Genomic DNA, 57,671 nt, shown 5'->3' with positions numbered 1-57,671 from the left:
TGATGCCGAGTTTCCGACCTATTTCGGTAAGCCCGGCATCGACATGAAGCAGGAATTCAACTTCGCCGACAATGGCTTCAACCTGTTTTCGATGTCGTTGAACGAACATACCGGCACGCATATCGACGCTCCGCTGCATTTCTCCGCCGATGGCGCCTCGGTTGACGAGATCCCGGTCACATCGCTTGTTGCCCCGCTTTGCGTCGTCGACATCGCCGCGCGCGCCGCCGAGGACGCGGATACGCAGCTTACTCCCGATGATCTCAAGGGCTGGATCGACGCGAACGGAGAAATCCCTGACAATGCCTGTGTCGCGCTTTATTCCGGGTGGGGGGCCAAGACCGGCGGTGACGGGTTCCGCAACTCCGACGGTGACAAGATGCATTTCCCCGGTTTCCATGTCGAGGCGGCGCAAATGCTTCTGGAAACCGGTGCGGGGTCGATCGCCAGCGATACGCTGTCGCTGGATCACGGCCCGTCGGCGGATTTCGCCACCCATTACGCCTGGCTTCCCACCGGCCGGTTCGGGATCGAGAACATCGCCAATCTCGACAAGATGCCCGCGAGCGGTGCCACCATCATGATCGGGGCGCCCAAACATCGCGGCGGATCCGGCGGCCCGGCGCGCATCTTCGGCATGGTGTGACCCGTGCCATGACCTTGGGTTTCGGCCCCGCCTTCTGTATATGACATGAACATGGTTCAGGAGGACGGGGCCGATGACCGGCAAGGTAAAACAGCGGCGCACGGAACTTCGGCAGCGCCTCATTGATATCGCCGAAGCCCGGATCGCCGAGGACGGCATGGCCGCGATCAAGGCGCGTGACCTGGCAAAGCGGGCGGATTGTGCCGTGGGCGCCATCTACAACGTCTTCGGTGACCTCAACGACATCATCATCGCGGTCAACGGGCGCACGTTCCAACGGATCGGGGCCGCCGTCGCAAAATCCCTTGAGGGACGCGAGGGTGATACTCCCACCGACAGGCTGATTGCGATGTCTTTGGCCTATCTCGACTTTGCCGCCGCCAATCCCAAAACCTGGCGCACGCTTTTTGATATCCGCATGTCGACCGAGATGGCCGTGCCGGATTGGTACATGTCAGAGCTGGGTCGCCTGTTCGGCTACATCGCGGGTCCGGTCAGCGAATGTTTCCCCGACATGTCCGACGACGAGGTGAACTTGATGACACGCGCGCTGTTTTCCTCGGTGCATGGTATTGTCCTTTTAGGTCTCGAAAACCGCATCTCGGGCGTGCCGGGGGATGAACTGGAGCGGATGATCGCGCTGGTATTGGTGCAGGCAACCGGAAACAAATAGTTTCTGAACATTGTTCAAAAATATTCTTGAACACAGTTCACGATTGCCTATCTTCCTGTCGTGAACGTTGTTCAAGAAGGAATGAAGATATGATTAGGACCTTTAGAACCCTCTTTGTCGGGGCCAGCGCCCGGGCGGAAGAAAGGGTCACCGATGCCTTTGCGCTTGAATTGATTGACCAGAAAATCCGCGAAACCGAAATGCACCTGAAGGCGGCCAAGGCAACGCTGGCGACACTGGTGCAGCGGCAACGGTCGGAAAAACGGCTGCTTGATGCCATCAGGGCGCGGTCGGAGTCCATGGCCCTGCGTGCTCGTGAGGCGCTGGATGCCGGTCGTGACGACATGGCCCGGCAGGCCGCCGAAGCCATCGCCACGATGGAGAACGAAGCCGCCTTGCGGCAGGAAACCCTCGACCGTCTTGAGACCCAGACGACCCGCCTGCGCGCCTCTGTCGAAGCTGCGCATCGCCGGATCATCGACCTCAAGCAGGGCGCCATTACCGCCCGTGCCATCCGCCGCGAGCAGCAGATGCAAACCCGTCTGAAGACAACGATCGGCAGCACTTCAAGCGCCGACGAGGCGCAGGAGTTGATTACCCGGGTGATCGGCGCGGACGATCCGTTCGAGCAGTCGCAAATCCTGTCGGAAATCAACGCCGACCTGAACCATGACAACCTTGAAGACCGGATGGCCGCCCGCGGCTTTGGCCCCTCTACCAAGGTGACAGCGCAGGACGTGCTGGCACGGCTCAAACAGGACTAAACCCCAACAAATTCTCTTATCTGAAAGGACATTGAAATGTATACGCACGAAAAACCCGACAACACCGTCATCATGCTCTTTAACCTCGCGGGCGTGGCCGCTGCCTATATCCTGCTGGGTTATTCGCTCTGGCTCTCGACGGACGTGCCGCTCTCGACCAAAGGGTTCTGGGGCATCGGCATCCTGCTCCTGACGCTCAGCCTGGTGAATTTCGTCAAATACCGCTTCGACAACCAGGCCCGCATCGACCGGATCAACCAGATCGAGGAAGCGCGCAACGAGAAGCTTCTAGAGGATTATGTCGGCGACACCAAAGACGCCGCATAACCCGATGGCGCAGCCACCCAAGCTCGGTGGCTGCGCCTTGTTCTCCCCTGCAAGAATTTAACACCCCTTACATTTCATTTTTACCATTAAAATCAACTACCTCACCATGTCAGAAAACCAATCCGAACCTCATGCCGCAGTCATCCCGCACGCAGAACTGCGTAGATGCTGGGTGAAATCGTCGCTCCTCATCTGGGTTGTCTCGTCGCTCGTCTACGCGTTTTTGATAGGACCCGAGGTGGCGCGGTCAGTTTCTGTCAGCCGGGCAACTTTCTTGCCGCTCGGATTTTGGGCACCGGCCGGCATGTTTGTCCCAAGCCTCGCGCTTGGGCTTCTGTTGGCCTGCTACATGCTTAACCCGCTTTCGCATTGGCGGCTGCTCCGCCCCACACGCGCGCGGGTGCTTGGTGCAATCGGTTTTTGGTTCTGGCTTCCGGTTGCGGCGATTGCCCTGATGCCGGTGGTGGCCGGATATATAAGCATCGTGTATTTTTCATATCATGCGAAACACAGCGACCATCTTATATTGGATTGGCAATTTGTTTCAACAATGTGCGGGGCGCTGATTGCCAGCTATGTCATCTCTTGCCTGCTAAGTTCCGCCTTACCTGAATGGCGGCGCAGAACATTGGCATACCTGTTGGCCTGGAGCGGTTTTTATTGGCTTACTTTCGCCACCGGTACGGCTGTGCGTTCATTTCTGTAACGGCGCTTTGCATTAAAATTGCAAGCTTGCCCGGCACGACAAGGGCGGCTCACATGAACCGCCCTTCTCAATCGCAATGGCTTGATTTCCGCTTATCCGACCACGTTGAATTCCGGCCCGTAGGGGTAGCCGGTGATGTTTTCGTTGCCGTCTTCGGTGATGACCAGCACGTCATGCTCACGGTAGCCGCCCGCGCCCGGTTGCCCATCGGCGATGGTGAGCATCGGTTCCATCGAGATCACCATGCCTGGTTCCAGAACCGTGTCGATGTCTTCGCGCAGTTCGAGGCCCGCCTCGCGGCCATAATAGTGGCTTAGAACACCGAAGGAGTGGCCATAGCCGAAGGTGCGGTATTGCAGCAGGTCACGCTCGGCAAAGAAGTCGTTGATCTTGTGCGTGACCTCGGCGCAACTCACTCCGGGCTTAAGGAGTGACATGCCGTACTCATGGGCCGCGACGTTTGCCTCCCAGATCTTCAGGCTGGCAGCATCTACCTCGCCCACGAACATAGTGCGCTCCAGCGCCACGTAATAGGCACTGACCATCGGGAAGGTGTTGAGGCTCAGGATGTCACCGCGTTGCAGGTGGCGCCCGGTGACCGGGTTATGCGCGCCATCGGTGTTGATGCCCGACTGGAACCAGACCCAGGTGTCGCGGTATTCCGCATCCGGGAAGACGCGGGCAATCTCGACCTCCATCGCGTCGCGACCGGCCATGGCCACGTCGATCTCGCGGGTGCCTTCGCGCACCGCGTCCTTGATCGCGTAGCCGCCCACATCGGCAATCGCCGTGCATTGACGGATCAGCGCGATTTCGGCCGCGGATTTGTGCATCCGTTGCGTCATCGTGTGGCCCGCAATATCCACGGTTTTGGACGGCTTCAGGAACGCCTCCAGCTTGCCCTTCTGCATCAGCGTCAGGTGATCACCCTCGTAGCCCACGACGCGGCCTTCGCCCGAGACCGACAGGATCGCGCGCCAGTAATTGTCGCGCTGCCAGTCGGTATAGGTGATGTTGTCGCAGAAGGAGCGCCGCCAGGGCTGGCCCGCGTCGATGCCTGCGCTGATCGTCACACATTCGGTCGCGGTTACGACGAGGCCATAGGGGCGGCCGAAGGCGCAATAGAGGAAACCTGAGTAATAGGCGATGTTGTGCATCGAGGTGAAGACGGCGGCATCGACGCCCGCCTGGGCCATGATGCGGCGCAGACCGGCAATACGCGCCTCGTATTCGGCGACGTCAAAGGCCAGAGGGGCCTTCTCACCGTTGTGAAAGCGGTACATTTCGGGGCGGGATGTCCCGCCGAATTGGGTGGATTCTGGATGTGCAGTCATAGTGACCCTCCTGAAAAGAAAGGTCCCGGCGTTCAGGACTGTTTGGGATATGTTGGGGCCTATGGGGCGACGCCATCGCTCCGACCTGCGCCCCTTCTTGCCGATCCTGCGCAATCTGGCAAGATGTTTTGCGACAAGTTGAGGGACGTTTTCAGATCATGAGTGCACAACCGGGACCATTGAACCTTATCACCGATATCGCGGGTCTGCGGGTCGGCAATGCGCAGGATGACGGGATCAGGACAGGGGTTACGGTCGTTGTCGGCGACGCGCCATTCACCGCCGGAGTGCATGTCATGGGCGGTGCCCCGGGGACACGCGAAACCGATCTTCTGGCGCCGGACAAGACGGTGGAACAGGTCGATGCGCTGGTGCTGTCAGGTGGATCGGCCTTCGGGCTTGATGCGGCCTCCGGTGTTGCAGACGGGTTGCGCGCGCAGGGTCGTGGCTTTGCCGTGGGCAATCAGCGCGTGCCGATCGTTCCGGGCGCGATCCTTTTTGATCTGCTGAATGGCGGTGACAAGGATTGGAGCGACAATCCCTATAAGCGGCTTGGGCAACAGGCACTTGATGGCGCCGCCCCAACCTTCGATCTCGGCAGCGTCGGCGCAGGGACGGGCGCAACTACCGCCAATCTGAAAGGAGGGCTTGGGTCGGCGTCGCTGCGCCTGCCGTCCGGCCAGATGGTCGGCGCACTGGTGGCCGTGAACGCGCTCGGATCGGCCATTGTTGGGGACGGACCGCATTTCTGGGCTGCACCGTTTGAGATGGGCGCAGAGTTCGGCGGCCTTGGACCGGCCACGACCTACCCGGATCTGCAAACGCCTTCAACGAAACGATTGCAGCATGCCAACACGACAATCGGCGTCGTCGCCACCGATACCACCCTGACACAGGCGCAATGCACACGGCTTGCGACCTCGGCCCATGACGGCTTTGCGCGGGCGCTCCTGCCATCGCATACCCCGATGGATGGCGATTTGATCTTTGCCGCGGCGACCGGGGACAAGCCACTTGCCGAGCCTGTCGCCGATACCTTGATGCTCGGCCACGCGGCGGCTACCTGCATGGCGCGCGCCATTGCCCGTGCCGTATTCCGCGCCCGCCCGGCAGACGGCGACACGCTCCCCTGTTGGTCAGACCTGCACGGTTAGGAGAGCAAGCGCCGAACCATCGAACTGTCGGGATATTTGAGCGCATCAATCACGTCGAAATGGTGCCGACCCTCCTCGACCACATGCGCAGCGTTCCATGCCTCGGCCAGCCACCGCGCCTGATCGAGAAACACCGGGCGCTCATCGCAGCCCACCCAGACCGTGACCGGCACATCAAGTGGCTTCATCAGGGCCGGGCTTTCGGCCTTGGCCGATGCCTCATCCAGCCGGAAGTCGGCATTCATCGAGGTGTTGACAAGCGGGCGCAGGTCCGAGACCGGGGAGATCGGCATGACATGCTCAATGCGTTCAAACACATGCGGAGGCAGTGCCCCCTCAACGCACATCCGCGCCACAAGGTGGCCCCCCGCCGAATGGCCGGCAAGGCGGATCGGTCCTGCAACCCGCTCCGACAGAGCTTCGATGGCATCGGCAATCTGACAGGTGATATCGGCGATCCGAACCTGCGGGCAGAGGTCATAGGATGGCATGGCGACGGTCCAGCCCCGTGCCAACAGCCCTTCGGCAAAATGAGACCAGAAAGTCCGATGAAATTTCAGCCAATAGCCTCCATGCACGAAGACACAAAGCCCTAGTGATGCGCCTTCGGGAGTGAATAGGTCAAAGCGCGCCCGGTCCGATGTGCCGTAGGCCACACCGAGCTCTGCGCTACCCACGCCGCTCAGCTTGCTGCGAAAAGCCTCCGCCTCCGCGGCCCACCTGTCTGGATAGGCCTCGGCTCCCGGGATGTAAGGTGCGTTGGCATAGGCATCGTCCCAATCCATACGTGTAACTCCCCTGCGGTACTGGACAAGCCTAGCGCAAGATGCTTTGGCTGTGCGAGACCAATTTCGGAGGAAACCGCCATGACCGACACCAATTTGAAATCGCTGCTGAAGGATCCGTCACTGCTGGCTGAAAAGGCCTATTCCGGTGGCGAATGGGTGGATGGCGACGGTGGCACTTTCGACGTGACCAACCCGGCGCGCGGCGACGTGATCGCCAAGGTGGCCGACATGTCGCGTGCGCAGGTGGGCGAGACCATCGCCGCCGCCGAAGCCGCGCAGAAGGATTGGGCGAGTTGGACCGGCAAGGAACGCGCCGCGGTGCTGCGCAAGTGGTTCGACCTGATGATGGAAAACGCCGATGATCTGGCCACCATCCTGACCGCCGAGCAAGGCAAGCCGCTGGCCGAGGCCAAAGGAGAGATCGGCTATGGCGCGTCCTTTATCGAGTTTTTCGCCGAAGAGGCTAAGCGCATCTATGGTGAGACCATCCCCGGCCATCAGCGCGACAAACGCATCACCGTCATCAAGCAGCCCATCGGTGTGGCCGCGTCGATCACACCGTGGAATTTCCCGAACGCGATGATCACGCGCAAGGCCGCCCCGGCGCTGGCGGCGGGCTGTGCTTTTGTTGGACGTCCGGCGGCAGAAACGCCTTTGTCGGCAACGGTGATGGGTGTTCTGGCCGAACGCGCGGGCATCCCCAAGGGTGTGTTCAACATTGTGACATCCTCGCGCTCATCGGATGTGGGCAAGGAATTCTGCGAAAACCCGGCCGTGCGCAAGCTGACCTTCACAGGCTCGACCGAAGTGGGCCGCATCCTCTTGCGCCAGGCCGCCGACAGCGTGATGAAATGCTCGATGGAGCTGGGCGGCAACGCGCCATTCATCGTGTTCGACGACGCCGATCTCGATGCCGCCGTCGAGGGCGCGATCATGTGCAAGTTCCGCAACAATGGTCAGACCTGCGTCTGCGCCAACCGGATCTATGTGCAGGCCGGGGTCTATGATGCCTTCGCTGCCAAGCTGAAGGAAAAGGTCAGCCAGATGAAGATCGGCGACGGCATGGAGGACGGCACCGCCCTTGGGCCGCTCATCAACGCTGATGCCATCGACAAGGTGCAGGAACATGTGGCCGATGCGACATCAAAAGGCGCCGAGGTGATCTTGGGCGGGGGTGAGCCGATGGAAGGCAGCGGTTACTTCCTGCCGCCGACGATCGTGGTCGGCTGTACGCAGGACATGCAGGTTGCCACGGACGAGACCTTCGGCCCCTTCGCGCCGCTCTTCAAGTTCGAGAACGAAGATGACGTGATCGCCATGGCCAATGACACGATCTTTGGTCTGGCCAGCTATTTCTACGCCAAGGATCTGAGTCGCGTCTACAAGGTGGCCGAGGCGCTGGAATATGGCATCGTCGGTGTTAACACCGGCATCATCTCGACCGAGGTCGCGCCCTTCGGTGGGGTCAAGCAATCCGGCCTCGGTCGCGAAGGCAGCCATCACGGGATCGAAGATTACCTTGAGATGAAGTACATCTGCATGTCAGTTTGATACCCCCTCAAAAACAGTAGAAGGCGCCAGGAGAAGTCCCGGCGCCTTTTTTGCATGTCCAATCCGTTAAGTGCCTACTTAGAGCCCAAAGCAGAAACGATAATATCTCGCCGTGCGGGTTCACAGAGCAAAACATGCCGCAGGTGCGAAACCAAGGTGCCGCTGTACAACGGAAATATCGGCCATTCATGCATTCTGCAGCGAGAATTGCGGGGGAAATTACCAAGTCGCGGGACAAGGGAGCAATTTTCTTTCAGTATCTCAAGGACCGCTGTCGTGAGTGAGTATCGCGCTGCTGTAGTATTCTCGGTACCAATCTGTTCCTCGAATTTTCCCGCTCTGCGTGTGCGCTACAGAATTGTTGCTACATTGGAAAGGCGATCCGCGTAGCACCACGGCTCTAGAAGTCATCGCTCAGGATGGGCGCAGCATGATAGAGAACACTCTGAAAGAAATGAAGAAATACAGCGGGTGCTAAAGAAATCGCGAAACTGTTTTCAGAATCTGCATTTTTGGGTTAGAATGCTCGTATTGATTGAAGAGATTTGGTGTCGCTATGTTCAAGAATTTTTTTTCAGCGTTGCTGTTGGCGGTTTTGATTTCCTTTAGCGGAGTAGTTCAAGCACAGGCTATTTTGAAAGACGGCATTACATTTGCACAAGGCTTCCGAGAGGCAGAACCATTCCTAGTGCAAGACGTTGTCGTGTCTGCGCCAACGGAGCCACAAGCCAAGAGAATTTTCTTGTTGACCGAACCTCCAGCTGATGCTTTCGCACGCCGCGAAATCTGGATTCCAAAGATATTTGGAGACTTGCTGCTCGGCCATACAACCTACGAGCACGGTATCGGATTTGATGGCTTCGTGCGCGATATCGTCATCGAGAGTGCGGCGCTTGATGCCCAAGATATGACTCGGATCATCGAGAAGATACATGAGGAGTTCTTTGGCACGGGTTACAAAGCGGCTTACCGAGTATTCGATCCTAAGAGTTGGAACAAGAACCGCAGTGGGCCGAGGCGCGTCGGTCCAGAAAACCTAGAGGTGAGCGCGGCATCAATGAATGAATGGCTCTTTGGTGAGAATGCCGTGGCGTTCTCATCTGACCCGCTCGATACAGATGCGCCTTTGACGGACGCTGAAAGGGCGATCTCTTTGAACAAAGAGCAGGTTGGGGTTTATTATAGCGATCCGGCGGGCCTTGTTGTCTTGGTTGTGCCGCGCCAGAAAGAATTGAACGACGCGATCGCGAGCATGCGGCGCTTTGTGGTGGATACAGATACCCTTTTGGGGGCCGCAGTCGGCGGGGCGAACAGCCAGTGGCTGATGTTTGTCGGCAGAGAGCGAACAACTGGCATGCCAAACATGCCGCCACTAAGACTGGATACGATTTTCACATTGGCGGCTGGCCAGAGTAAGAATCTTGCCCAAAGCTATCAACGCACAGCGCCGTTTGCAGGCCAGATTACAGATCCCGATCTATTGACGACGTTGCACTCGTCCCAAAACGTTGAAGCATTTGAGGCCAAATTCCTTGAGTCCTCTGATCGGGCGCAAGATCCGCTTGGACTCGCCGGGATGTGGGATTATTTGCATGCAGTCTCGATGACGGTCGATTGGGCACCGATACTGCTGAGCCGCGAGTTGACCCATACGGAGTACGGTCAGTTGCTAAACATCACGGACCAGATGCTCAAGGGGTGGTCCAGCGCCAATCGTATAAATTATGTCGCCTTTCCATACCCCAAACCCTTTGGGAACCCGGATGCTGACAGCCTTCATAGTCGTCTTCAGCGCGAGATGAACCAGAATTTCAGCCAACTCACCTTCAACTGGAATACAGCCGGTTTTGGGTCTTGGGCAGAGTTTGGTGAGGTCAAGATCTTCACGATGTTCAGAACTGGCGCGCTGCCGACATCCTACTTTCCAGATGATGGAAGTTTCGAGATAGACGGGGCCGCGGAAAACATCATCAAGGCAGCGGAAAACGATTACTGGGATTTCTTTTCAGGACTGCGTGATCCCTACTTGGCTCGCGCCGCCCAATACGCAGCTTTGCACATTATTTTCCAAGCCTATCCTGTTCAGGCAGTGCGGACCGAACCGCTGGTTGGGCAAACCGCTTATGAGAGTCGGTGGAACGCGTACATTGAGACGGTGGAGGCCGCTCTTGTAAACATGCAGCGGTACAATGGCGCCGAGACCGGCTCTGTCGACAATGCACTTGGGCTCGATCTGGGCAGCGATCACCACTGCTTTCGACAAGTGCTTGAACCAGAAGACCAGACAACGGTAGCGCTTGTGCAGCGGTTGAAGAAAGCCGCCGTGCGACTTGGCGGCACTAAGAAGTTGGCGACGCTGATCTCCTATCCAGAGCAAGTCTACACTGAATTCTATGATGATGTGGATAGATACAATGCGCGGGCCGAAATTTTGGACGCGGAAATCGATCAGTTCAACGACATGGTTGATCGTTGCAATCGCACACAAACATGTTCGACGACCAGGATCGAACGCGCGCGAGACACCTTGATGTCCAAACAAAATGCTCTTGAAGCAGAGGAACAAAGGCTCGAGGATCGTTATACGCAGCTTCAAAGTGCAAGTGATCTGTCCAACGAGTTGAGGAGCAGGATCCCTGACTTTGGAGAGTGCGATGCGGCATGGGCAGCCGTAGTCGAAGGCGTGCCGCCCGTGGCCGACGCTGTGTACAAGACGCCCGGCATCGTGATTTCCAACGACGCTTATGACTTTGGTTCTGTCGGCGGACACAATCTGGATGGGCGGGCTGTGCGCGTCGTTCCAGACACCAAAGTCACCAAAGGGACTGTTTCGATTGATGCCGAAAATGGGGTCATCCGGCTCAATCCGGCGGAAATGGGAAACGCCCACACGGTCGCTCGGACGTTTGAACGCGACTTCAGACGCTTTGTGTCAGAGGGCCCGCAATTTCAACGCAAAGTTATTCGGCGCGTGGAAGCCGCGCTTGCGCATGATACACGTGCAATCAAGGCGTTCGACACTCTTGCATTGCAGCGCAGTGGCCGCCCATTTTCTGCGGAACGCGGGCTTCGAACGGTCCCAGAAGACGTATCGACGGCACCGGCCAATTCATCGCATGTTTTTGTGCGCTCGCAAGCGGTCGCACTTGACGCACGCAAGGCCGAAGAACTGGCAACGTTGCTGAACGGCGATACTGCGGCTGCGGCCGTTCGAACACTGGAGAACGGTACGATCGAGCTGTCCTGGCCCGGAGGCAAACCACCAGTCGCCATTCTCACCAGGAACCAAGCGGATTTGCCCCGCGCCATCGAAGAGATCGTTGCACATGTTGCGAACAGCAATGCAACTCCAAACGGCACATTGCGCATTGTCAACATCGACGGTGCTTTGTCTCTGCGGGACATGACCGCAATCAAATACTCAGGTGTTGGACGTCCGACGGCCGGTAGTGGCGGTGGCATGGGTTTGCCCCCCGGTGGCGGCACGCGTGTCGCGGCGGCAAGCGATGGTGGCAATCGCGGCGGCGGTTTCTTTTTCCGCCGTTTCGCAACCGGAAAGAAAATCGCTGTTGGCTTCTTTAAACGCCAAGGGGATGCGGCCAAAAAGCTTCTGCGCACTGATTTTGATTGGGCAAACGCAGAAGTAAGTACAATTGCCTTGCGCAATCTTCCTGGCGACGGGGGATATCTAGCGACGTCAATTCGCATCTCGTACAAATCGGCGGAGTCTGGACAACCTTTGCTGGCACGGCTTAGGGCTTTTCTGCCTGGTCGAAAACCGACGGATGCCGATGCCGCCGCCCTAAGAAAGGCGATCGAAATGGCGCGATCCAACCCCGAAGAACTGCCCCTTTGGCAACAACTTGAAGCAATCCGGTTGGAATTCGGAGCCAACATTGATCCATCGGATGCACCCCGCCTTTTATGGCGAATGCAAGATACGGTTGATGATTTCTACGTTGTCGAAAACGATCAGGCGATGCCCCCGGCGCAAACACGAAATGGATAGCCTTTTTCACAAACCAGTTGGGCCGGAAGACCTGGCATTGGTGGTTGGTTTGCCACTGGATGACGCGACCTTCACCGCTGATGTCACGTTCAGAAGGGAGGTGCCGACAGACGGGCGCGGTGATTTCGCGGCAACCCAAGTTGGGAGCAATTGCAGCGCAGTGACACACCTTGCCAGACAACATGCGCGGTTGATGGAGGATCTGGTTGGGACGGCTCGACGTGCCGGCTTGCCTGAAGACAGGCTGTTCGATCAGGCCGACTTGGACGGTTTCAACAATGCGTTTGAATGTGGTGCGCAGGTGATCATCTTCCTTGCCCATTGGCGGCAAGCACCGCTGTCGCGGTGGGATTTCGACGATGAAGCGATTGCTGCTGTTCTCGAACATATCAGATCCGGCTCTGACGGCGTTATGGATCGGCTGCGGGCGTTTTGGCCTGCAGGTGTTGACTTTAGCGCGCCGATCAGAGCCTCGGAACTTGCGGATATCATAAACGATTTCATCGAGCATTTCGCGGCTGGGAACGAAGAAGATGTCAGCGTCGTTCGCGATGCCCTGGATGCTTCTCTGCGTTTCATCGCACCGGGGAACGCCATCGAGTTTCGTGATGGTGTTCACAAAGCAGATACGCTTGCCGCCGAAGTCCCAGATAACTGGTCCGGCATTATTGATTTGGGTGTATGCCATTCTCTTGCGCTCGCCCAAACTCTTAAAGGCGATCGCGACGACCGATACATCATTGCGAACCGTGACCAGAAGTTCTTGGACCGCATCGTTCCAGAGCTGCGCGAGTTGTGCCTGCGACTTCAGCGCTCACACCAACCTTACATCCCACTTAGATCGCGCTTGTCGCGCGAATACGGTCGGATGATTCTGGAGGCGTAGATGGCAAACCCAAAACACATTGCCCCACGGCTCAGACGTACACTCGCTGAGGTTATTAGCCCGGTACGTGCGCTCGGTGGTGATGCGCCTTCAAAGCAAGTCAGCACTTTAAGAGATCGACTATTTGACGAAGCGTCCCGGGCGACTCGCGTTTACAATGTCGTCTTGGCTATGACCCTCGCGGTCTTTGTGCTGATGTTATACCTGCTTGCGGTTAATGCGAGCCAACCTCAGTCATTTATTGCCATTTCGGGAGCGGCGGGCGTTTCGATCACCGGGTTAATCTGGCTTGCGATGCGAAGTGCGCGCGAAAGTACCCAAGCCATGCTGTTGATTTTGATTGTCGAGCAGTTGCCGAGTGAAGACGCGCTTGCAGCGCTTCAGGCCGTTTTGTCCGGTCAAGCTGGTATACCAAAAACGGGCTAGTCAACTTTTGGGAGTGTTCAGATGACTTTATTGAATTGGGTTCTTGGCGGTTTGGTTGTCGGCGTCGGTGCGATGTCCATCTACAATGGCACACGCCTCGCCGAGATGCAGGAGCAAGTAGTCGCGTCAGAAACAATTATCGCGGCTATTTCGCAGGATTTGGAAGAGCTAGAAAGTGAACAGCAACTGCAGACCAAAAAGGTTTCTGCTATTGGAGAACCCGATGACATCGCCCGGGTGATCGTCGAAGAAGAGTTCTCAGGGTTGGTCGCGGCAGTTGCGCAAAACTTGATGTTGGATCCCGAGAAAGTGGCTAAGCTAACCGGACCCGAGGGGCCTTCTCCCGATACCGATGCTTTGGTCGTGGAGTTCCTGGATGGAGGAATCGCAGAAAAAGTTGCCAATCTGATCTGGGAAGACCGGTACAAGGAACTGGCCGTTATGCCCGAGGTTTTGGCGAGCGTGGCCCAGGAGGTTTACCGGATTTATGGGGATGAATTGCGTGGCAAGGACGGGGCTTCAGCCGAGCCGGACGTTGTCGCGCGGGCACTCGCGCTCGATCCGGAGTTTCAGTTACTGTTGAGTCTAGAGTTGGCTGAGTAGTAGTTTCCTTCGGGTGGATTGCGCGAATTGGCATGATGCTGCAAGGACTCCTTTACGTTGAGACGAGCCCGAAGTACCCGGCCACAGCCAAGCGGGTGAAACTGTCTTCCCGGGCATACTGCATGTGGCTTTGTTCTAAAGATCACGTGCTCCGGGGGTGCTGCTATATAAAATGTTATTGGAAACTCTGGACACAAACAAATTGTAAGCGAATGTCCTTTGGGCGGTCACCAAAGCATAACTCTAGTCTGTAGGAAGTTCTGCACCTTGTGCGTTTGTGCTGCGCGCTGCGAATTATCGATTTGGGACTCGTACAAAGCAGTGCCGGTGAATGGCCGGAAATGAGTAATCCGCCGCACTGCCGCGGAACTCACGCCGCGATTACGAATTGATGCTGCGACAGCAAAGGTTGCACGAGCAAAAGGCGGCTCTGTCCGCAAACCAGCCTTTCCCTTTCTAAGCCACCGACGGGTTTAGTTCACCGCACAGTGGGTCAGAGAGAAACTGCCGCCGCGCCATCGCATCGCCACTTTCACTCAACGCCATGATCATCTTGGCATATCCTGCTTCCATCGTCATGTCGCGCCCATCGACCGCGTTGTAGCGGGCGAGGATGGCACCGGCGGCGTAGGTCCCCAGGGCAATGCCGCCTTCAGGGCACTGGCTCACTGCCAACACGGGCACACCGCGCGCGTCGGCAATCCGGAGTGCTTCTTCGGTATTCGGCGTGTTGGGGATGGTCCCCGAGCCGAAACAGCGTAAGACCATCCCGTCGCAGGTCTGAGCGGCATGCAGAAGCAGGTTGCCTGCCCCGCCGGGTACCACCGGCAGCACCGCAACATCGGGCGACCCGAAGGTATGACGGACCAACCCGAATTCGCCTCTTCGCCGGGGCGGCGCTTCGCTTGGCACCTCGGCAAAGGCATCGAAGGAGTGCGAATGCGTCTTTCGAATTCGGCCACCATGCAGCAGCCGTCCGGCAAATTGCACCCACACGCCCGATGGCGCAGCAACCACCGCCGCAAGCGCCTCCGACAGGTTGCGCGCACCGTCATTGCCCGGCTCGGTCAGGGGCAGCATGGATCCCGTCAGGATCACTGGTTTTGCCAAGCCCTCCAGTGCCAGGGTCAGTGCCGCCGCCGTAAAGGCAAGCGTGTCCGTGCCATGGGTCACGACGAACCCGTCCGCGGCGCCGTATCCAGTGACGATGGTCTCGGCGATCCGGTTCCAGTCCTGCGGTGTGGCGTTTGCACTGTCGATCAGCGGCTCCAACGCGACGATCTCAATGCTCAGGGCCGCATGTTCATTCAAAAGAAGCCGGGATATTTCAGCCTCAACCACCCCCTTGGCCGGGGTGAACCCGTCGCCCGAGCGGATCATGCCGATGGTACCGCCGGTATGGATCAGCAGGATGTGTTTTTCAGCCATTGATTTTTCTCCGGAGACGTGTCGGATGTTGGCGATAGCATGGTGGCGATGCCGATAACAGTGTCATGGCTCCCGCAGGGTTGCTTGCCGCCGGGTGGAAACTACTGGCAATTGTCATCATGGCTTCCAATACGGGCGAAACTCATGTATGGCCCGCTGCATCTGAGACGTGATGCCTTTTGACCCCGGGCGCATGGACTAGGATTGGGGTCGGCGGCAATGGGGCCGCCAATGAAACGGGAGACCCGGGATACGCCTGGGAGTGCTCTCAACTAGGATGTAAAAATGTTTGATATCTCAACGAAATCAATTCAGTGGGGGGAAGAAACCCTGACACTGGAAACGGGCAAGGTTGCCCGTCAGGCGGATGGATCGGTCATCGCGACACTGGGCGAGACCAGCGTCATGGCCAACGTGACCTTCGCCAAGGCACCGAAACCGGGCATGGATTTCTTCCCGCTGACGGTCCACTACCAGGAAAAATACTACGCGGCCGGTAAGGTTCCCGGCGGGTTCTTCAAGCGCGAGGCGCGCCCGACCGAAAAAGAAACCCTGACCGCGCGTCTGATCGACCGTCCGATCCGTCCGCTCTTTGTGCCGGGCTTCAAAAACGAAGTGCTGGTCATGTGTACGGTCCTCAGTCACGATCTGGTCAATGACCCCGACATGGTGGCGATGATTGCGGCCTCCGCGGCGCTGACCATTTCCGGCGCACCGTTCCGCGGCCCGATCGCGGGCTGCCGCGTGGGCTTTGAGGACGGCGAATACGTCCTGAACCCGACCGTTGATGACATGCACGAGCTGCGCAACAACCCCGATCAGCGTCTTGATCTGGTTGTCGCTGGCACCAAGGACGCGGTCATGATGGTCGAATCCGAGGCATATGAGCTGACCGAAGACGAAATGCTCGGCGCCGTGACCTTCGCCCATGAGCAGATCCAGCCGGTCATCGACCTCATCATCTCGCTGGCCGAAGAAGCCGCGAAAGAGCCGTTCGACTTCCAGCCGCCGGATTACTCGGACCTCTACGAGGCCGTGAAAGCCGCCGGTGAAAAGCAGATGCGCGATGCTTTCGCCATCACCGACAAGCAGGAACGCACCGCCGCCGTATCTGCCGCACGCGAGGCGATCAAGGAAGCCCTGAGCGAAGAGCAATTGGAAGATGCGAACCTCAGCTCGGCGCTGAAGAAGCTCGAAGCGGGCATCCTGCGCGGTGACGTGGTAAAAACCGGCAAGCGGATTGATGGCCGTGCGCTTGACACCGTGCGCCCGATCGTTTGCGAAACCGGCCTTCTGCCGCGGACCCATGGCTCGGCGCTGTTTACACGTGGCGAGACACAGGGTCTCGTGGTCACGACGCTCGGCACCGGCGACGATGAGCAATTCATCGACGCGCTGCATGGCAATTTCAAATCGAACTTCCTGCTGCACTACAACTTCCCGCCCTATTCGGTCGGTGAAGCCGGTCGCGTGGGCCCTCCGGGTCGCCGCGAGATTGGCCACGGCAAACTGGCGTGGCGGGCGTTGCAGGCGGTTCTGCCCGCGGCAACTGACTTCCCCTACACCGTGCGGGTTGTGTCCGAGATCACCGAATCCAACGGCTCGTCCTCGATGGCGTCGGTCTGCGGCGGGTCCCTGTCGATGATGGATGCGGGTGTGCCGCTCAAGGCGCCGGTGGCCGGTGTGGCCATGGGTCTGATCCTCGAAGAGGACGGTGACTATGCGGTCCTGACCGATATCCTGGGTGACGAAGATCACCTTGGGGACATGGACTTCAAGGTGGCCGGTACCGAAAAGGGCATCACCTCGCTGCAGATGGACATCAAGGTCGCGGGCATCACGCCCGAGATCATGAAAACCGCCCTGGCACAGGCCAAGGAAGGCCGTCTGCATATTCTGGGTGAGATGTCGAAAGCCCTTACTGAGGCGGGCGATTTCTCGGTCCATGCACCGCGGATCGAAACCATGCAGATCCCCACCGACAAGATCCGTGAAGTCATCGGATCGGGCGGCAAGGTCATCCGTGAGATCGTCGAAGTGTCGGGCGCCAAGGTCGATATCAACGACGAGGGCACCATCAAGATCGCTTCGCCCAATGGCGACTCGATCCAGAAGGCCTATGACATGATCCACGCGATCGTGGCCGAACCCGAGGAAGGGGCCATCTATACCGGCACCGTCGTGAAGATCGTCGATTTCGGCGCCTTCGTGAACTTCTTCGGCAAGCGCGACGGCCTCGTTCACGTCAGCCAGATCGAAAACCGCCGCCTGAACCATCCGTCGGATGTGCTGAAGGAAGGTCAGGAAGTGAAAGTCAAACTTCTGGGCTTCGATGACCGCGGCAAGGTGCGCCTGTCGATGAAAGTCGTCGACCAGGAGACCGGCGAAGAGGTCAAGGCCGAGAAGAAAGAAAAAGACGACGCCTGATAGCGGTTACGTTGAAACGAAAGGCCCCGGTGGAAACGCCGGGGCCTTTTTCGTGTGACGTAACGTCTTTTCGCAAAACCTTGGCCAAACGCGGCGGCACCACGTTAACTCTCTTCGATTCTATCTCGCGGGAGGAGGGCGATGATGAAGGTTTTGTACGCGGCCGCAATGGCGGTCGGACTGAGCGGCGCAGCGCATGCGGCCAGTTTCACGGATATCTATACGGGGTTCTACAGCTTCGGTGACAGCCTGAGCGACGACGGGAAGTTCACCCAGCTGGATCCGCCGAGTTTTGGTGGACGCTTCTCGAACGGTCTGGTCTGGGCCGAACGGATCGAAGACCAGTTCATCGCGGCGGGTCATGACACTGGCAATCTGGCGCTTGGTGGCGCGACGGCGACCGGTTTCAATCCTGCGGTGCCGCTGTCGACCTTTGCGGGGCAGGTCGCCACCTTCTCCGGTGCAATTGCGGGTGGTTTTGGTTTGCCGACGCGGGTGTTGCCCAGCGTGGAAACAAAGCCGGACGCACCGGCCCCCGGCACGAACCCACTGTTGTCGGTCTGGTTCGGGGCAAATGATATCTTTCAGGGCTTCAGCCCGATTGATGCCGCCAACGCGGTGGCCGATGGCATTCGTAACCTCAACAAGATCAACCCGGGCGTGTTCGACGACTTCCTGGTCGTGAACCTGCCGGATATCGGCGCCAGCCCAGCATTCTCCGGCGATGCAGCCAAGGATGCGACGAAGGCGTCGAAGCTGTTCAACTGGCAACTGGCGATGAATGTGCTCGATCTCGAAAACGAGGGCATCAACATCATCGGATTTCAGCCCAACCGGATCCTGAGCAGGATCATCGAGGATGTGGAAACGGGCCAGTTCAGCTATGGCATCTTCGATGTCACGACGCCCTGCACGCTGAGCGTCGGCGCGCCGCTGAACCCCGATGTGACCAACCCTGGCAGTTGCCTGGATTTCGGCACCGATCCCAATACGCTGCTCTTTGTTGACGGGGTTCATCCGAACGCAAAAGCGCATGAACTATTTGCCGAAGCCGTTGGGACTAAGCTCTCGTCCGTGCCGGTCCCGGCGGGGCTTCCGCTCTTGTTGAGCGCACTGGCCGGTCTGGGCTTCGCCGCACGTCGCCGCAGCGCCTGAGCCGTACCATAAACCTTCTCAAAAAGCCCCGGATTGTGCGGGGCTTTTTTTGCACGCGCGGCCGAAGGTAAGGATTTCCTTACGGGGCGCGTTGGTTGTTTTTTCCCCATGAAACCATCGCCGCCACCCCGCATATTGCAGGTGTAACAAGTTGAGGCGCAAGCCTTTGGGGGTCAACAGTAAGGGTGCACAAATCCACTGCTCACGGAAGAGGATGTGCATGAGGGGGCCTCGGTGACGTCACCGGGGCCTCTTTGGTTTTTTAGACCGGCAAGGCGGTTGTCTTGAAAACGGTTCGCAATGCAAAACTCGACTGCATCTTGGCGACGCCGGGCAGCCGGGTCAGGTATTGCCGGTGTATCCGCGCAAAATCTTCGGTATCTTCCGCCACGACCTTGAGGATGTAATCAGCCGCCCCCGCGGTCAGATGGCATTCAAGCACATCGGGGATCCGCTGCACTGCCTTCTCGAAGGCTTCCAGAACATCGTCGGCCTGCGTGGACAAGGTGATCTCGACAAAGATCGTCGCAGGCACCCCCATCTTGCGCGCATCCAGAAGGGCCACGTAGTTGCGGATAAACCCTTCGGCCTCCAGCCGTTGCACGCGGCGGTGGCAGGCGCTGGCCGACAGGTTGACCTTCTCCGCCAGGTCCGCGTTGGAGATTCTACCACGCCGTTGCAATTCACCAAGCAGGCGACGATCAATCGGGTCCAGGGACATTTGCGCAAGACCTTTCGCATAAAGATGTCAATCATCGAATAATATTCGGAACTTTCCCGGTTTGGCGAGGGGGAATTCAAGCTAATTGCGCCAAAGCTGCGCCAATATGATCAAAACTCTGGGATGAAGAGGAGACTTGCCATGAAGATCGGATGCCCAACCGAGATCAAACCACAGGAATTCCGCGTCGGGATGACGCCCAATGCCGCGCAGGAAGCCGTCGGCCACGGTCACGAGGTCATTATTCAGGCCGGCGCCGGCAAGGGCGCGGGGTTTGAGGACGCGGACTATGTGGCGGCCGGGGCGGCCATCATCGACACCGCTGAAGAGATTTTCGCGACCGCCGATATGATCGTGAAGGTCAAGGAGCCGCAGGCGGGTGAGCGCAAGATGCTGCGCGAGGGGCAGCTTCTTTTCACCTATCTTCACCTGGCACCTGATCCCGCGCAGACCAAGGACCTGCTGGAAAGCGGCTGTACCGCGATCGCCTATGAAACGGTGACCGACGATCGTGGTGGCCTGCCGCTCCTCGCGCCGATGTCCGAGGTTGCGGGACGCCTGGCGCCGCAGGTTGGTGCCTGGACCCTGCAAAAGGCCAATGGCGGTCGCGGCGTGTTGATGGGCGGCGTCCCAGGCGTTGGCCCGGCCCGCGTTCTGGTGATCGGTGGTGGTGTCGTGGGGACACATGCCGCCAAGATCGCGGCGGGTATGGGCGCAGATGTGACCGTGCTGGACCGGTCGCTGCCACGTCTGCGCTATCTCGATGACGTCTTCGGCGGCACGTTCCGCACTGGCTATTCCTCGGCGGGTCTTCTGGCCGAGCACCTGACGGAGGCCGACATGGTCATCGGCGCGGTTTTGATCCCGGGAGCCGAGGCACCGAAACTGGTCCGCCGTGAGCAATTTGCCAGCATGAAGCCGGGTGCGGCGCTTGTTGACGTGGCGATTGACCAGGGTGGCTGCTTCGAGACCTCCAAGGCCACGACCCATGCCGACCCGATCTATGACGTTGACGGCATTATGCATTACTGCGTCGCCAACATGCCGGGCGCGGTTGCGCGCACATCCACCATCGCACTTGGCAACGCCACGATGCCCTTCATGCTGTCGCTGGCCGACAAGGGATGGAAACAGGCCTGCGCCGATGACAAGCACCTGTTGAACGGCCTGAACGTCCATGCCGGTCAACTGACCTACTACGCGGTCGGCAAGGCGCTTGGTATCGACGTGATCTCACCCGAAAAGGTGATCAAGAGCTAAGCTCTACCGCGAGATATCGGCACCGCCCTCGGCGGTCCGCCGGGCGATGAAATCGTCCATCTCTTCCAGCCGCGCGGGGTCAAACCCGGGCGGCTGACACGCTTCCAGCGTTTCGTTGAAAATCTGGTTGGCGCGAGTTGTGGCGTCCAACGCGCCGCGTTCTGACCAGTTCTCGAAATTGTTCCAGTCTGACAGGAGCGGTGAATAAAACGCCGTCTCGAACCGGTCGAGCGTGTGTTGCGTGCCAAAGAAATGTCCGCCGTGACCGACATCGTTGATGGCATCGAGGCCAAGGGTCGCCTCGCTCACCTCGACCGGTTTGAAGAGTTCGGCGAACATCTGCAGCACTTCAACGTCGATGATGAACTTCTCCGCCGAGATCGTTAGCCCGCCTTCCAGCCATCCTGCCCCGTGCAGAAGCAGGTTGGTGCCGCCCATCAGCGCGCCCCAGAGCGACATTTGCGTCTCATAGGCCGCCTGCGCGTCCGGCGCGTTTGACGCCGTTGGACCCGAGGACCGAAGCGGCAGGTTGTAACGCCGTGCCAGTTGCCCCGAGGCAAAAGCGGCGCGGACGTATTCGGGTGTTCCAAAGGCCGGGGCGCCGGTTTTCATGTCCACGTTGCTGGTGAAGCTGCCATAGCAGACCGGTGCACCCGGGCGGACGATCTGGCTCAGGCAGATCCCCGCCAGCGCCTCGGCATTCTGCATGACCAACGCCCCGGCCAGCGTCACCGGCGCCATCGCGCCGGCCAGCGTGAAGGGTGTGAGGACCATCATCTGCCCGGCACGGGCGCTGTCGATGATCCCTCGGCACATCAACTCGTCAAGTTGCAGCGGCGAGTTGGAATTGGCCACCGAATAGCAGGTGGGCGTGTTGAGGAATTCCTCATGGGTCAGGCCATTGGCGATGCGCAGGATCTCGTAACTGTCGGCGATCGCCTGTTTGCCGCGGAAATAGACGAAGGGGATTTTCTCGGTCAGGGTCATCACGGCGCGGGTCATCCCCAGATGGCGCAGGTTCATCGGCACATCCTGGGGCTCCACCACCGGACCAAAGAGGTGGATCACGTCAAAGGCCTGCGCGACCTTGCAGTAGTTTTCGAAATCCGCCTGTGTGCCGGGGCGACGACCGCCTTGCAAATCGGAACAGTTGGGGGACCCGGCGGACGTCGTCACGCCCACATTGCGTCCGCCAATGACGACATCGCGCCCCTTGGTGCGGCTGTGCAATGTCACGGTGGATGGCGCTTTGGCGATCAGCTCCATCACAAGACCGGGATCGAAATGGATTACGTCATCTTTGCCATGGGTCATTCCGGCCCTGGTGTAATGTTCCCGCGCGGGGGCGCTCAGTACCTTGATACCGGTCTCGGACAGCACCCGGAGGGAGGCCTCATGAATTGCCTCGATCTCATCCGCGCTGAATTGCGCGATCGGCGCGTATGGATTGACCCAGTTCCGCCAGGCGGCGTCGAAGTGTTTTTCCGCGGTGCTTTGCCGTTTTGCCGCACGCCCGCTGCGCCCGCCGGATCGCCGGTTACTCATCTCTTCGCATCCTCTTCCAGAAACTTCGCGGATTGGCGCGCGGCCGCCTCGGCGTCGATTTCGCGACCCGTGAAGGCGCGGAAATACGCCGCAAGATAGCTGATCCTGTCGGCCATCGGTTCCTGCACGTTGAGCGCGTAGTAGCTGAGCTGCGTGAAATAGATGACCCGCGCCCGGATGAAAGCCTCGGTCGGGTCATACTCGAACCGCTGGAAAAACGCCGCGATCGCAGCCACACGCGCGTCATCCTCGGTCTGGACCGTATCGCGGAGCGCATCGGCATAACGGCTCCAATCCCGGATGGCCTGGTCCAGTTGCGGATCAAACCGGGTGTGATCCGTCCAGACGGCAAAGAGCGCAAGGATGCCATCGTCGAGCGTCTTCGCATCGGCAATGGCTTCGACCATGACCCCGGTGTTACGGGCCTGCCATTCCGCAAGCAGCGCGTCCAGAAGCGCCTCGCGGCTATCGAAATGCCAGTAGAAGCTGCCGCGCGTGACGCCCAGTTTACGCGCCAGCACGGTGATCTGGACCGCGTCGATCCCGTCCGCGACCAGCATTTCAAGCGCCGCTGTGACCCAATCGTCGCCTGTCAGGCGGGGTTGGCGGTCCGTCGGACGGGTGGTGGTTTGCAAGGCCATGGGCGATTTCCATACAGGGTTGCATGGATCAATACAGGGCTGTATGTTTTGCGTCAATATCTTTGGGAGGGCTCCGCAGATGACCAGCAAAGCACCCGCACGCGTCGCATCCTTGTCTAAGGCGGCGTTCGTGCCGCGATTTGAATATGGCGAGATGGCACAGGTATCGGTCGTGACGGGCAAGGATGGTGATGGCACGCGCCTGGGCAGCGGGTTTGTCCGTATGAAGGACGCCGAAATCCCGTGGACGATCCGTTATGACGAGGTGATCCTGGTCCTTGAAGGGGCGCTGACCATTCGGACCGCAGAAGGTGATCTGGTGGCGGGCCCGATGGAATGTATCTGGCTGCCGGATGGGACGGAGCTCACCTATATCGCGGAACATGCGCTTCTTTTCTACGCGATTGAACCGGCAAACTGGGCGGAGGGACATGACGATGAAGATTAACCGCCTTCCAAAGGATGACAAGACCAACGGCTGGAGTGCGGTCCTGCCGGAACGGATGCCGAAACCTGCGGTCGCGCGGGATGTCACCGCCGACTGGATCGTGCTCGGCGCGGGATATGCCGGCCTGGCGGCGGCGCGGCGGTTGGCGCAGAATTGTCCGGATCAGCATATCGTCTTGCTGGATGCCGGTCAGGCCGGTGAGAATGCGTCAGGCCGGAATTCGGGCTTTGGCATCGACCTGCCGCATAATGTTGGCTCGTCGCTGGATGAGCTTGAGGGATCGCACCGGTTCATGCGCCTGGCCCGGATGGCCATCGACCATCTCGAAGACGCGGTCAATGACCATGGCATCGCCTGCGACTGGTCCCGTGACGGCAAGTACCATACTGCCGTCTCGCCCCGCGGTACGCGCGACGTGCTGGAGCCCTTCGTCAAGGAGTTGGAGGCGCTCAACGAACCCTTCACATGGATTGAAGGCGACGCATTGCGCGCCAAGCTCGGGTCCGATCATTTCACCGCCGCGGTCTATACGCCCGGTTGTGTGTTGATGAACCCTGCGGCGCTGACGCGGGGGTTGGCGGATCATCTCCCGGAGAATGTCACGCTTTTCGAGAACACACCGGTGACGGCGGCGCAGTTTGAAAACGGAGTGCAGTTTACCACGCCCGGTGGGTCGGTGCGCGCGCCGAAACTCATTATGGCGGCAAACGGCTTTTCCGAGCAGTTCGGGTTTTTCCCGCGGCGTTTCCTGCACCTCGTGGCCCATGCCAGCCTGTCGCGGCGCCTGACCGAGGACGAACAGCGCGCCTATGGCGTCGCTGTGCCCTGGGGTCTGACGCCGGTCAATGCCTTCGCGGGCATCACCATGCGCTATACCAACGACAACCGTATCCTCATCCGGCAGGGCCTGAGCTATTGTCCTGGTCAGCGTGTATCGGTGGCCGAGCAGGCCGCGGTGAAACGCCGGCACAAGCGGCTCTTTGACCAACGCTTCCCGATGTTGCCGGCGGTGGAAATGGAGCATACATGGAGCGGGATTGTCTGCCTGTCGCGCAACGGCGCGCCAGGCTTTGGGCAACTTGCCCCCAACATCTGGTCCGCCGTGTGCCAGAACGCGGTTGGGGTGACCAAGGGGACGTTCGGCGGCATTCTGGCGGCGGATATGGCTACGGGGCGGGAGAACCCCTTGATCGCGGACATGCAAAGCCTGGGCGAACCAGAGATGCTGCCGCCCCGTCCGTTTCTCGACCTGGGCGTGCGCACCCGCTTCCAATGGGAGTTGTGGACGAACCGGCACGAGGCGTGAGAATTCAGGTCTGAACTTGGCGGACGAAGCGCCCTCCGATAGGGCTGGTGCCGCCATCGTCGCTTGGGCCGATGACACGCAATGGCGGGAGTTGATTCCCGGCTGGGTTTGGTGCCTTAAACCAACAAAGGCCGAAAGTTTTCCGCTGCTTCTCGGCGGAGGCCCTTTGCAACAGCCAAGGTCATGCTGCTGGCTTGGGTCAGTTGGTGGCGTCGATCTTGCCGATCACCACGCCCCAAAAAAGAAAACCGCGCCCCGGGTTCAACGCGGGACGCGGTTTGAAATCTTCGCTTGGACCGGCTTAGCGGCGGATGCCCAGGCGTTTGATAAGGTCGCGGTAACGCGCCTCTTCCTTGCCTTTCAGGTAGTCCAGAAGCTTACGACGCTGTGCGACCATCTTCAGCAGACCACGACGACCGTGGTTGTCTTTCTTGTGGGTCTTGAAGTGTTCGGTCAGCGTGTTGATGCGCGATGTCAGAACGGCAACCTGTACTTCGGGCGATCCGGTGTCGCCTTCCTTGGTCGCGAATTCCTTCATGACGCGGGCTTTTTCTTCAACAGTAATCGACATCGGGGTCTCCTTGTTCAAAAGGGGTGAAGGGCGCAAGCCGGGATGTCGTCCAGCAGGGTCCTATGGAGATGTCTCCCGAAGGATTCCCTCGAGAGATGCGCGCGTATAGGAGATATTCCGCGGAAAGAAAAGCAAAAATGCCGGTGCAGGTTCAGGCGGCGGCACTTTCCGTTGTGGCATAGTCCTGGCCATGCAGGCCGCTTTCCGGCACGAGGGCGATATGCTCCAGGGTCAGCCCCTCGCTCACGTCGACGGTCGCGATCCGGACACCGTTCAGCGTGACATGGCTGCTGACACCGTCGGTTTCGACGCCAAGTTCCGGATCCGGATCCGCGGTATCGTCGAAAACCACAACGAGCCTGTCACGATCCGGCAAGAAATCCGCGACGTTTTCCTGGTGCTGCTGCATCAACGCCGGATGCAGGGTATCTGACGCGGCCTCTTCGGTCTCGGTCGTCTCTGCCAGTTCTTCCGACAACGCGGCGTCGAAGAAAACGGGTGTGTCATTGACGACGCCAATCGTACCTACAGACCCAACCACGTCGTCGTCCGCCGTATCGTCGTCTTCATCCTCGTCGTCGAGCAACCAACCGCCGCCCATGAAGGGGTCATCCATTTCATGGACATGTGTTGCTGGGGGGGTCATCGGGACGGCTTCGGCCAAATCAGCGGCCAGCTCGATCAAATCCTCGTCGCCTCCGTCCGCGGTGTCTTCGACGGTTTTGTTTTCGGCTTCGGTGGGTGAGGGATGAGGCGTATCCGCATCTTGATCCGCCCTGCGCCGGCTCGAAGTTTCGAACCAAACGAGAGCGGTCGCACCGATCGCCAAGACGCCCATGAGGCCTGCGAGTAACAACATCGTACCAATCCAAAAACTGCCCCAACGCAGTAGGCCCCAATCCGCGGCCCTAATCAATTTATATTGGCGATCTTGGTAAAATAACCCTTAATTATCAGGGTTATAATTGTCAGTGCTGTAGGGGCCTTGCCGGTTCGGATCAATCTGGTCGGCCAGTTGGCCGAGCCAATCCCCGATGAGCGGTATCCAGTCGAGATGGGCGAGCCAATAGACCACCACCGATAACAGTGCAGTCGCGCCGACGACGGAACCGAGGCCAAAAGCCATCCCGCGCATGAAGTTGAAGGTCAACAACCGCCAAAGCGAATTATGCATCCGAATGAACCTATGTCGGTTCAGCCGGTGTAATTCGCGTGACAGCCCGGCCAAGGTTTCGGTCTGGTCCTGCGTCAGAAACTCGCTGTCCTGCTGGTTCTTCTTCAGCTTCATCGGCATCTCCCGGTTGCTCGCGCGGATAGGCTGTCACCCATGAGTTTAAGGCCATCACGGACCCTAGGCCAACACGCGAATGCACCTCTGCGAAAAAGACCTGCGATGCGGCGTATTCGGACATATGCAGCTTAGGGCGCAATGCCTATAACGAAGCCTGGTGGAATCATTTTTCTTTGCAATTTCGCGGATAAAGTTTTACCAACTGGTAAAAAATAACAATCAACCGGGAGAAAATCACATGAAACGGACAAACTTCGCGCCGATGTCACGGCGGGCATTTCTGGGAACCACGGCGGGGGCCACGCTGGTTGCCGGTGCGCCGACGCGCTTGCTTGCGGCCGATCCGATCAAGACAGCTGGCATCTATACTGTGCCGGTCGAACAGCAATGGGTCAGCCGTATCCACCAGGCGGCGGTGACAGCGCAAGATCGCGGCGATATCAGCTATACCTATTCTGAAAATGTCAGCAATACGGACTACACCCGCGTGATGCGCGAATATGCCGAGCAGGGTCACAAGCTCATCATCGGCGAGGTCTTCGGTGCCGAGCAGGAGGCCCGTGAAGTGGCGGCGGAGTATCCCGATATCGCCTTCCTGATGGGGTCGAGCTTCAAGGAAGACCCCGCGCTGCCGAATTTCTCGGTTTTCGACAACTACATCCAGGACGCGTCCTACCTGTCGGGCATCATCGCCGGGGCCATGACCGAAAGCGCCAATATCGGCATGGTCGGCGGCTTCCCCATCCCCGAAGTGAACCGCCTGATGCATGCGTTCATGGCCGGTGTCCGCGAGATGAAACCCGACGCCACCTTCCAGGTGAGCTTCATCGGCTCCTGGTTCGATCCGCCCAAGGCCAAGGAAACCGCCTTTGCCATGATCGAAAACGGCGCCGACCTGCTTTATGCCGAACGCTTCGGCGTGTCGGACGCGGCGCAAGAAAAGGGCATTCTCGCCATCGGCAACGTGATCGACACGCAGGCCGATTACCCCGAAACGGTCGTGGCTTCGGCGATTTGGCATTTTGAGCCGACATTGGACGCGGCCATCGCCAAGGTGCAGGACGGGTCCTTCGCCGCCGCTGATTACGGCACCTATTCCTTCATGAAGGAAGGTGGCTGCTCATTGGCGCCGCTCGGTACGTTCGAAGGCAAGGTGCCGCAAGAGGCGCTCGATCTGGTGGCCAAGCGCACCGAGGAAATCAAGTCGGGCGCCTACGTCACCGAGATCAACGACGAAGAGCCGAAATCCTCGTAAATGATGAGCCAGGACGACGCGCAGGTCGTCCTGCGCCTCAGCAATATCACGAAACGATTTGGTGCGCTGACCGCGAATGATGCGGTCAGCCTGTCCTTGCACCGCGGCGAGGTGATTGCCCTTCTGGGTGAAAACGGCGCGGGCAAGACCACGTTGATGAACATCCTGTTCGGTCAGTACACGGCCGATGAGGGCACCGTGGAGGTGTTCGGCGCCGAGCTGCCGCCGGGCAACCCGCGCGCCGCGCTCGATGCAGGCGTGGGTATGGTGCATCAGCATTTCACCCTCGCCGACAACATGAGCGTTCTGGAGAACGTGACGCTCGGGACGCAATCCTTGTGGCGGCCCGGGCTGGACCGGGCGGCGGCGCGGGCGAAGATCCTGAAGCTGGCCGAGGATTTCCGCTTGTCTGTCGACCCCGACGCACGGGTTGGCGCGCTGACCGTGGGCGAACGGCAGCGGGTCGAAATCCTCAAGGCGCTCTATCGGGACGCGCGCATTCTGATCCTTGATGAACCCACGGCGGTGCTCACGCCGCAGGAAACCGACGACCTTTTCGAAACTCTGCGCGAAGCGGTGGCGAAGGGGCTGTCGATTGTTTTCATCTCGCACAAGCTGCATGAGGTGATGGCGATCTCGGACCGGGTGTTGATCCTGCGGCATGGGAAACTGGTCGCCGAAGAACGCATCGAGGATGTGGACAAGCACAAGCTGGCGGCCCTGATGGTGGGCTCCGAAGTGGCCGCGCCCGAGGTTGCCCCGTCAAAGGCCGGAGATGCGCTGATGAGCCTGCGCGCCGTCGGCACGCCGGACCGGGGGAATGCACCGGGGCTGAAAGACGTCACGCTGGATCTGCGGGCCGGGCAGATTACCGGGCTTGCCGGCGTGTCAGGTAATGGACAGGCCGCGCTGGCGGATCTTATCGGGGGACTGACGCAACCCGAAAGCGGTACATTGATGCTCGCTGAGGAAAGCCACCCAAATTGGACGCCGCGCGAGGCGGTCCAAAGCGGGATCGCGCGTATCCCCGAAGACCGGCACAAGACCGGCACCATCGCTGATTTCGACCTGACCGAAAACGCGATCCTGGAAAGTTACAGGGATGCGCCGTTCAGCCGCCGGGGCTGGATGAACTGGTCCCGGGCGGAGGCCTTTACCCGCGAGGTGATCGACACCTATGATGTGCGCTGCCCCGGTCCTGGCACACGGATCAGGCTCTTGTCCGGTGGCAACATGCAGAAACTGATCCTCGGACGGGTGCTGGAGGCAGGACCGCGGATCATCCTCGCCAATCAGCCGGTACGGGGCCTCGATATCGGCGCGGTAAACTATGTTCACTCACGGCTCTTGGAGGCCCGCGATCAGGGGGCGGCGGTGCTGCTGATCTCCGAGGATCTGGATGAGATCATGAGGCTCTCGGACGTGATCCACGTGATTTCCGAAGGGCGACTGTCGCCCGAGTTTCCGCGCGGGTCGATGACGCCCGCCGAACTTGGTGTTTGGATGGCAGGCCATGGATTTGACGGCGAGGTCGCTCATGCGTCTTGAACCCATTGCCAATCCATCGCTGGCCCGGTCCTTCACGCTGCCTTTCATGGCCATTGCGGCGACGGTGATTATCGCGTCCCTGCTGGCGATGGTGGCCGGGGCCAATCCGTTTTCGGTCCTCGGGCTGATCCTGCACGGTGCGGCCGGGTCGAAATTCGCGCTTCTGGAAACCTTGAACCGCGCCACGCCGCTGATATTCACCGGGTTGGCCGTGGCGGTCGCGTTTCGCGCCAAGCTCTGGAACATCGGGGCCGAGGCGCAGCTTTATGCGGGTGCCCTCATCACGGTGGTTCTGGGCACCGGGGCGCTGGGCTGGCCCTCGGGGCTACTCCTGCCGACGCTGGCTATCCTTGCGATGCTGGCCGGGGCGGTTGTGCTGCTGGTGCCGGCGCTCTTGAAGGTGCGGTTTGGCGTCGATGAAGTGGTGACCACGCTCCTTTTCAATTTCATCTTCCTGCTGTTCATCTCGATGCTGCTGGAAGGGCCTTTGAAGGATCCGATGGGCATGGGCTGGCCTAAATCGGCGCGGCTGATCCCCGAGGCGCGGCTGCCGCGCATCTTTGACGGGCTCAGGCTGCACTGGGGTTTCGCGCTGGCCCTGATTGCCGCCGTGGTGGTCTGGGTGATCGAACGGCGCACAACGCTGGGATACGAGATGCGCGCCGTGGGGCTGAACCGCGACGCTGCGAAATTCGCGGGCATTCCGGTGAACAAAGTTCTTATCAAGACCGCGTTGCTTTCGGGTGGGTTGGCCGCACTTGCCGGTTTCTCGGAGGCGGCGGGGCTCAAGGGCAACCTGACCTTGGACCTGTCGCCCGGCTTTGGCTACACCGGCATCATCGTCGCTATGCTCGCGCTCTTGAATCCGCTGGCCGTTGTCGCCGCAGCCCTCTTCGTGGCGGGCATCTTCGTGGGTGCCGACAGTATGAGCCGCGCGGTGGGAGTGCCCACATACCTGGCCGATATCATGCTGGCCACGGCGCTTTTGTTGATGGTGCTGGCGATCATGCTGACGCGGTTCCGCGTGGTTCGGGAGTAGCGGCATGGATATTTTCGAAATCCTCCTCTCCGCCAGTTTCTGGACCGCCGCGATCCGCATCGCGAGCCCGCTGATCTTCGCCACGCTGGGGGAATTGATCTGCGAACGCGCGGGGGTGCTGAACCTCGGGATCGAGGGGATCATGGTCGCGGGCGCCTTTGCCGGGTGGATGGCGGTCTATTCCGGGATGGGCCTTTGGGGCGGGGTCTGCGTTGCGATGGTCGTGGGGATGATGTTTGGCCTCGTGCATTCTACCCTGACCGTGCCCTTTGGCCTCTCGCAGCACGTCGTGGGATTGGGGGTGACGCTGTTGGCGACGTCGCTGACCTACTATGCCTACCGATTGGCCCTGCCAGAGGTCACCAGCCCGCCAAAGATCGAGGCGTTCCAACCGTTTGAAATCCCGATCCTGTCCGACATTCCGCTGGTTGGGCCTGCACTCTTTGCGCAGACGCCGATGACCTACTTGGCCTTCATCCTTGTGATCGTGGTGTCGGTCGTGCTCTACCGCACGCCCTTGGGCCTCGCCTTGCGCGCCGCGGGTGAAAACCCGTCCGCCGTGGCGGCGCAGGGCCTGTCAGTCACCGGTATACGCATGGGTGCGGTGATCGTGGGCAGCGGGTTGATGGCCGTGGGGGGTGCCTTTCTGACCATGTCGGCGTTTGACAGCTTCTTCTTCGAGATGGTCAACGGACGCGGGTGGATCTGCATCGCGCTGGTGGTCTTCGGGGCATGGCGGCCGGGCAAGGCGCTTTTGGGGGCGATCCTCTTTGCCGCTTTCGACGCGCTGCAAATCCGTATCCAGCAAACGCCTTTGGGGGCCAACGTACCCTATCAAATCTTCCTGATGATGCCCTATTTCCTGTCCATACTGGCGCTCATTGTCATGTCGCGCCGGGCCGAGGTGCCTGCTGCGCTGATGGTGCCGTTCAACAAGGGGGAACGCTGATGTTCGATCTGATTGTCAAGGGCGGCACGCTGCCCGATGGAACGGTGGCGGATATCGGGATCAAGGGCGATGTGATTGCCGAGGTGGGTCAGATCGACGCCGAGGCGGGCGAGGTGATCGACGCCAGTGGCGATCTGGTCAGCCCGCCTTTCGTTGATCCGCATTTCCATCTGGATGCGACGCAGTCCTATGGCATCCCGCGTATCAACGCCTCGGGCACATTGCTCGAAGGGATCGGCCTCTGGGGTGAGTTGAAAGAGGTCATGACCCAGGACGAGGTTGTCGAGCGGGCGCTCGCCTATTGTGATTGGGCGGCGAGCATGGGGTTGCTTCATATCCGCAGCCATGTGGACACCTGCGATGACCGGTTGTTGGGGGTCGAGGCGCTTCTGGACGTGCGCGAGAAGGTCCGCGATTACATCGACCTGCAACTGGTGGCCTTTCCGCAGGATGGGTTTTACCGCGATCCAACAGCACGGGAAAACACGATCCGGGCGCTAGACATGGGCGTGGATGTGGTCGGCGGCATTCCACATTTCGAACGCACGATGGCCGATGGTGCCGCGTCGGTGAAGGAGCTGTGCGAGATCGCTGCGGACCGGGGCCTGCGTGTCGACATGCATTGCGACGAGACCGACGACCCGATGAGCCGTCATATCGAGGCGCTGGCCTATGAGACGCAACGGTTGGGCCTGCACGGGCGCGTGGCGGGATCGCACCTGACCTCGATGCATTCGATGGATAACTACTATGTCTCGAAACTACTGCCGCTGATGGCGGAGGCGGAAGTTGCCGCCATCCCCAACCCGCTTATCAACATCATGCTCCAGGGGCGCCATGACACGTTTCCGAAACGCCGTGGCCTGACCCGGGTGAAGGAGATGCGGGCGATGGGTATCCGCGTAGGGTTCGGCCAGGATTGTGTGCTTGATCCGTGGTACAGCCTGGGCACCGGCGATATGCTCGATGTGGCCTTCATGGGGTTGCACGTGGCGCAGATGTCGAGCCCCGAGGAGATGCGCGCTTGTTTCGACATGGTCACAAGCGAAAGTGCCGCCATCATGGGGTTGGAGGATTATGGTTTGACGGTCGGTGCGCGAGCCTCGCTCGTGGTTCTGGATGCCGGTAATCCGATCGAAGCTGTGCGGCTCAGGGCCAGCCGGCTGCACGTCATCGCCAAAGGCAAACTGATCGCTTCGACCCCGCGCGGCGATGCGCGTCTGACCCTGCCGGGGCGGCCCGATATGATACGGCGGCGGCACGGTGCCTAGGGGGCAGGGTAGGATTGGCTTTATCTTCCTCGGGCGAATTGGCCTTGGGTGGACATTTGCAGGATAGGTACCAAGCCGTGCGATTGCCAGACCGCGGGATGGCGAGCAATCCTGTATGGCGCGCACTTTATCTCAACCAAGCGATTGAATCCTCAATGCGTTGCGCCAACGGTAGCCAATCGCCAGCCCGGGGGGCGGTCTGGCGATCGCGCGGCGGCCTACGGCCTTGATTCCGCGCGTGACGAGGTTCCGAACGTCCATTCAAGGCCATGAGCCAATGCAGGCGGTTTTGGCTGCATGCCGGTGGCTGAGCGGAACGCACCAAGACTTCCAAAAATTCGCCATATATTAACCATATCAGCGGGTTCAGATGCTGTGCCGCATGAGATTTCGTGCTATGCGTGCGCCAAAGAAGTGTGATCCTGGCGAGGAGAGAGCGGTTTGACCCAGATTACCCCAGTTTTGCTTGCCGGTGGGTCCGGTACGCGCCTTTGGCCCCTGTCGCGCAAAAGCTATCCCAAGCAATTCACCAAACTCGTCGGTGAACAGAGCCTGTTCCAGGCTTCGGCCAATCGCCTGTCGGGACCGGATTACACGCCGCCCGTCGTCATCACCGGGTCCGATTTCCGGTTTATCGCGACCGAACAGTTGCGCGATGAGGGGGTCGAGAACGGCACGGTCCTGATCGAACCCGAGGGGCGCAACACCGCGCCTGCGGTCCTCGCTGCGGCACTGTGGCTGGAGGCGCGCAACCCGGAGGGGCTTCTTCTGGTCGCGCCATCGGATCACATCATTCCCAGCTCTGCAGATTTCACCACCGCCGTGCAGATGGGCAAAGAGGCGGCGGAAGCGGGCAAACTGGTCACCTTCGGCATTGCCCCCGACCGGCCCGAGACGGCCTATGGCTATCTCGAGCTGACCGCCGATCCCGCAAGCGCGACGGGGCCAATCCCGCTGGCGCGGTTTGTCGAAAAACCCGACCGCAAGACGGCGCAGAAGATGCTGGCAAGCGGCAATTATCTCTGGAATGGCGGGATCTTCCTGTTTTCGGTCAAAGGTATCATGGCAGCATTCAATGCCCATGCCCCACACCTGGTCGATCAAGTCCGCGCAGCCGTCGAAAAGACCCAGCCCGATCTGGACTTCTTCCGCATCGACCCCGAGGCCTGGGCAGCGGTCGAGGATATCTCGATCGACTACGCGGTTATGGAAAAGGCCGATAACCTGGTGGTTGTCCCCTATACCGGCGGCTGGTCAGACTTGGGCGATTGGGACTCCGTCAGTCGCCACATGGCCCCGGATGATACCGGAAATGCGGTACATGGGACCGCCACCGCCGTGGATTGCGCAAACAGCCTCTTGCGCGCCGAAGATGACGGCATCGAGCTTGTCGGGCTGGGCCTTACGGATGTCATGGTCGTCTCAACCCGCGATGCAGTGCTGGTCGCTGACAAATCCCGCGCCCAAGACGTGAAAAAAGTGGTGGATCAGCTCAAGCAGAAGGACGCCAAGCAGGCGACCGAGTTTCCGTGGGATCAACGCCCCTGGGGGATGTTCGAGACGCTGGCCCTGGGTGATCGGTTCCAGGTCAAAAGGATCGTGGTGAAGCCTGGTGGCATCCTGAGCCTGCAAAGCCATCACCACCGCGCCGAACACTGGATCGTGGTGGCCGGGACCGCGAAGGTGACGATCAATGACGAGGTCAAACTCGTCTCGGAAAACGAAAGCGTCTATATCCCGCTTGGTGCCGTGCACCGGATGGAAAACCCCGGCAAGGTCCCCATGGTCCTGATCGAAGTACAGACCGGCAGCTACCTGGGCGAGGACGATATTGTCAGGCTCGAAGATGTTTACGACCGGGGGCAAGGGGCCAAGGGTTGAATGCGCTCTGGACACGCGGCATGGGTCTTTGAAGGCGGCAACCTTGGCTTTTGCGCCCTTTTTCGGCGTCTAGCGACGTAGTGTCACGCAGGCAAAGCGATTTCGGCGAAACCATTGAGTACAAAGAAGTAAACCACTAACCTAAAAGTTGTATCGAATCCTTTTTCGGTCGATTTTTGGAGTGGAGTGATTGGTATGCCCAATATTTTGGGATGGAAATGGGGATATCCGGCGATGGGGACGCCGGGTGGGGTCGTCACCTGGAGTTATTCCGAGATACTGCCCGAAGATGATGGCACCATCTGTGCCTGTATCACTGTCGGAAACCCGGGAGGTGATCCTGATCCTTGGCCCAATGACATCGACCGGGAACCGGAGATTTTGCGGGCCTTTCGCGAATGGTCGACCTATGGCGATGTGGAGTTCCTGAAGATCCCCGACCCCTCGGAAAGCAATTCGCGGCAGCAGCCTGACATTCGCTTCCATTTCGATGGCACATCGGATGATGAACTAACGGTGGAATTCATACCGGACGCATCCGGTAACGGACAAGGCGGTGTCATTCAGATCAACGCGGCACCTACCTATCATGGCCCGGGGCGTGCAGAATTCTACGATTTTGATCTCGACCTCTTTCGCGGCCTTCTGCTGCGCGAGATTGGCAACGCCTTGGGTCTTGGCACGGTCGACAGTGACTCGGTCATGACTGATGATGTGACCCACTCGGAGTTGCAGGATGACGACAAGCTCGGGATCCGCCAGATTTACGGCGACCAGGGGGCGGATCCAACGATCTACAAAGTGAATGGCAGAGCGCCTTTCAGCTTTTCGAACTCACCGGACAACGTCATCGTAGAGGGCAACCATCTCGGCAACCGGATCAGCGGTGGTGAGGGTACCATCTTCGGTATGGGCGGCGCCGATGTGCTGACCAGCTATAGCGGAGATTCTTCGGTTTTTGGCGGCAACGGTGCCGACAGGCTCTATAGCCTGGGGGGTTCTGATACGCTCGACGGTGGCAACGGGGCGGACCGGCTGGTAAGCGGTTTGGGCGATGACGCGCTTTTCGGTGGGTTTGGACGCGACAAGCTTATCGTACTTTCCGGTGACAACCTGCTGGATGGCGGCGAGCAGTTCGATATCGCGGATTTCAGCAATTACAACGGCAACCTGTCGGTCACCTTGATCGAAGCCGGGCAAGACCCTGCTGCCATTGGCGGAAACGTCGTCATCAATGTCGAAAAGATCTTCAGCAGCAATTCCGGTGGTCAGATCACGGGGAACGATGCGGGGAACACGATCATTGGCGGCAAGTCAGAAGACACCGTCGCCGGCAATGGCGGGAGAGACTTTATCAACGGCAAGAATGGCAACGACGAGCTTGACGGCGGGGCGGATAATGACACGGTTTTCGGTGGTAATGGCAACGATCTGCTAAGTGGCGGGGAAGGCAATGACAAGCTGAACGGTGGCTGGCATTCGGATACGCTCGAAGGTGGCGAGGGCGACGATATCCTGATCGGTGGTCACCATGCGGATGTTTTCGTTTTCGCCGACGGCCATGGGCACGACCGGATCCGCGACTTTGCAGCACGCAACACCTGGGAGCATATCGACTTGAGCGGCGTCAGCACGTTGAACAGTTTCGAGGACGTTCGCGATGCCGCAAGAAACACCCATTGGGGCGTTGTGATCGACACCGGCGACGACAGTTCGATCCGGCTGGACGGGCTGCGCTTTGGTCACCTCAACGCGGATGACTTTGTCTTCGTCTAGGGCGAAGGGGCAAAATCAGAAACGGCTTACGGCTTGGATAACGTACGGAATCAACGTCTTTGAGATCTGGTTCTGACTGACATCCTGCGGATGCCCGGATTTTTCAGAGCTTTTTCAGATACTTGCCGTAGTCATTCTTCATGTATTGCTCGGCTTCAGCCATCAACTGTTCCCGGGTGATGAACCCCATTTCATAAGCGATCTCTTCGGGGCAGCCGATCTGCTGACCCTGGCGTTTCTGGATCGTGCGGACGAAGTTTCCGGCGTCGAGCAGGCTGCCGTGGGTCCCGGTATCGAGCCAGGCATAGCCGCGTCCCATGCGTTGCACGTCCAAGGTACCTTCCTTGAGGTAGATCTCCAGCAAGGAGGTAATCTCAAGCTCACCGCGGGCGGAGGGTTTGACTTGTTTGGCCTTCTCCGGTGCGGAGCCATCGACAAAGTAGAGCCCGGTCACCGCATGGTTCGACGGCGGCACTTCGGGCTTTTCGACAATCTCACGCACGGTGCCATCCTTGTCGAAATCGACCACCCCATAGCGTTCGGGATCGGCGACCTGATAGCCAAACACTGTGCCGCCGGTTGCTTTCTTGTCCGCCTCGGCCAGCAAGTTTGGCAAGCCATGGCCAAAGAAGATGTTGTCGCCCAGAACAAGCGTTGACGGCGCCCCGCCGAGGAAATCCTCGGCCAGGATAAAGGCCTGCGCCAGCCCATCGGGCGAGGGCTGCACGATATAGGTGAACGAAAGACCCCATTGGCTGCCATCGCCCAGCATCCGTTTGAACTGGTCCTGATCCTGCGGCGTGGTGATGAGCGCGATCTCGCGGATCCCCGACAGCATCAAGACGCTCAGCGGGTAGTAGATCATCGGCTTGTCATAGATCGGCAGAAGCTGCTTCGACACGCCTTTGGTAATCGGATAGAGCCTTGTGCCCGAGCCGCCCGCCAGAATGATGCCTTTGCGTTGTGTCATGTGAGGAGGTCCCTTTGTTGGGGCTGCAATGTCAGGTTCCGGCAGCGTTCAGATCGCTCAGGATTTCGGCGAGACCCAGGCGCCAATCCGGCCGGGCGATGCCAAAGGCGGTGGCAAGAGTGCTGCAATCCATCCGGGAATTCAGCGGCCGCATGGCCGGTGTGGGATAGTCCGAGGTGGGGATATCCGCCACCTCGGAGGTGATCCCGGCCTGCGCAAAGATCTCGCGGGCGAAATCGGCCCAACTTACGTCAGGGCTGCCCGAGAAGTGATAGGTGCCGGTTTTGGACGGATCGGCCATCAGAGCCCGCGCCATCTTGTGGCAGGCCTTGGCAATGTCGCGCGCGGGTGTTGGCCCGCCGATCTGATCGGCGACGATGGTCAGGCGATCACGCTCGGCGCCAAGGCGCAGCATTGTCTTGACGAAATTGTTGCCATGAGCCGAGACGACCCAGGACGTCCGCAGGATCGCGTAGACACCGCCAGCCGCGCGGATCGCCTCCTCCCCTTCGAGTTTGGTGCGGCCATAAGCGCCAAGGGGTCCGGTTGTGTCGTCTGGTCTCCAGGGTGCGGTGCCGCCGCCCTCGAAAACGTAGTCGGTCGAGATATGCACAAACGGGATCGCCAGCTCGGCGCAGGCGCGAGCCATCGCGCCGGGGGTGTCGCCATTGATGCGTGTTGCCAGCTCTTCCTCGGATTCGGCCTTGTCGACGGCAGTGTAGGCCGCGGCATTGATAACAGCCGCGGGTCGATGCGAGGCGATCAAGGTCGCGCAGGCGGATGGGTCGGTCAGATCTGCCTGCTCACGATCCAGGCAAAGCACATCTTGGAGCGGAGCCAGTTCGGTCGCCACTTGACCGTTTTTGCCAAACACGAGAATCGTCATTGCCTGTCCTTCGCCCGTGCGGGATTGATTAGCCGGTTTTGCCCAGACGCTCGCCCACGCCCGCGCGCGATTGCAGGGCGCGCCACCAGTCTTCGTTCTCCAGATACCATTCTACGGTCTTTTCAAGGCCTTGTTCCAGTGTCACAGAGGGGCGCCAGCCCAGTTCGGTCGCGATACGGGTGGGGTCAATGGCGTAGCGCAGATCGTGGCCGGGGCGGTCGGTCACGTAGGTGATCTGTTCCGCATAAGGCGCAGCGGCGGGGCGTTTTTCGTCGAGGATTGCGCAGATCATCTTCACGATATCGATGTTCTTGGCCTCGTTTTCGCCGCCGATATTGTAGCTCCGGCCAAGCTCACCCTTTTGCAGCACCGTCAGCAGCGCATCGGCATGATCCTCGACATAGAGCCAATCACGCACGTTTTCGCCTTTGCCATAGACCGGGATCGGTTTGCCGCCAAGCGCGTTCAGGATGACCACCGGGATGAGCTTCTCGGGGAAGTGGAATGGCCCGTAATTGTTCGAGCAATTGGTCATCACGATGGGCAGGCCGTAGGTTTCTGCCCAGGCGCGGACCAAGTGATCGCTGGCGGCCTTGGACGCCGAATAGGGTGAATTGGGCGCATAGGGCGTGTCTTCGGTGAACTGTCCTTCGTCACCCAGGGTCCCGAATACCTCATCGGTCGAGATGTGGTGGAAGCGGAACCTGTCGGGTTTGCCTTCGGCGATCCAATAGGCGCGCGCCGCTTCGAGCATGTTATAGGTGCCGGTGATATTGGTTTCGATAAAATCGCCGGGGCCGTCGATGGAACGGTCCACATGGCTTTCGGCGGCGAGATGCATCACCGCATCGGGTTTGTGCGTGGCAAAAACCCGGTCCAGCGCGGCGCGGTCGCGGATATCGACATGTTCAAAAGCGTAGTTGGGATCACTGGCGACCGACGCCACATTGTCGAGGCAGGCGGCATAGGTGAGCGCGTCGAGATTGACGACTTGATGGCCGTCGCGAACAGCCTGGCGCACGACCGCCGAGCCGATAAAACCTGCACCGCCGGTGACGATCAGTTTCATGCGCTGGCTCCTTCAAAGGTAAACGGGCTGTCGAAATCCGCGAAACGGGGGGCGGCGGCGTCTTTTGCGCTCAACACCGGTTCTGCACCGTCAAGCTGCCAATTGATGTCGAGATCCGGGGAATCGAAGCGCACAGCACCATCGCATTCCGGTGCGTAGTAATCCGAGCATTTGTAGATGATTTCGGTGTCCGGCTCGAGCGTTGAAAATCCGTGCAGAAAGCCTTTAGGGACCAGCAATTGCTTGCCATTTTCGGCGCTGAGGACCGTGCCAAAAGCCTGCCCGTAGGTGGGTGATCCCTTGCGGATATCCACTGCCACATCATAAAGCGCCCCGCGGCCACAGCGGACAAGTTTGTCCTGCGCATGGGGCGGCGCCTGGAAATGCAATCCGCGCACCGTCGCTTTCCTTGCGGAAAGAGAATGATTGTCCTGCACCCAATCGTAGTCGAGGCCATGGTCGGCCATCACACGACGACTCCAGCTTTCCGAGAAGAACCCGCGTTCATCTCCGAAACGGTTCGGTATCAGGACTTTGACACCCTCTAGATTTGTATTCTCAACTTCCAAGACACTCTCCGCTGGCGCGTTCGATGGGGCCGTTTAACAAGCCCGGGCAGGCGAGTCACCCCTTGGCGTACAGGTGAATTAGGGCAGCGGGCAAGAGTGAAATCCGGACGAACGCTCCCCGCTGGTCGCCGGGCGTGAAGAAAGAGTTAAGGGGAGGGACGACCGGCACAGAGATCGGCAAGTATTGCCCGGCACCTTTCGGCGGAGTTTTCACACAGGGATTCTGAAATGCCGGACCAATTGCCCAATCTAAGCCTGCCCATCCTGTCGCCCTCACAATCTCAGAAACACGTGACCCATAACGAGGCGCTGCGAATCCTGGATGCGGTAACGCAGTTGGCGGTGCTGTCGGATACGCTTGACACGCCGCCCACCGACACCGATGCCGGTGCGCGGTACCTGGTGCCGGTTGGTGGACAGAATGAATGGTCCGGCCGGGATGGCCAGGTTGCCTGCTACGAGCAGGATGCCTGGGTGTTCTACGCGCCGCAGACCGGTTGGCGGATCTTCGTGATCGACACCGGGTTGCTGAAGGCGTTTGACGGGTCCGCCTGGCAAGCGGTTGGCGGCAGCCTTTTGGAAGATCTGACCGGGCTTGGGATCGGCGTCGATACGTCCAGTGCGCCGTTTTCTGCAAAACTGAACACCGCCCTCTGGACCGCGCTATATGCCGCCGACAATGGCAACGGTGATTTGATCCAGACTCTGAACAAGGAAACGGCACCGGATGATGCCGGTTTTGTGCTGCAGACTAATTTTGCCACCCGCGCGGTGCTGGGCCTCTTTGGCAGCGATAATCTGCGCATGGCGGTGACATCGGATGGCACCACGTTTCACGATGGGCTTGAGATCGACGCTGGCACGGGGGTGGTCAATCAACCCAACCTGCCGCGTTTTGCGGGCGTCACGAATTTCGACAATTTCGGCGCTTTCGGCACCTGGGTAAAGATCGCCATCAACACGCTGAGTTACAATGACCAGGCCAGTTTTGATGCGGGTACAAACGTGTTCACGGCCCCCGTGGATGGGTTCTATCAGTTTGGCGGTCACCTCCTGTTCAAAGAAGACAGCAGCAGCAATGCGCGGCTGAACGTCCGTCTGTTGCTGAACGGCACCACGCCGGTTGCCGGTAGTTTCGGGGGCATCACCGGCAATCATGTAGATGGTGTCACCTTTGCAAACACCCAGGCCGCGGCGCAATTGACGGCGGGTGACACGGTCGAGTTGCAGGGAATGTTTACCGGCGCGTCCGGCTACTTCCAGGCCGATGAAACGGCGTTCTGGGGCTACAAGGTAGGTTGAGCCATGGCCTCAACCCGCCTTGAGATTTGGTACAGAAAGCCACCCGCGGCAACCGATCAGAAGACAAACAAATTGTCACTGATGTGGTCCAGGCTGCGAATGCCGTGCAGGGTTATCATCTGGTCTTCGCCAAACTCGTTCTCGCCGAAGTTCAACCGGACGGACCGGCCTAAATCCTCGCCGTAAGTATCGAGAATATCGGCAACCGACATGTTGGGGTCCGAGAGCAGCGCATCGTCGATGTAAAGCGTGTCGTTCCAGCGCGAGAAATCCCTGACCCAATCGTTGCCTTCGGTGAAGTAGAACGTATCAGCACCCCAACCGCCGCCGAGATTATCGTCGCCCGCGCCGCCAATGATCGTGTCACTCCCATTGCCGCCCCGCAGACGGTCGTTGCCGGCACCGCCCTCAAGGTGGTCGTTGCCATTCTGACCGAAAAGCACATCTGCATCCGCGCCACCATTAATGGTGTCGTCGCCCCAGCCGCCCCAGATCCGATCGTCGCCTGCGCTGCCGAAGAGCTCATCGTCACCTGAGCGGCCATTGATGAAATCGCGTCCGTCACCACCATCAAGCCAGTTGTCGCCGTGATCGCCGCGCATCGCATCACCAACACTCGTGCCTTCGATGCCTTCAACCGAATAGAACTTGTCCCAGGCAACGTCGCCTCTCTCGCGGCGGCCAAAGATCATATCGACCCGAATCCAATCATCCGCGTCCTCGTAGGACACGATGTCGAATTCGTCGCCGCCGACAAAAACGTCTCTGCCGCCAGCGGAAATAAAGGTGTCGCGCCCCGCGTGGCCGAAGAGCACGTCATCACCGGCGGTACCGAAATGCGTGCTTTCCAGATTTGCCGCGTCAGGGACGTCGGTGATCATCGAATGGCTGGGGTTGATCGTGATGCGGTCCACGAGGTCGGCAGGATCAAGCGCACTGCCGTCGTGGGATTTCACGGTCATCGTGTATCCGCCAAAGGAGATATCGACACGATCGCCATACGCCAGGAAGCTCAATTGCGATGGATCATGCAACAAGAACCAGCCCGACAGGTCGAGAAGGTCTTCGGAGATGTTGAAATCTTCAACCTGACCGCCATCCTGCGCGTCGCCGAAGACGAAGATGTCAGCGCCAAGACCGCCGTTCAGGGTATCCGCGCCCTGACCGGCAATCAGGATGTCAGCGCCATCATTGCCTGACAGCACATCATTACCGGTGCCATGGCCACCGAAAAGAACGTCGCCACCAGCGGTGCCGGTCATGGTATCGTCACCGCTTCCGCCGACCTCTACCTGACCGGGCGCGGACAGATCAAACGTAAGTTCGGTGATGCCCGCTTCGGTCTCGCTGGTCGCAAAGACGTGCAGGGCGCCGTCATGTGCTTCGCCTGTCAAGGCTGTCACATTCTCCAGCGTCAGCGCATCGGTGTCTTCGATGGTCGCATGGTGGATCAGGCGCCCATCGGGCAGTAGCTCCAGAAGGGTGATGCCGTCATCAGCACCGGCAGTGAGGACAAATGCGCGACCGTTTGCATCGACAATCTCAAGTTCCGAGATAGACGCAAACCGTGTCCCTTGCCCGTCAATCACATGATCGCGGGCGGTCAGCTCACCGCTGTCGGAGATTTCAAACACGCTGATCGACGAACTGCGGCCAGCGGCGACGATCCCGAAGCTTTGGCCTGCGATTTCGACCACCCGCAGGATTTCGGGCGCGACAAGGCCAAGCCCATCGACCACGCCAAGCGTATCCACCGGCGTCAAGCTGCCGTCACCGGCAACGGTGTAGGACAGGATTTCATTGCCCGACTTGTCGATCGCAATCGCAAGACCGGTCGCGCCCAGAGAAATCAACTCGACATCGGCGATATCGCCACCGGTCACGGTGACATTGTCTGTGTTGACCAATGCCGGGTCGGAAAGCGGATCGGTTTGAACGGATTGGACCGTAAATCCCTCCTGACCCGATTGCGAGGTCGCCGCCAGGGTCGCACCACCAATGGCCGCCGTGGCAATCGTATTGAGGGCACCGGATTCTCCCGATGTCGGTGAGAAATCAATGCTGTCTCCCAACGCGCCATTCGCGGTGATGTGGTAATCGTCATGGGCGCCGTTTCCGTCACCGCTGAAAATGGCATAGTTGGCAGTGTCGATCGTGACGATATCAAGGGCGGTGACGTTAAACTGCCCGCCGGAAATGGCTTCGGCGGTGCCTGACACGGTTGTTTCCCCGGTGTTCAAAACGTCGAACACGCTGATGTCGCTTTCGATGGCGTTGGTGGCGAACAGCTTCCACTGATCACCAAAAAGCGCCATATCCAGATCGGCAATCCCGAAGAGCGGGCCATTGATCCCGCCAGAGAAAACCGAAACGTTCGAAAACTGTACCATTTACTGGGCTCCCACATGGACTTGCGCTCAAATATGCGGGTCCATGGCGGCAAATCCGCGACGAAGCTGGGCAGGCAATCTGGCGAATCCGCGACGCAAACAGACGTTTTTTGTTGATTTTTAGGAGACTACGAGACGCTTTTTCCGAGAATAAAATGTCCCGTAAAATCAATATTATATGCTTTATTTTGACAGTCCCGTGAGCCCCTGATCCCGGTGAGAAAACCTCCTGTGGATGCCAGCCTCGGCGGCGCGTCGCACCAAGCGGGGCAGTCTTTGCCACATTTGTGCCTGTATGGGCGGAAAACGGGGGCAATCATGGCGAAACTGTGCCGGATTGTCCGGCGTCAGTAGATCACATCGCTGCCACGGAGGTTGGGTTGGGTCTGTCCGATCTGCGCCAGCGTCAGGCTGACCTCTTCCGACAGAACATCCCAAAGCGTGCGCAGACCGTCTTCGCCACCGGCGGCAATGGCATAGAGCAGGATGCGGCCCAGGAAGGTGAAATCAGCCCCGGTGGCCAGTATCTTGACCACGTCTTCACCGCCGCGCAGGCCGCTGTCGTAGAAAAGCGGAAAATCCGTGCCAACGGCATCGCGGATATCCCGGAGCGCCTGCACTGGCGGGATGGCGCCATCCAATTGCCGCCCGCCGTGAGAGGATACCTGGATCGCATCGACGCCTGCTTTCTTGAGGCGTTTGGCGTCCTCGGCATCAAGCACACCTTTCACGACCAGTTTCCCGCCCCACCGGTCGCGCAGACGGTCGAGATAGGCCCAATCGGCTCTCGCACGAGATTCCGTACGATCAAACTCGCCGCCGGGGAAGTTCGCCATCTGCGGCTTGCCTTTGAAAAGCGTGGTCAGCGACCAGCGCGGGTGCAGGGCGAAATCGACAAACTGGCTCGGGCCGATCTTGAACGGCATCTTGAACCCGTGGCGCAACTCGCGTGGGCGGCGGCCCACTTCGGGCACATCGAGGGTGAGGACCAGCGTCTGGTAACCAGCGGCCTCGGCGCGGTCCACCAGTTGCATCGCGGTGCTGCCATCGCCGCTGAAGTAAAGCTGGAACCAGGCGTTACCCTCGGCCACTTCGATAATCTCTTCGAGAGAGGTCGAGGCGACGGTCGAAACACCATGGGGGATTTTGTAGTCCGCCGCCAGCCGCGCCAGCATCAGATCCGCCCCGGGCGCGGCGAGGTTGCACATGCCCATGGGCGAGATGCCAAAGGGCCGCTTGGCGTTATGATCGAACACGGGCAGGGAGAGATCGCGCTTGCTCACATCGACCAGCACACGAGACCTCAGGCGGATATCCTGCAGCGCGCGACGGTTCAGTGCCGCGCCATGTTCCTCCCCGGCTGAGCCGTCCATATAGTCAAACACCATCCAGGGCAGACGCCGCTTGGCCAATCGCCTGGCATCCGCACTGGAATGGATCTGAAGAAACGGCAACATGGTCCGTCGCTACGCCTGCACCGCTTTCATAAAGCGGTCGCGGATGACCACCGGGTCCATGGTGATGACCGGCAGCTTGATGTTGCCGCTTTCGCATTTGGCCACGATCACGGTCATTTTCTTGCTGTCGATGGCCGCTTGCAAAGTCGCGCCAGTGTCTTCGGCGGAACAGATCACGACATTTTCACAGCCACAGGCCGAGGCGACGTTTTCCAGCTTGGTCTTCTTGCCCGCATAGGTCGGCTGATCTCCGGTGGACCCGTAGGACCCGTTGTCGATGATCAGCAGGATGAAGTTATCAGCGACGTTGTTGGCAATGGTCGGCAGGGTCCCGAGGTTGGTCAGGATCGAGCCGTCGCCATCGATTGAGATAACGGTCTTGTCCTGGGCCAGCGCCACGCCCAGCCCGATGGACGAACTCAGGCCCATTGTGCCCAGCATGTAGAAGTTCGACGGTTGGTCGTCGATCATGTGCAATTCCTGGCTGGGCAGGCCGATGTTGCAGATGACCAGGTGGTCGCGAAGGATGGGCGCGATCTCGCGCAGGATTTCAGAGCGGATCATTGGTCTCCGTAGCCTCCCCAGAAATTGGCGTCGGTCAGAATGGCAACGGGTTTGTTGCACATGAAGGTGTATTTCAGGATGTTGTCGAGCTCATCCGCATCCTTCTGCCAGTGGAAATGGTAGGTCGGGATGTTGAGCTGGTTGAGTAGCGCCTTGGTGTGCACGGCCATTTCAACCTGGCAGGCCACCGGCTCGCGCAGCTCGCCGCGATAGGAAATCAGCATCGGGAGCGGCATCCGGTAGAACTGCGTCAGCGTGGCCAGCGTGTTGATCGTCACGCCGATGGCGGTGTTTTGCATGATGATGCAGGGGCGCTTGCCGCCCATGAAGGCACCAGCGCAGAGGCCCATGCCTTCGTCTTCCTTGTTGGCGGGGATGTGAAAAATCTCGGGCCGGGCTTCGACCTCGTCAATCACACCGGCCAATTGCTTGCAGGGCACGGTGGTGACGAAAGTCACGTCATTGGCCACGAGATCGTCAACGATTTTGCTGTCGATGGACACGTCGGTCTCCTTTGAAGGGTTTAGCCTTGCGGCGTCAGAATGATCTTGGGGGTGGGCACACGCCCCGCGCGGATATCGGCAAAGGCTTGCGCCCCATCCGAGAGCCCGCGTGTTTCGGTCCAGTCGAGCGGGCCGAGACGGCCGTCGAAAATGGCGGCGGCCGTCTGGCGGAAATCCTCGGCCGTGTAGGTATAGGTGCCGATGAACGTGATCTCCTGCAGGGTCATGCGGCGGATATCGAGCCCGCCCATATCCTCGCCAAGCCCAATATGAAGAATGACGCCTCCCGGCTCCGCCAGTGCCGAGGCGGTGGCGCGTGTGGCGGCATATCCCACTGCATCGACGACAATTGCGTGGGATGTCTCACAGGCGGCGACGGCGTTTTCCCCGCAGCGATCCGTCAGGAAGGCGCGGCGGGTCTCGTTCGGCTCGACAATCGTGATCGCTTCGACGCCCATGGCGCGCAGGGCCAGTGCCGCAGCGAGGCCAATGGCCCCGCCGCCCAGCACCAATGCGCTTCGGTCTGCCGACGGGTGCAGCGCCGCAAGCCCAAGGCGCACTGCGTGCCAGCTGACCGCCAGCGGTTCGGCCAGGGCGGCCTTGGCCAGCGACACGTCGCCCGGGACCGTGACAAGGTTGCTGTCGGGCATCGAAACAAATTGCGCAAATGCTCCTTCGCGGGGCGGCATCGATATGATCTGCCGCGAGGGGCAGAGGTTCTCACGGCCAGATGTGCAAGCCGGGCAGGTCCCGCAGGTCACCAGCGGGTTGATCGTCACGCGCCGCCCGTCCTGCGGGCCGCCGACGATCACGCCCGCGGCCTCATGGCCGAGGATGAGCGGGGCGGGTCGGCGGTCATCATGGCCGAGATAGGCATGCATGTCAGACCCGCAAATGCCCACACTGTCGACGCGGATCAGGTGTTCACCCGCATTTGGGATGGGGTCCGGCATGTCCTGATAGGCCATCGCTTCGGGGCCGGTATAGACAAGCGCCTTCATTTCGCCGTGAACCCCCCATCGACCATCAGAACCTGCCCGGTGACATAGGCAGAAGCGTCGGAGCAGAAGAAAAGCAGCGGCCCGTCGAGGTCTTCGAGTTCGCCATTGCGCCCGATGCAGGTCTGGGCGGCATTGCGCGCCGCGCGTTCGGGATCGTTGAAGACCGCGGCGGTCAATTCGGTGCGGAAAAACCCCGGACCGATGGCGTTGACATTGATCCCGTCACCCGACCAAGCCTCGGCCATTGCACGGGTCAGTTGCCCAATCCCGGCCTTGGTCGCGCCATAGGCGATGCCCCCCGGAAAAGCGCGCGTCGTCTGGAGCGAGGCGAAATGCACGATCCGGCCCCATCCCTTTTCCTTCATCGCAGGCACCAGCGCCTGGCTCAGGAAAAACGGTGCGGAGAGGTTGAGATCAAGCGTCATGTCCCAGCCACCCGGGGTCACGTCATCCGCAGCCTCGCGGGTATTGATGCCCGCCGCATGGACGAGGATATCCGGCGAGCCGAAGGGCTTCGCAATCTCGGCGGCAAGATCGGGCAGGCTGTCCCGGTCGGCCACGTCATGGGTCACGATGGCGGCCTTGTCGCCCACCGTACCGCGCCACTCCTCCAGCGCGTCGGCACGGCGGGCGACCCCAACCACTCGGGCACCAGCGCCCGCCAATACGGTGGCGGCACGCCGTCCCAGGCCCGAGGAGGCACCGGTGACACAGGCCACACGGCCCGTGAGGTCGAAAAATCCGCGCGACATGAATTACTCGGTTCCGACGAGATCGAATTCCTCGTCGGGGAAGTACTTCGCCAGACGCACATCGGCAGCACGGGCATGGCCTTCCATGCCTTCCAGCCGGGCAATACGCGCGGTGGCCTCGGCCACGGGTTTGTAGCCGTCGCGCGTGCCACGCTGCCAGGTGACGATCTTCATGTATTTGTGCACGCTGAGACCGCCGGTATAGCTCGCCGCACCCGAGGTCGGCAGCACGTGGTTGGTACCCACGGATTTGTCGCCATAGGACACGGTGCTTTCCTCACCCAGGAAGAGCGAGCCGTAGCAGCTCAGGCGATCAAGCCACCAATCCAGGTCGTCCGCCATCACCGTCAGGTGCTCGGGCGCGTAATCGTCGGAACATGCGGCCATCTCTTCGCGATCGGCACAGAGGATCACCTCGGCATAATCGCGCCAGGCAGCCCGGGCGTTTTCGGCGTTCACTTCTGGCAGGTCGTCTATATAGGCGGGGATCATCTCCATCACCTTTTCCGCCAGCGCCCGGTCATCGGTCACCAGCCAGACAGGCGAGTTGTACCCATGTTCGGCCTGGCTCACCAGATCGGTGGTTACGATATGCGGATCGGCGGCTTTGTCGGCCAGGATCAGGCTGTCGGTCGGGCCGGCGATCATGTCGATGCCAACACGACCGAATAGCCGCCGCTTGGCCTCGGCCACGAACTGGTTACCCGGTCCGACCAGGATTTTCGCCTTGGGCAGGCCGAAAAGCCCGAAGGTCATCGCCGCCACACCCTGCACACCGCCCATGGCAAGGATCGTATCGGCGCCGCAATAATTGGCCGCGTAGATGATGGCCGGGGCAACGCCGACGCCGGGGCGCGGGGGCGAACAGGCCGCGATATGCTTGCAGCCCGCGACCTTGGCGGTGGTCACGGTCATGATCGCGCTCGCAATGTGGCTGTACCGCCCGCCGGGCACGTAGCATCCGGCCGCATCCACCGGGATCGCCTTCTGCCCGGTGATCACGCCGGGCACGACTTCGAGTTCGACATCCGTAAGGGTGCTTTTCTGCGTCTCAGCAAAGCGGCGCACGTTGTCGTGGGCAAAGTGAATGTCCTGTTTGAGCTTTTCCGGCACCAGGGCGGCGGCGGCTTCGATTTCTTCCTTCGTCAGGATGACGTTGCCGTCGTACTTATCGAACTTGGCCGCGTATTCCATGGCCTTCGCATCGCCGCCCTCTTCGATGTCGTTGAGGATCGTGCGAACGGTTTCCCCCACATCGGAGGCGTCGGATTGCGCGGTCAAGGTGGCTTTTTTCAGATACTCTCGGGTCATTGGACAATCCTGTTTTGGTCGCGGACGGCAGTGGTCTGATGGCTGCCCGGTGTCGGACAATGATCCATGACCACGATAATCACGGGGACGCAGTTGCAGGCAAAGTTTGTCGCGATGCCGACAAGCGCATCCTTGATTCGGCTTCAATGTAAGCGTTTACATTTTGAGATGCAATCGCTTGCATTTCACTCTCCGCGAGTCATTGCCAACCGGTCGAGATCGCCCCGGCCATGGGCCGGTGAAGCGGGGCAAATGAAGAACTCTGACCGTTACTGCGCACCTCACAGGGGATTTGCACCGGGGGGCGTGAATGAACGCGGGATGCCACAAGTTTCAGATTGCGGTGCTCCCCCATGGCCTGTAGCCACAAGGGGCGATATCACCAAAAGGCGATCCGGACGCGCAGATGGCACAGAAGAAGAAATCCTGCATTTTGCATTTTGGCACGGCCAAGACCGGCACGACTGCGCTGCAATTCGGCCTCGCCGATTATGATGACGGAAAAACGGTTTTCGCCCGCCTCCCGACATCGCCTGACAATCCGAACCATAGCGAACCGTTGGTGCTTGCCGGGTTTGGCGAGGACGGCATCGGCGAATGTGCCGCGCTTTTTCCGCGCTGGAACGCCAGCCCCGACAAGTTGCGGTGGCCCAATTCGATCCCGATGAAATTCATGCAGCGGACCGGCGAAACGCCCAATGCCCGCGCCTTTCGGGAGGGGCTTGAGGCGAGCATTGCCAACGTCCCGCATGAACGCCTGATCTTTTCCGGCGAAGGGTTGTTCCCAAACCATGGGTGCGCAGCGGGTCTTATTGCCATGCTTCGGGACTCCTTCGAGCAGATCGAAGGGGTCTGTTACCTGCGGGCGTGTCCCGGGGCGTTCCTGTCGCGGTTCCAGCAGCGCCTGACGGCCTCCCACCCGGCGCTGTTTTTCTCGGCCAGCCTGCGCGAGGACCTCAACCAGTTGATCTATAACGACGCCAAGTTCCTCAAGCTCTGGAAAGAGGCGCTAAAGGGCGAGCCGCTGACCACCGCAATCTATGACCGGCAGGATATGAAGAACGGCGATATCGTGGACGATTTCTGCGACCGGCTGGGGCTCGACGTAAACCGCGCGAAGCGGATCAGAACGAATGTCAGTTTCAGCGCCGAAGCGGCGGCGGCTGTTGCCACCCTGTCCTATTTCGGAAGCGCCCCCGCCGATGCGCCGCATTTCGAGCGTAATAAACGCTTTCTGAACGTGTTGATGTACCAATTCGGCAAGGGCAAGCTCGCTTTGTCCGAGGCGTTTGCGAACCGGCTCCACGCGGCCAATGAAGAGGCGCTCGATTGGGTTGATCGGGAATGCGGTCGCGCCTTCACAAGAGAGCGCGGCCGGGGCGATTATGTCATCGACCGTCACGAAGACCTGCTGGATATTTGCCAGGACCTCTTGCCCGAGCTTCTGGATTTTCTGAAGAGGGCAGCCGGGCTGAAACTGGGCCGCCGCGCCCGCGACGTCCGGGGCTTTGCCAGGATCTTGAGCCAGCAGCTCTGCGAAAGGGACCCGTTCAAAAAACGTCAACTGCCCCAAGGGTTTTCAGCCGAGCAATACATGGTCCTGAACCCCGATATTGCCCGCACCGGCACCGATCCCGAACAGCATTTCATGATGCATGGCTGCTTCGAGGGCAGGTTTTACTGATCGTTTCCGGCTGCCTGCGGATCTAACGGCCCGTACCGGATTTCCAGTGGACTCTCGCGATGACCATTCCGAGATCATCAAATGCAACAGATGGCGCCACAATTGGCAAAATTGGTGTTTCAGCAGTGTTGCATTGCTGGACGCATGCCGCTAAAACGCGCTCGATTCCCGATGGTTCATCAGGTGTCGTTTGCTCAGGGCGCACCCATGAAGCGCCCCGGAGTGCCCCTATAGCTCAGCTGGTAGAGCAACTGATTTGTAATCAGTAGGTCCGCGGTTCGAGTCCGTGTGGGGGCACCACTTCTCCAAAAAATCCAGTGAAAACAACTTATGTGTTTTTGAATTTTTTACCCGCCCTCCTAACCACATTATTGGTTTGATTGGGTATGGCGATTTGCACGCTGATGAGTTGGCATCGAAGAAAGCGGAGGTAACCGCGACCTCCCTATCCGAGCCGTGACGGATGACTCTGATGTTGCCAGCCCGGGTGGACGCGAAACCCTGGTCGATGCAGGTAGGCCGTCACCAGATGACAAAACGAGAACGGTAAAGCCTTCAGGTTGAGCCGCAGGGCAGCCTTCAATCAAGCGTTACATTTTCGACTTGGCATGTGCAGACATAATGGTATCGTCACACCTGTTCTTGCACAGTAGAGAGGCCGCTCAATGGCGTGCATCCAGCCTGTCATCTTTGACGGCCACAATGATGTTCTTTGTAAGCTCTACCGTGCCGGCGGCGTGACAGCCGCGCGCAGTTTCATCGAGGGGCGCGATGGTGCCGTCGACCAACCCAAGGCGCAGCAGGGCGGCTTTGGTGGGGGTTTCTTCGCGGTCTATGTGCCTTCGCCCACTGACCTGGACGACAAGTATGACGAGATGACCAAACCGTCATATGACCTGCCTCTGCCCGATCCGATTGCGCTGGAAAACGCGCAATCGGTCGCGCTGTCGCAAGCGGCGACGCTGCTTGAGCTGGAACGGCTGGGGGGTCTGGTGATCTGCCGAACGGTTGCCGAGATCCGCGCGGCATTCGACGCGGGACGAATCGCGGCGATCTTTCATATCGAGGGGGCCGAGGCGATTGACCCCGATCTGCACATGCTGGACGTGCTCTACGCGGCGGGGCTGCGCTCCATCGGGCCGGTCTGGAGCCGCGATACGATCTTTGGTTACGGGGTGCCGTTTCGCTTCCCGTCCTCGCCGGATATCGGGGCGGGGCTGACGGAGGCCGGTCTGCGCCTGATCCGGCGGTGCAACGAGTTGGGCATCATGGTGGACCTGTCGCATCTGAACGAGGCGGGGTTTTGGGACGTGACGAAACACTCCACCAAACCGCTGGTCGCAACCCACTCCAACGCCCATGCGATCTGTCCGCATTCGCGCAACCTGACGGATGATCAACTGCGCGCCATTGCCGAAAGTGATGGCATGGTCGGGCTGAATTTCGCGGTGGCCTTCCTACGTGAAGATGGCCGGATGCTGGCCGATGTGCCGCAGAGCCAGGTGTTGAAGCACCTTGATCACCTGATGAACATTCTGGGAGAGGATCGTGTCGGGCTGGGGTCCGATTATGACGGCGCGATTGTCCCCGACGAACTGACCACGGTCGCGGGTCTGCCGCGGCTGAGACAGGCCATGAAAGAGCACGGATATGATGACCCGCTCATCGAAAAACTGTGCCATGGGAATTGGCTGCGTGTGCTTGAGAAGACCTGGGGGTCCTGACACCGCCGCCGCAGATTTTAACAACAGGAGAGGTAGAAAAGATGAATGTGTTTAGCAGATTGATGACGGGCGCGGCCCTCGGGCTCACGCTCGCCGTGACCGCGGTGCCGATGGCCACGGCCGAAACGCCGCCGAACATGCTGGTGATCGCCAACCGGATTGACGATATCACCACGCTTGACCCGGCCGAGAGCTTTGAGTTCGCGGGTTCGGACGTGAGCCGCAATGTCTACATGAAGCTGGTCAATTTCGATCCGGCCAATCTCGAAGCGGGCTATCAGCCCGAGATCGCTGAAAGCTGGGAAGTGAGCGAGGATGGTCAATCCATCACCTTCACCATCCGCGAGGGTCTGAAATTCCATTCCGGCAACCCGATCACGGCGGCGGATGTCGAGTTTTCGCTGCGCCGCGCGGTTATCCTGAACAAGACGCCTGCGTTCATCCTGACGCAGTTCGGCTTCACCGCCGAGAATGTCGAGGAGACGATCAAGGCCGATGGCAACACGGTCACGATCACCACCGACAAGCCCTATGCGACGTCATTTGTGCTGAACTGCCTGACATCGACCATCGGCGGTATCGTCGACATGCAGACCGTCATGGCCAACGAGGTCGATGGCGACATGGGCAATACCTGGCTCAAGACCAACACCGCCGGATCGGGTGCCTATTCGCTCGTGAGCTGGAAGCCCAATGAGAGCGTGACGCTGCAATCGAACCCTGATTTCCACCTCGGCGCCCCGGCCATGGAGCGTGTGATCGTGCGCCATGTGCAGGAAAGCGCGAGCCAGCGTCTGCTGCTGGAGCGCGGTGACATCGACGTGGCCCGAAACCTGAACCCTGAGGATATCGCGGGCGCGCGTGAAGCCGAAGGTGTCAAGATCTATGACGAGTTGCGCGGACGGCTGATGTATCTGGCGTTCAACCAGAAACATCCCGAGCTTTCCAAGCCCGAGGTGCGCCAGGCGATGAAATACCTGGTGGATTACGAGGGGATGCAGAACAGCTTCCTCAATGGTCAATACGTGACGCATCAGAACTTCCTGCCGCGCACATTCCTGGGCGCAGTGGACGAAAACCCGTTCAGTCTGAATGTCGAGAAGGCCAAGGAGATGTTGGCAGCGGCGGGTGTGCCCGAAGGGCTGGAGATCGAGGCCGGTGTGCGTGAAGCGCAGGAGCGGATCGAGATCGCCCAGACCTATCAGAACGCGCTGGCGCAGGTGGGCATCAAGCTCAACATCACCGTCGGCACGGCCAAGCAGATCCTGGCGCGGTATCGTGCGCGGGAACTGGACGTCTATGTCGGTGCCTGGGGGCCGGACTATCCCGACCCGCACACGAATGCCGGTACGTTTGCCTATAACCCCGACAATTCCGACGAGGCGCAGGCCACGGGCCTTCTCGCCTGGCGCAATAGCTGGGACACTGGTGGGCTGACCGATATGACTGCCGCCGCCGTGGTTGAGAATGACCGGGACAAGCGGGCGCAGATGTATACGGATATCCAGGCGCAGTTCCGCGAAACGTCGCCCTTCGTCGTCATGTTCCAGAAGATCGAACAGGCCGCGATGCGCGACAATGTCGAGAACCTGAACCTGGGTGGTGCGACCACTGCCGTGTCTTACTGGCCGGTCACCAAGTAAATGGCGCTGGCCGAAAATGATCGCGAGGGACGCAAACCTGCGTCCTTCGCCCCCTTTCTGAAAACCGCCGCCGGGTCGATCCTGTCGATTGCGGTGACGATGCTGGGCCTTTTGCTGGTCACGTTCATCATCGGTCGCGTCATGCCGATCGATCCGGTGCTGGCCATCGTCGGCGAACGTGCGTCGCAATCGACCTATGATGCGGTCTATGAGCAGCTTGGGCTGGATAAGCCCATCATCGTTCAATTTTTCTATTACATCAGCGATGTGGTCCGGGGTGATTTCGGCATGTCGCTCCTGAACGCGCGGCCCGTCGCTGAAGATATCGCCCGCGTCTTTCCCGCCACGCTGGAGCTGGCCACGCTGGGGACGATCTTTGGCGTTGTCGTCGGTGTCCCCCTGGGCGTGATCGCCGGTGTCAAACGCGGCTCCTGGATCGACCAGGTGGCCCGTGTCGTGGCCCTTGTCGGGTATTCGATGCCGATCTTCTGGCTGGGCCTCGTGGGGCTCTTGGTCTTTTACGGCATCCTGGGCTGGGTCGGCGGGCCGGGACGTCTCGATATCTTCTACCAGGATATCGTGCCGACACGCACCGGCATGATCCTGATCGACAGCGCGATTTCTGGCCATTGGGACGTGTTTCGCAACGCGTTCAGCCACCTGATCCTGCCCGCCTCGCTGCTGGGCTATTACTCCATGGCTTACATCAGCCGCATGACGCGCTCCTTCATCCTTGAACAGATGAGCGCCGAATATATCGTCACCGCGCGCGTGAAGGGTATGTCCGAACGCGCCGTGATCTGGCGCCATGCCTTCCGCAACATCCGGGTGCAACTGATTACCGTGATCGCGCTGAGTTACGCCAACCTGCTCGAAGGCTCGGTGCTGACCGAGATCATCTTCTCCTGGCCCGGCATCGGCAGTTACATCACCACGGCGCTTCTGAGTGCCGACATGAATGCCGTTCTGGGCGGCACGGTCGTGGTGGGGCTGATCTTCATCTGCCTCAACATTCTGTCTGACCTTCTCTACCGTATCTTTGATCCGAGGTCGAAATGAGCGACATGACCCTCCGCGAATGGCTGCTCAGCGATGCGCCCACCTCCCGCCGCCAGGCCCGGTTTGCCAGCCTCTACAAGGGCTGGCTGAACTTCCGGTCGAACACAATGGCGATGTTCGGCCTCGGTATCCTGGTCCTTCTCGTGCTGATCGCCTTTTGCGCGCCCATTGTGGCACCTCACGACCCCTATGCGCAGGATCTGGCGAACCGGCTTCAGCCCATCGGAACCGAAGGGCATCTCCTCGGCACCGACAGCCTCGGCCGCGATATCCTGAGCCGCCTGATCTACGGCAGTCGCATCACGCTCTATATCGTGACCCTAGTCGCCCTGATCGCACCGGTGGCGGGGCTGCTTGTCGGGACCGTATCGGGGTATCTCGGCGGATGGGCCGACGTGATCCTGATGCGGATTACCGATATCTTTCTGGCCTTCCCCCGCCTCGTTCTGGCGCTGGCCTTCGTCGCCGCCCTCGGCGCGGGGATCGAAAACGCGGTGCTGGCCATTTCCCTGACCGCCTGGCCGCCCTATGCCCGGATCGCCCGGGCGGAGACGCTCACGATCCGCTCGTCGGATTATATCAGCGCGGTGCGTCTGCAAGGGGCCGGGCCGTTCCGGATCATCACCAAGCATATTTGGCCGCTCTGCATCTCGTCGCTGATCGTGCGGGTGACACTTGATATGGCGGGCATCATCCTCGCCGCCGCAGGCCTCGGCTTCCTCGGCCTCGGTGCGCAGCCGCCCAGCCCGGAATGGGGCGCGATGATCTCGGGCGGACGCCGGTTCATCCTCGACCATTGGTGGGTGGCTACAGTGCCTGGCCTCGCGATCTTCACCGTCTCGCTTGCCTTTAACCTGTTGGGCGATGGGCTCCGCGACGTGCTTGATCCTAAGGGTAACAGCCAATGACCCTGCTTGATGTGCAAAATCTCTGGGTGAAGTTCCCCACGCGGCAGGGGCTTTTCGAGGCCGTGCGCGGGGTGTCGTTTTCGCTGGGCAAGGAACGGCTGGGGATCGTGGGCGAAAGCGGATCAGGCAAATCCATGACCGGGCGCGCCATCCTGCGGCTGATCCGCCCGCCCGGGATTGTCGAGGCCGATCACATCACGCTCGAGGGCCGCAACCTGCTCACGCTGACGGAAAAAGACATGCGCGATGTGCGCGGCGAGAAGATTTCGATGGTCATGCAGGACCCAAAATTCTCGCTCAACCCGGTGATGGGCATCGGCGATCAGATCATGGAAGCGTATCTCGTCCATAACCGCGTCTCGAAATCCGAGGCATGGCGCAGATCGGTTGAAATGCTGGAGGCGGTGTCGATCCGCGACCCGGAACGGGTAATGCGGGCCTATCCGCATGAAATGTCCGGCGGCATGGGGCAGCGGATCATGATTGCGATGATGCTAATCCCCAACCCGCAGATCATGATCGCGGATGAGCCGACCTCGGCGCTTGACGTCACGGTGCAGCGGCAGGTGCTTGATATCATGGACAAGCTGGTGCGCGAACGCGGCATGGGCCTCATTTTCATCAGCCACGACCTGAACCTCGTCGCTGATTTCTGCGACAGGGTGCTCATCATGTATGCGGGCCGGATCGTCGAGACCTGTGATGCGGGCAAGCTGCACGAGGCCAAACACCCCTATACCCAAGGGTTGTTGAACTCGCTGCCCCGCTTCGATCAGCCGCGCAAACATCTCGATGTGCTCAAGCGGGACGCGGCCTGGGTGAATGCCCCCGATGAGGAGGGCGCGGCATGAGCATGATTGCGATCCGTGACCTCAATGTCTGGTATGGCGCTGGGCGTGACCTCGTCAACGCCGTCCGTGACGCCGCCCTTGAGGTAACGCCGGGTGAGAGTTTCGGCCTTGTCGGTGAAAGCGGATCGGGCAAATCAACCATCCTGCGGGCGATAACCGGGCTTGCGCCCAACTGGTCGGGCCACATCGAAATCGCCGGTCAGACCCTCACCCCGGGCAAGCGGGATCGCGAGTTCTATCGTCGGGTGCAGATGGTGTTTCAGGACCCCTACGCCTCGCTCCACCCGCGCCACACGGTCGATCAGGTGTTGGGCGAAACCCTGCATCTTGCGGGGCTCAAGGGGATCGACAAACGGGTCAGCCAGCTCCTCGATGACGTGGGCCTCGGCAGCAAGTTCCGCTTCCGCTATCCGCATCAGCTTTCGGGAGGGCAGCGTCAGCGGGTCGCCATCGCTCGCGCTCTGGCCGGGGAGCCGGATATCCTGCTGCTCGATGAGCCGACCTCGGCGCTGGACGTGTCAGTGCAGGCAGAAATTCTCAACCTCCTGACCGATCTGCGGGACGAACACAACCTGACGTACCTGATGGTCTCCCACGATCTGCCTGTGATCAGCCATATGTGCGACCGGCTTGCAGTAATGAAGGATGG

General features: G+C 59.9%; 51 protein-coding genes and 1 tRNA gene (2 of these 52 cut by a window edge). 32 read left to right on the top strand and 20 right to left on the bottom strand.

Features of this window, described 5'->3' with window-relative positions:
- The 5 genes from RBB29_RS05035 to RBB29_RS05015 form a co-directional block, all read left to right on the top strand.
- Positions 1 to 646: the 3' portion of a cyclase family protein gene (locus RBB29_RS05035; RefSeq protein WP_306113081.1), read on the top strand. The gene continues 167 nt to the left of window position 1, outside the view; 646 of the gene's 813 nt are visible here — the last part of the coding sequence; the start codon falls outside the window, past its left edge; the stop codon is at positions 644 to 646.
- Between the two features lie 73 nt (positions 647 to 719).
- The gene (locus RBB29_RS05030) at positions 720 to 1,319 is read left to right on the top strand and encodes a TetR/AcrR family transcriptional regulator (protein WP_306113080.1); all 600 of its coding nucleotides are present in this window, start codon (positions 720 to 722) and stop codon (positions 1,317 to 1,319) included.
- A gap of 89 nt (positions 1,320 to 1,408) precedes the next feature.
- Positions 1,409 to 2,083: a PspA/IM30 family protein gene (locus RBB29_RS05025; protein WP_306113079.1), complete on the top strand. Its 675-nt coding sequence runs from the start codon at positions 1,409 to 1,411 to the stop codon at positions 2,081 to 2,083.
- Positions 2,084 to 2,119: 36 nt separating this feature from the next.
- Positions 2,120 to 2,410, top strand: a complete 291-nt coding sequence (locus RBB29_RS05020; RefSeq protein ID WP_306113078.1) for a hypothetical protein — start codon at positions 2,120 to 2,122, stop codon at positions 2,408 to 2,410.
- A gap of 172 nt (positions 2,411 to 2,582) precedes the next feature.
- A complete protein-coding gene (locus RBB29_RS05015) occupies positions 2,583 to 3,116 on the top strand; it encodes a hypothetical protein (protein ID WP_306121104.1) in 534 nt (177 codons plus the stop codon).
- Between the two features lie 92 nt (positions 3,117 to 3,208).
- On the opposite strand, the gene RBB29_RS05010 is transcribed toward RBB29_RS05015, so the two are convergent.
- A complete protein-coding gene (locus RBB29_RS05010) occupies positions 3,209 to 4,399 on the bottom strand; it encodes an aminopeptidase P family protein (RefSeq protein WP_306113096.1) in 1,191 nt (396 codons plus the stop codon).
- Positions 4,400 to 4,608: 209 nt separating this feature from the next.
- On the opposite strand from RBB29_RS05010, the gene RBB29_RS05005 reads away from it, so the two are divergent.
- Positions 4,609 to 5,604, top strand: a complete 996-nt coding sequence (locus RBB29_RS05005; protein ID WP_306113076.1) for a P1 family peptidase — start codon at positions 4,609 to 4,611, stop codon at positions 5,602 to 5,604.
- Here RBB29_RS05005 and RBB29_RS05000 read toward each other — a convergent pair.
- Entirely contained in the window at positions 5,601 to 6,389 is a 789-nt protein-coding gene (locus tag RBB29_RS05000) for an alpha/beta hydrolase (RefSeq protein WP_306113075.1), read from the bottom strand. The genes RBB29_RS05005 and RBB29_RS05000 overlap by 4 nt on opposite strands.
- Before the next feature lie 81 nt (positions 6,390 to 6,470).
- On the opposite strand from RBB29_RS05000, the gene RBB29_RS04995 reads away from it, so the two are divergent.
- The 5 genes from RBB29_RS04995 (at position 6,471) to RBB29_RS04975 (ending at position 13,867) form a co-directional block, all read left to right on the top strand.
- A complete protein-coding gene (locus RBB29_RS04995; RefSeq protein WP_306113074.1) occupies positions 6,471 to 7,943 on the top strand; it encodes an NAD-dependent succinate-semialdehyde dehydrogenase in 1,473 nt (490 codons plus the stop codon).
- 556 nt (positions 7,944 to 8,499) lie between these two features.
- Positions 8,500 to 11,952: a hypothetical protein gene (locus RBB29_RS04990; protein WP_306113073.1), complete on the top strand. Its 3,453-nt coding sequence runs from the start codon at positions 8,500 to 8,502 to the stop codon at positions 11,950 to 11,952.
- Positions 11,945 to 12,838, top strand: coding sequence for a hypothetical protein (locus tag RBB29_RS04985; RefSeq protein WP_306113072.1), 894 nt, complete (start codon positions 11,945 to 11,947; stop codon positions 12,836 to 12,838). The genes RBB29_RS04990 and RBB29_RS04985 overlap by 8 nt, the downstream gene beginning before the upstream one ends.
- The gene (locus RBB29_RS04980) at positions 12,839 to 13,264 is read left to right on the top strand and encodes a hypothetical protein (protein ID WP_306113071.1); all 426 of its coding nucleotides are present in this window, start codon (positions 12,839 to 12,841) and stop codon (positions 13,262 to 13,264) included.
- Positions 13,265 to 13,285: 21 nt separating this feature from the next.
- On the top strand, positions 13,286 to 13,867 hold the full coding sequence (locus RBB29_RS04975) for a hypothetical protein (RefSeq protein WP_306113070.1): 582 nt from the start codon (positions 13,286 to 13,288) through the stop codon (positions 13,865 to 13,867).
- A 456-nt stretch (positions 13,868 to 14,323) separates the two neighbouring features.
- Here the strand turns inward: RBB29_RS04975 and RBB29_RS04970 are convergent, their stop codons facing one another.
- The gene (locus RBB29_RS04970; RefSeq protein ID WP_306113069.1) at positions 14,324 to 15,295 is read right to left on the bottom strand and encodes an asparaginase; all 972 of its coding nucleotides are present in this window, start codon (positions 15,293 to 15,295) and stop codon (positions 14,324 to 14,326) included.
- Positions 15,296 to 15,580: 285 nt separating this feature from the next.
- Here RBB29_RS04970 and pnp point away from each other — a divergent pair, with 285 nt between their 5' ends.
- Positions 15,581 to 17,722 (top strand): polyribonucleotide nucleotidyltransferase, encoded by a 2,142-nt coding sequence (gene pnp, locus RBB29_RS04965; protein ID WP_306113068.1) that lies wholly within the window; start codon positions 15,581 to 15,583, stop codon positions 17,720 to 17,722.
- Between the two features lie 141 nt (positions 17,723 to 17,863).
- Positions 17,864 to 18,877 carry an SGNH/GDSL hydrolase family protein gene (locus RBB29_RS04960; RefSeq protein ID WP_306113067.1) on the top strand — a complete coding sequence of 338 codons (1,014 nt, stop codon included), beginning with the start codon at positions 17,864 to 17,866 and terminating at the stop codon, positions 18,875 to 18,877.
- A gap of 262 nt (positions 18,878 to 19,139) precedes the next feature.
- Here RBB29_RS04960 and RBB29_RS04955 read toward each other — a convergent pair whose 3' ends face one another.
- Positions 19,140 to 19,598, bottom strand: coding sequence for an Lrp/AsnC family transcriptional regulator (locus tag RBB29_RS04955; RefSeq protein WP_306113066.1), 459 nt, complete (start codon positions 19,596 to 19,598; stop codon positions 19,140 to 19,142).
- 141 nt (positions 19,599 to 19,739) lie between these two features.
- Here RBB29_RS04955 and ald point away from each other — a divergent pair, with 141 nt between their 5' ends.
- A complete protein-coding gene (ald, locus tag RBB29_RS04950) occupies positions 19,740 to 20,858 on the top strand; it encodes an alanine dehydrogenase (protein ID WP_306113065.1) in 1,119 nt (372 codons plus the stop codon).
- A gap of 3 nt (positions 20,859 to 20,861) precedes the next feature.
- On the opposite strand, the gene RBB29_RS04945 is transcribed toward ald, so the two are convergent.
- Entirely contained in the window at positions 20,862 to 22,403 is a 1,542-nt protein-coding gene (locus RBB29_RS04945; RefSeq protein WP_306113064.1) for a trimethylamine methyltransferase family protein, read from the bottom strand.
- Positions 22,400 to 23,044 (bottom strand): TetR/AcrR family transcriptional regulator, encoded by a 645-nt coding sequence (locus RBB29_RS04940; RefSeq protein ID WP_306113063.1) that lies wholly within the window; start codon positions 23,042 to 23,044, stop codon positions 22,400 to 22,402. Before RBB29_RS04940 ends, RBB29_RS04945 begins: the two co-directional genes overlap by 4 nt.
- A 130-nt stretch (positions 23,045 to 23,174) precedes the next feature.
- Between RBB29_RS04940 and RBB29_RS04935 the strand changes: the two genes are divergently transcribed.
- Both RBB29_RS04935 and RBB29_RS04930 read left to right on the top strand, forming a co-directional pair.
- The gene (locus RBB29_RS04935) at positions 23,175 to 23,492 is read left to right on the top strand and encodes an ethanolamine utilization protein EutQ (protein WP_306113062.1); all 318 of its coding nucleotides are present in this window, start codon (positions 23,175 to 23,177) and stop codon (positions 23,490 to 23,492) included.
- Positions 23,476 to 24,798, top strand: a complete 1,323-nt coding sequence (locus RBB29_RS04930; RefSeq protein ID WP_306113061.1) for an FAD-binding oxidoreductase — start codon at positions 23,476 to 23,478, stop codon at positions 24,796 to 24,798. The genes RBB29_RS04935 and RBB29_RS04930 overlap by 17 nt, the downstream gene beginning before the upstream one ends.
- A 301-nt stretch (positions 24,799 to 25,099) precedes the next feature.
- Here RBB29_RS04930 and rpsO read toward each other — a convergent pair whose 3' ends face one another.
- The 3 genes from rpsO to RBB29_RS04915 form a co-directional block, all read right to left on the bottom strand.
- Positions 25,100 to 25,369, bottom strand: coding sequence for a 30S ribosomal protein S15 (rpsO, locus tag RBB29_RS04925; protein ID WP_306113060.1), 270 nt, complete (start codon positions 25,367 to 25,369; stop codon positions 25,100 to 25,102).
- A 151-nt stretch (positions 25,370 to 25,520) separates the two neighbouring features.
- The gene (locus tag RBB29_RS04920; RefSeq protein ID WP_306113059.1) at positions 25,521 to 26,228 is read right to left on the bottom strand and encodes a hypothetical protein; all 708 of its coding nucleotides are present in this window, start codon (positions 26,226 to 26,228) and stop codon (positions 25,521 to 25,523) included.
- An 87-nt stretch (positions 26,229 to 26,315) separates the two neighbouring features.
- Positions 26,316 to 26,657 carry a DUF5665 domain-containing protein gene (locus RBB29_RS04915; RefSeq protein ID WP_306113058.1) on the bottom strand — a complete coding sequence of 114 codons (342 nt, stop codon included), beginning with the start codon at positions 26,655 to 26,657 and terminating at the stop codon, positions 26,316 to 26,318.
- 241 nt (positions 26,658 to 26,898) lie between these two features.
- On the opposite strand from RBB29_RS04915, the gene RBB29_RS04910 reads away from it, so the two are divergent.
- The 7 genes from RBB29_RS04910 to RBB29_RS04880 all read left to right on the top strand — a co-directional run bounded on the left by RBB29_RS04910 (position 26,899) and on the right by RBB29_RS04880 (position 36,379).
- The gene (locus RBB29_RS04910; protein WP_306113057.1) at positions 26,899 to 27,915 is read left to right on the top strand and encodes a BMP family protein; all 1,017 of its coding nucleotides are present in this window, start codon (positions 26,899 to 26,901) and stop codon (positions 27,913 to 27,915) included.
- Positions 27,916 to 29,463, top strand: coding sequence for an ABC transporter ATP-binding protein (locus RBB29_RS04905; RefSeq protein WP_306113056.1), 1,548 nt, complete (start codon positions 27,916 to 27,918; stop codon positions 29,461 to 29,463).
- The gene (locus RBB29_RS04900) at positions 29,453 to 30,502 is read left to right on the top strand and encodes an ABC transporter permease (RefSeq protein WP_306113055.1); all 1,050 of its coding nucleotides are present in this window, start codon (positions 29,453 to 29,455) and stop codon (positions 30,500 to 30,502) included. Before RBB29_RS04905 ends, RBB29_RS04900 begins: the two co-directional genes overlap by 11 nt.
- Positions 30,503 to 30,506: 4 nt before the next feature.
- Entirely contained in the window at positions 30,507 to 31,451 is a 945-nt protein-coding gene (locus RBB29_RS04895) for an ABC transporter permease (RefSeq protein ID WP_306113054.1), read from the top strand.
- Entirely contained in the window at positions 31,451 to 32,722 is a 1,272-nt protein-coding gene (locus RBB29_RS04890; RefSeq protein WP_306113053.1) for an amidohydrolase family protein, read from the top strand. Before RBB29_RS04895 ends, RBB29_RS04890 begins: the two co-directional genes overlap by 1 nt.
- Positions 32,723 to 33,163: 441 nt before the next feature.
- A complete protein-coding gene (locus tag RBB29_RS04885; RefSeq protein WP_306113052.1) occupies positions 33,164 to 34,603 on the top strand; it encodes a mannose-1-phosphate guanylyltransferase/mannose-6-phosphate isomerase in 1,440 nt (479 codons plus the stop codon).
- A 195-nt stretch (positions 34,604 to 34,798) separates the two neighbouring features.
- On the top strand, positions 34,799 to 36,379 hold the full coding sequence (locus RBB29_RS04880) for a matrixin family metalloprotease (RefSeq protein ID WP_306113051.1): 1,581 nt from the start codon (positions 34,799 to 34,801) through the stop codon (positions 36,377 to 36,379).
- Between the two features lie 103 nt (positions 36,380 to 36,482).
- Here RBB29_RS04880 and rfbA read toward each other — a convergent pair whose 3' ends face one another.
- Genes rfbA through rfbC form a run of 4 tightly spaced genes read right to left on the bottom strand, consistent with a single transcriptional unit; the run spans position 36,483 to position 39,873 of the window.
- Entirely contained in the window at positions 36,483 to 37,349 is an 867-nt protein-coding gene (rfbA, locus tag RBB29_RS04875) for a glucose-1-phosphate thymidylyltransferase RfbA (RefSeq protein WP_306113050.1), read from the bottom strand.
- Between the two features lie 31 nt (positions 37,350 to 37,380).
- On the bottom strand, positions 37,381 to 38,235 hold the full coding sequence (gene rfbD / locus RBB29_RS04870) for a dTDP-4-dehydrorhamnose reductase (protein WP_306113049.1): 855 nt from the start codon (positions 38,233 to 38,235) through the stop codon (positions 37,381 to 37,383).
- A 28-nt stretch (positions 38,236 to 38,263) separates the two neighbouring features.
- On the bottom strand, positions 38,264 to 39,304 hold the full coding sequence (rfbB, locus tag RBB29_RS04865) for a dTDP-glucose 4,6-dehydratase (RefSeq protein WP_306113048.1): 1,041 nt from the start codon (positions 39,302 to 39,304) through the stop codon (positions 38,264 to 38,266).
- Positions 39,301 to 39,873, bottom strand: a complete 573-nt coding sequence (gene rfbC / locus RBB29_RS04860) for a dTDP-4-dehydrorhamnose 3,5-epimerase (RefSeq protein ID WP_306113047.1) — start codon at positions 39,871 to 39,873, stop codon at positions 39,301 to 39,303. The genes rfbB and rfbC overlap by 4 nt, the downstream gene beginning before the upstream one ends.
- Positions 39,874 to 40,101: 228 nt before the next feature.
- Here rfbC and RBB29_RS04855 point away from each other — a divergent pair, with 228 nt between their 5' ends.
- Positions 40,102 to 41,175, top strand: a complete 1,074-nt coding sequence (locus RBB29_RS04855; protein ID WP_306113046.1) for a DUF2793 domain-containing protein — start codon at positions 40,102 to 40,104, stop codon at positions 41,173 to 41,175.
- A gap of 56 nt (positions 41,176 to 41,231) precedes the next feature.
- On the opposite strand, the gene RBB29_RS04850 is transcribed toward RBB29_RS04855, so the two are convergent.
- The 7 genes from RBB29_RS04850 to hisD all read right to left on the bottom strand — a co-directional run bounded on the left by RBB29_RS04850 (position 41,232) and on the right by hisD (position 49,153).
- Positions 41,232 to 43,565 carry a calcium-binding protein gene (locus tag RBB29_RS04850; RefSeq protein ID WP_306113045.1) on the bottom strand — a complete coding sequence of 778 codons (2,334 nt, stop codon included), beginning with the start codon at positions 43,563 to 43,565 and terminating at the stop codon, positions 41,232 to 41,234.
- 347 nt (positions 43,566 to 43,912) lie between these two features.
- Entirely contained in the window at positions 43,913 to 45,022 is a 1,110-nt protein-coding gene (locus RBB29_RS04845) for an alpha-hydroxy acid oxidase (protein ID WP_306113044.1), read from the bottom strand.
- Between the two features lie 9 nt (positions 45,023 to 45,031).
- Positions 45,032 to 45,586 carry a sulfopyruvate decarboxylase subunit beta gene (gene comE / locus RBB29_RS04840; protein WP_306113043.1) on the bottom strand — a complete coding sequence of 185 codons (555 nt, stop codon included), beginning with the start codon at positions 45,584 to 45,586 and terminating at the stop codon, positions 45,032 to 45,034.
- Positions 45,583 to 46,089: a sulfopyruvate decarboxylase subunit alpha gene (locus RBB29_RS04835; RefSeq protein ID WP_306113042.1), complete on the bottom strand. Its 507-nt coding sequence runs from the start codon at positions 46,087 to 46,089 to the stop codon at positions 45,583 to 45,585. The genes comE and RBB29_RS04835 overlap by 4 nt, the downstream gene beginning before the upstream one ends.
- A gap of 20 nt (positions 46,090 to 46,109) precedes the next feature.
- Positions 46,110 to 47,090, bottom strand: a complete 981-nt coding sequence (locus RBB29_RS04830) for an alcohol dehydrogenase catalytic domain-containing protein (RefSeq protein ID WP_306113041.1) — start codon at positions 47,088 to 47,090, stop codon at positions 46,110 to 46,112.
- Entirely contained in the window at positions 47,087 to 47,842 is a 756-nt protein-coding gene (locus tag RBB29_RS04825) for an SDR family NAD(P)-dependent oxidoreductase (RefSeq protein WP_306113040.1), read from the bottom strand. The genes RBB29_RS04830 and RBB29_RS04825 overlap by 4 nt, the downstream gene beginning before the upstream one ends.
- A 3-nt stretch (positions 47,843 to 47,845) precedes the next feature.
- A complete protein-coding gene (gene hisD / locus RBB29_RS04820) occupies positions 47,846 to 49,153 on the bottom strand; it encodes a histidinol dehydrogenase (protein WP_306113039.1) in 1,308 nt (435 codons plus the stop codon).
- A 406-nt stretch (positions 49,154 to 49,559) separates the two neighbouring features.
- Here hisD and RBB29_RS04815 point away from each other — a divergent pair, with 406 nt between their 5' ends.
- The 8 genes from RBB29_RS04815 to RBB29_RS04780 all read left to right on the top strand — a co-directional run.
- Positions 49,560 to 50,837 carry a hypothetical protein gene (locus tag RBB29_RS04815; RefSeq protein ID WP_306113038.1) on the top strand — a complete coding sequence of 426 codons (1,278 nt, stop codon included), beginning with the start codon at positions 49,560 to 49,562 and terminating at the stop codon, positions 50,835 to 50,837.
- A 224-nt stretch (positions 50,838 to 51,061) separates the two neighbouring features.
- Positions 51,062 to 51,137: transfer RNA gene (locus tag RBB29_RS04810), tRNA-Thr, on the top strand.
- 365 nt (positions 51,138 to 51,502) lie between these two features.
- The gene (locus RBB29_RS04805) at positions 51,503 to 52,561 is read left to right on the top strand and encodes a dipeptidase (RefSeq protein ID WP_306113037.1); all 1,059 of its coding nucleotides are present in this window, start codon (positions 51,503 to 51,505) and stop codon (positions 52,559 to 52,561) included.
- Positions 52,562 to 52,602: 41 nt separating this feature from the next.
- The gene (locus RBB29_RS04800; RefSeq protein ID WP_306113036.1) at positions 52,603 to 54,204 is read left to right on the top strand and encodes an ABC transporter substrate-binding protein; all 1,602 of its coding nucleotides are present in this window, start codon (positions 52,603 to 52,605) and stop codon (positions 54,202 to 54,204) included.
- Positions 54,205 to 55,263, top strand: coding sequence for an ABC transporter permease (locus RBB29_RS04795; protein ID WP_306113035.1), 1,059 nt, complete (start codon positions 54,205 to 54,207; stop codon positions 55,261 to 55,263).
- On the top strand, positions 55,260 to 56,171 hold the full coding sequence (locus tag RBB29_RS04790; RefSeq protein WP_306113034.1) for an ABC transporter permease: 912 nt from the start codon (positions 55,260 to 55,262) through the stop codon (positions 56,169 to 56,171). Before RBB29_RS04795 ends, RBB29_RS04790 begins: the two co-directional genes overlap by 4 nt.
- A complete protein-coding gene (locus RBB29_RS04785) occupies positions 56,168 to 57,022 on the top strand; it encodes an ABC transporter ATP-binding protein (protein WP_306113033.1) in 855 nt (284 codons plus the stop codon). The genes RBB29_RS04790 and RBB29_RS04785 overlap by 4 nt, the downstream gene beginning before the upstream one ends.
- A protein-coding gene (locus tag RBB29_RS04780; protein WP_306113032.1) for an ABC transporter ATP-binding protein crosses the window boundary here: on the top strand, positions 57,019 to 57,671 show its 5' portion. It continues 94 nt past the right edge of the window; 653 of the gene's 747 nt are visible here — the first part of the coding sequence; the start codon lies at positions 57,019 to 57,021; its stop codon lies beyond the right edge, outside the window. Before RBB29_RS04785 ends, RBB29_RS04780 begins: the two co-directional genes overlap by 4 nt.

The sequence above is a fragment of the Roseovarius sp. MMSF_3359 genome (genome assembly GCF_030733385.1).
Classification (GTDB): Bacteria; Pseudomonadota; Alphaproteobacteria; order Rhodobacterales; family Rhodobacteraceae; genus Roseovarius.
This window is presented reverse-complemented; position numbering and strand designations above follow the sequence as displayed.

Bases quoted from the DNA above. Each gene is read 5' to 3' on its own strand.
- RBB29_RS05010 (WP_306113096.1), bottom strand. From the start codon at position 4,399: ATGTACCGCTTTCACAACGGTGAGAAGGCCCCTCTGGCCTTTGACGTC.
- RBB29_RS04785 (WP_306113033.1), top strand. From the start codon at position 56,168: ATGACCCTGCTTGATGTGCAAAATCTCTGGGTGAAGTTCCCCACGCGG.
- RBB29_RS05020 (WP_306113078.1), top strand. From the start codon at position 2,120: ATGTATACGCACGAAAAACCCGACAACACCGTCATCATGCTCTTTAAC.
- RBB29_RS04910 (WP_306113057.1), top strand. From the start codon at position 26,899: ATGAAACGGACAAACTTCGCGCCGATGTCACGGCGGGCATTTCTGGGA.
- RBB29_RS04920 (WP_306113059.1), bottom strand. From the start codon at position 26,228: ATGTTGTTACTCGCAGGCCTCATGGGCGTCTTGGCGATCGGTGCGACC.
- RBB29_RS04830 (WP_306113041.1), bottom strand. From the start codon at position 47,090: ATGAAGGCGCTTGTCTATACCGGCCCCGAAGCGATGGCCTATCAGGAC.
- RBB29_RS04795 (WP_306113035.1), top strand. From the start codon at position 54,205: ATGGCGCTGGCCGAAAATGATCGCGAGGGACGCAAACCTGCGTCCTTC.
- ald (WP_306113065.1), top strand. From the start codon at position 19,740: ATGAAGATCGGATGCCCAACCGAGATCAAACCACAGGAATTCCGCGTC.
- RBB29_RS04825 (WP_306113040.1), bottom strand. From the start codon at position 47,842: ATGTCGCGCGGATTTTTCGACCTCACGGGCCGTGTGGCCTGTGTCACC.
- RBB29_RS04945 (WP_306113064.1), bottom strand. From the start codon at position 22,403: ATGAGTAACCGGCGATCCGGCGGGCGCAGCGGGCGTGCGGCAAAACGG.
- RBB29_RS04975 (WP_306113070.1), top strand. From the start codon at position 13,286: ATGACTTTATTGAATTGGGTTCTTGGCGGTTTGGTTGTCGGCGTCGGT.
- RBB29_RS05005 (WP_306113076.1), top strand. From the start codon at position 4,609: ATGAGTGCACAACCGGGACCATTGAACCTTATCACCGATATCGCGGGT.
- RBB29_RS04980 (WP_306113071.1), top strand. From the start codon at position 12,839: ATGGCAAACCCAAAACACATTGCCCCACGGCTCAGACGTACACTCGCT.
- rfbD (WP_306113049.1), bottom strand. From the start codon at position 38,235: ATGACGATTCTCGTGTTTGGCAAAAACGGTCAAGTGGCGACCGAACTG.
- RBB29_RS04985 (WP_306113072.1), top strand. From the start codon at position 11,945: ATGGATAGCCTTTTTCACAAACCAGTTGGGCCGGAAGACCTGGCATTG.
- RBB29_RS04990 (WP_306113073.1), top strand. From the start codon at position 8,500: ATGTTCAAGAATTTTTTTTCAGCGTTGCTGTTGGCGGTTTTGATTTCC.
- rfbA (WP_306113050.1), bottom strand. From the start codon at position 37,349: ATGACACAACGCAAAGGCATCATTCTGGCGGGCGGCTCGGGCACAAGG.
- RBB29_RS04890 (WP_306113053.1), top strand. From the start codon at position 31,451: ATGTTCGATCTGATTGTCAAGGGCGGCACGCTGCCCGATGGAACGGTG.
- RBB29_RS04900 (WP_306113055.1), top strand. From the start codon at position 29,453: ATGCGTCTTGAACCCATTGCCAATCCATCGCTGGCCCGGTCCTTCACG.
- rpsO (WP_306113060.1), bottom strand. From the start codon at position 25,369: ATGTCGATTACTGTTGAAGAAAAAGCCCGCGTCATGAAGGAATTCGCG.
- RBB29_RS04805 (WP_306113037.1), top strand. From the start codon at position 51,503: ATGGCGTGCATCCAGCCTGTCATCTTTGACGGCCACAATGATGTTCTT.
- RBB29_RS04845 (WP_306113044.1), bottom strand. From the start codon at position 45,022: ATGTTGCCGTTTCTTCAGATCCATTCCAGTGCGGATGCCAGGCGATTG.
- RBB29_RS05030 (WP_306113080.1), top strand. From the start codon at position 720: ATGACCGGCAAGGTAAAACAGCGGCGCACGGAACTTCGGCAGCGCCTC.
- RBB29_RS04995 (WP_306113074.1), top strand. From the start codon at position 6,471: ATGACCGACACCAATTTGAAATCGCTGCTGAAGGATCCGTCACTGCTG.
- RBB29_RS05000 (WP_306113075.1), bottom strand. From the start codon at position 6,389: ATGGATTGGGACGATGCCTATGCCAACGCACCTTACATCCCGGGAGCC.
- RBB29_RS04930 (WP_306113061.1), top strand. From the start codon at position 23,476: ATGACGATGAAGATTAACCGCCTTCCAAAGGATGACAAGACCAACGGC.
- RBB29_RS04915 (WP_306113058.1), bottom strand. From the start codon at position 26,657: ATGAAGCTGAAGAAGAACCAGCAGGACAGCGAGTTTCTGACGCAGGAC.
- RBB29_RS04815 (WP_306113038.1), top strand. From the start codon at position 49,560: ATGGCACAGAAGAAGAAATCCTGCATTTTGCATTTTGGCACGGCCAAG.
- pnp (WP_306113068.1), top strand. From the start codon at position 15,581: ATGTTTGATATCTCAACGAAATCAATTCAGTGGGGGGAAGAAACCCTG.
- RBB29_RS04940 (WP_306113063.1), bottom strand. From the start codon at position 23,044: ATGGCCTTGCAAACCACCACCCGTCCGACGGACCGCCAACCCCGCCTG.
- RBB29_RS04905 (WP_306113056.1), top strand. From the start codon at position 27,916: ATGATGAGCCAGGACGACGCGCAGGTCGTCCTGCGCCTCAGCAATATC.
- comE (WP_306113043.1), bottom strand. From the start codon at position 45,586: ATGATCCGCTCTGAAATCCTGCGCGAGATCGCGCCCATCCTTCGCGAC.
- RBB29_RS04895 (WP_306113054.1), top strand. From the start codon at position 30,507: ATGGATATTTTCGAAATCCTCCTCTCCGCCAGTTTCTGGACCGCCGCG.
- rfbB (WP_306113048.1), bottom strand. From the start codon at position 39,304: ATGAAACTGATCGTCACCGGCGGTGCAGGTTTTATCGGCTCGGCGGTC.
- RBB29_RS04960 (WP_306113067.1), top strand. From the start codon at position 17,864: ATGATGAAGGTTTTGTACGCGGCCGCAATGGCGGTCGGACTGAGCGGC.
- RBB29_RS05025 (WP_306113079.1), top strand. From the start codon at position 1,409: ATGATTAGGACCTTTAGAACCCTCTTTGTCGGGGCCAGCGCCCGGGCG.
- RBB29_RS04970 (WP_306113069.1), bottom strand. From the start codon at position 15,295: ATGGCTGAAAAACACATCCTGCTGATCCATACCGGCGGTACCATCGGC.
- RBB29_RS04955 (WP_306113066.1), bottom strand. From the start codon at position 19,598: ATGTCCCTGGACCCGATTGATCGTCGCCTGCTTGGTGAATTGCAACGG.
- RBB29_RS04800 (WP_306113036.1), top strand. From the start codon at position 52,603: ATGAATGTGTTTAGCAGATTGATGACGGGCGCGGCCCTCGGGCTCACG.
- RBB29_RS04880 (WP_306113051.1), top strand. From the start codon at position 34,799: ATGCCCAATATTTTGGGATGGAAATGGGGATATCCGGCGATGGGGACG.
- hisD (WP_306113039.1), bottom strand. From the start codon at position 49,153: ATGACCCGAGAGTATCTGAAAAAAGCCACCTTGACCGCGCAATCCGAC.
- RBB29_RS04855 (WP_306113046.1), top strand. From the start codon at position 40,102: ATGCCGGACCAATTGCCCAATCTAAGCCTGCCCATCCTGTCGCCCTCA.
- RBB29_RS04790 (WP_306113034.1), top strand. From the start codon at position 55,260: ATGAGCGACATGACCCTCCGCGAATGGCTGCTCAGCGATGCGCCCACC.
- RBB29_RS04850 (WP_306113045.1), bottom strand. From the start codon at position 43,565: ATGGTACAGTTTTCGAACGTTTCGGTTTTCTCTGGCGGGATCAATGGC.